General features: G+C 63.7%; 51 protein-coding genes, 2 other RNA genes and 1 riboswitch (2 of these 54 cut by a window edge). Of the genes, 20 read left to right on the plus strand and 33 right to left on the minus strand.

Annotated elements, in window-relative coordinates:
- From WJW29_RS10545 to WJW29_RS10585, 9 genes are all read right to left on the minus strand, one after another.
- Positions 1 to 250 carry the start of a flagellar basal body P-ring protein FlgI gene (locus WJW29_RS10545; protein WP_011259208.1) on the minus strand. 869 nt of this gene lie to the left of the window's left edge, so only the first 250 of its 1119 coding nucleotides appear in the window; it begins with the start codon at positions 248 to 250; its stop codon lies beyond the left edge, outside the window.
- Positions 251 to 260: 10 nt separating this feature from the next.
- Positions 261 to 953, minus strand: a complete 693-nt coding sequence (flgH, locus tag WJW29_RS10550; RefSeq protein WP_011259207.1) for a flagellar basal body L-ring protein FlgH — start codon at positions 951 to 953, stop codon at positions 261 to 263.
- A gap of 37 nt (positions 954 to 990) precedes the next feature.
- Entirely contained in the window at positions 991 to 1776 is a 786-nt protein-coding gene (flgG, locus tag WJW29_RS10555; protein ID WP_011259206.1) for a flagellar basal-body rod protein FlgG, read from the minus strand.
- A 580-nt stretch (positions 1777 to 2356) separates the two neighbouring features.
- Positions 2357 to 3112, minus strand: coding sequence for a flagellar basal-body rod protein FlgF (gene flgF, locus WJW29_RS10560; RefSeq protein ID WP_011259205.1), 756 nt, complete (start codon positions 3110 to 3112; stop codon positions 2357 to 2359).
- A gap of 145 nt (positions 3113 to 3257) precedes the next feature.
- Entirely contained in the window at positions 3258 to 4481 is a 1224-nt protein-coding gene (gene flgE, locus WJW29_RS10565) for a flagellar hook protein FlgE (RefSeq protein ID WP_011259204.1), read from the minus strand.
- A gap of 31 nt (positions 4482 to 4512) precedes the next feature.
- Complete coding sequence (locus WJW29_RS10570) at positions 4513 to 5178, minus strand: flagellar hook capping FlgD N-terminal domain-containing protein (protein ID WP_011259203.1); 666 nt, start codon at positions 5176 to 5178, stop codon at positions 4513 to 4515.
- 37 nt (positions 5179 to 5215) lie between these two features.
- Complete coding sequence (gene flgC / locus WJW29_RS10575; RefSeq protein ID WP_005914451.1) at positions 5216 to 5623, minus strand: flagellar basal body rod protein FlgC; 408 nt, start codon at positions 5621 to 5623, stop codon at positions 5216 to 5218.
- Positions 5624 to 5626: 3 nt separating this feature from the next.
- Entirely contained in the window at positions 5627 to 6025 is a 399-nt protein-coding gene (flgB, locus tag WJW29_RS10580; protein ID WP_011259201.1) for a flagellar basal body rod protein FlgB, read from the minus strand.
- Positions 6026 to 6339: 314 nt separating this feature from the next.
- Positions 6340 to 7284, minus strand: coding sequence for a chemotaxis protein (locus tag WJW29_RS10585; protein ID WP_011259200.1), 945 nt, complete (start codon positions 7282 to 7284; stop codon positions 6340 to 6342).
- A gap of 358 nt (positions 7285 to 7642) precedes the next feature.
- On the opposite strand from WJW29_RS10585, the gene flgA reads away from it, so the two are divergent.
- The 4 genes from flgA (at position 7643) to WJW29_RS10605 (ending at position 10405) form a co-directional block, all read left to right on the plus strand.
- On the plus strand, positions 7643 to 8287 hold the full coding sequence (gene flgA / locus WJW29_RS10590) for a flagellar basal body P-ring formation chaperone FlgA (protein WP_011259199.1): 645 nt from the start codon (positions 7643 to 7645) through the stop codon (positions 8285 to 8287).
- A 66-nt stretch (positions 8288 to 8353) separates the two neighbouring features.
- A complete protein-coding gene (gene flgM, locus WJW29_RS10595) occupies positions 8354 to 8665 on the plus strand; it encodes a flagellar biosynthesis anti-sigma factor FlgM (protein WP_011259198.1) in 312 nt (103 codons plus the stop codon).
- A 15-nt stretch (positions 8666 to 8680) separates the two neighbouring features.
- A complete protein-coding gene (locus tag WJW29_RS10600) occupies positions 8681 to 9013 on the plus strand; it encodes a hypothetical protein (RefSeq protein WP_010373599.1) in 333 nt (110 codons plus the stop codon).
- Between the two features lie 165 nt (positions 9014 to 9178).
- Positions 9179 to 10405 carry an ATP-binding protein gene (locus tag WJW29_RS10605; RefSeq protein WP_011259197.1) on the plus strand — a complete coding sequence of 409 codons (1227 nt, stop codon included), beginning with the start codon at positions 9179 to 9181 and terminating at the stop codon, positions 10403 to 10405.
- 127 nt (positions 10406 to 10532) lie between these two features.
- Here WJW29_RS10605 and WJW29_RS10610 read toward each other — a convergent pair whose 3' ends face one another.
- Together WJW29_RS10610 and WJW29_RS10615 are read right to left on the minus strand one after the other, a co-directional pair.
- On the minus strand, positions 10533 to 12254 hold the full coding sequence (locus tag WJW29_RS10610; protein ID WP_011259196.1) for an EAL domain-containing protein: 1722 nt from the start codon (positions 12252 to 12254) through the stop codon (positions 10533 to 10535).
- Between the two features lie 3 nt (positions 12255 to 12257).
- On the minus strand, positions 12258 to 14390 hold the full coding sequence (locus WJW29_RS10615) for a PAS domain S-box protein (protein ID WP_011259195.1): 2133 nt from the start codon (positions 14388 to 14390) through the stop codon (positions 12258 to 12260).
- Positions 14391 to 14510: 120 nt separating this feature from the next.
- Here WJW29_RS10615 and WJW29_RS10620 point away from each other — a divergent pair, with 120 nt between their 5' ends.
- Entirely contained in the window at positions 14511 to 17297 is a 2787-nt protein-coding gene (locus WJW29_RS10620; RefSeq protein ID WP_027703235.1) for an EAL domain-containing protein, read from the plus strand.
- A gap of 470 nt (positions 17298 to 17767) precedes the next feature.
- Here WJW29_RS10620 and WJW29_RS10625 read toward each other — a convergent pair whose 3' ends face one another.
- The 6 genes from WJW29_RS10625 to WJW29_RS10650 form a co-directional block, all read right to left on the minus strand.
- Positions 17768 to 18451 (minus strand): hypothetical protein, encoded by a 684-nt coding sequence (locus tag WJW29_RS10625; protein ID WP_011259193.1) that lies wholly within the window; start codon positions 18449 to 18451, stop codon positions 17768 to 17770.
- 274 nt (positions 18452 to 18725) lie between these two features.
- The gene (locus WJW29_RS10630) at positions 18726 to 19013 is read right to left on the minus strand and encodes a hypothetical protein (RefSeq protein WP_011259192.1); all 288 of its coding nucleotides are present in this window, start codon (positions 19011 to 19013) and stop codon (positions 18726 to 18728) included.
- A gap of 85 nt (positions 19014 to 19098) precedes the next feature.
- Positions 19099 to 20376: a methyl-accepting chemotaxis protein gene (locus tag WJW29_RS10635; RefSeq protein WP_011259191.1), complete on the minus strand. Its 1278-nt coding sequence runs from the start codon at positions 20374 to 20376 to the stop codon at positions 19099 to 19101.
- A gap of 60 nt (positions 20377 to 20436) precedes the next feature.
- A complete protein-coding gene (hflD, locus tag WJW29_RS10640; protein WP_011408667.1) occupies positions 20437 to 21051 on the minus strand; it encodes a high frequency lysogenization protein HflD in 615 nt (204 codons plus the stop codon).
- A complete protein-coding gene (gene mnmA / locus WJW29_RS10645; protein ID WP_011259189.1) occupies positions 21051 to 22187 on the minus strand; it encodes a tRNA 2-thiouridine(34) synthase MnmA in 1137 nt (378 codons plus the stop codon). Before mnmA ends, hflD begins: the two co-directional genes overlap by 1 nt.
- On the minus strand, positions 22184 to 22642 hold the full coding sequence (locus WJW29_RS10650) for an NUDIX hydrolase (protein ID WP_011408665.1): 459 nt from the start codon (positions 22640 to 22642) through the stop codon (positions 22184 to 22186). The genes mnmA and WJW29_RS10650 overlap by 4 nt, the downstream gene beginning before the upstream one ends.
- A 250-nt stretch (positions 22643 to 22892) precedes the next feature.
- On the opposite strand from WJW29_RS10650, the gene clpS reads away from it, so the two are divergent.
- Positions 22893 to 23213, plus strand: coding sequence for an ATP-dependent Clp protease adapter ClpS (gene clpS, locus WJW29_RS10655; RefSeq protein WP_005914463.1), 321 nt, complete (start codon positions 22893 to 22895; stop codon positions 23211 to 23213).
- Between the two features lie 143 nt (positions 23214 to 23356).
- Positions 23357 to 25639 (plus strand): ATP-dependent Clp protease ATP-binding subunit ClpA, encoded by a 2283-nt coding sequence (clpA, locus tag WJW29_RS10660; RefSeq protein WP_011259186.1) that lies wholly within the window; start codon positions 23357 to 23359, stop codon positions 25637 to 25639.
- A 280-nt stretch (positions 25640 to 25919) separates the two neighbouring features.
- Here the strand turns inward: clpA and infA are convergent, their stop codons facing one another.
- The 7 genes from infA to trxB all read right to left on the minus strand — a co-directional run bounded on the left by infA (position 25920) and on the right by trxB (position 30546).
- On the minus strand, positions 25920 to 26138 hold the full coding sequence (gene infA / locus WJW29_RS10665; protein ID WP_002813418.1) for a translation initiation factor IF-1: 219 nt from the start codon (positions 26136 to 26138) through the stop codon (positions 25920 to 25922).
- A gap of 80 nt (positions 26139 to 26218) precedes the next feature.
- A complete protein-coding gene (gene aat / locus WJW29_RS10670; protein WP_011259185.1) occupies positions 26219 to 27016 on the minus strand; it encodes a leucyl/phenylalanyl-tRNA--protein transferase in 798 nt (265 codons plus the stop codon).
- Positions 27017 to 27104: 88 nt separating this feature from the next.
- Positions 27105 to 27506 carry a hypothetical protein gene (locus WJW29_RS10675; protein ID WP_011259184.1) on the minus strand — a complete coding sequence of 134 codons (402 nt, stop codon included), beginning with the start codon at positions 27504 to 27506 and terminating at the stop codon, positions 27105 to 27107.
- Positions 27507 to 27539: 33 nt separating this feature from the next.
- A complete protein-coding gene (locus tag WJW29_RS10680) occupies positions 27540 to 27725 on the minus strand; it encodes a hypothetical protein (protein ID WP_228329612.1) in 186 nt (61 codons plus the stop codon).
- Positions 27726 to 27804: 79 nt separating this feature from the next.
- Positions 27805 to 28137, minus strand: coding sequence for an NAD-dependent epimerase/dehydratase family protein (locus WJW29_RS10685; protein ID WP_011408663.1), 333 nt, complete (start codon positions 28135 to 28137; stop codon positions 27805 to 27807).
- 261 nt (positions 28138 to 28398) lie between these two features.
- Positions 28399 to 29520: a GNAT family N-acetyltransferase gene (locus WJW29_RS10690; RefSeq protein ID WP_011408662.1), complete on the minus strand. Its 1122-nt coding sequence runs from the start codon at positions 29518 to 29520 to the stop codon at positions 28399 to 28401.
- 57 nt (positions 29521 to 29577) lie between these two features.
- Positions 29578 to 30546, minus strand: a complete 969-nt coding sequence (gene trxB, locus WJW29_RS10695) for a thioredoxin-disulfide reductase (RefSeq protein ID WP_011259181.1) — start codon at positions 30544 to 30546, stop codon at positions 29578 to 29580.
- A 283-nt stretch (positions 30547 to 30829) separates the two neighbouring features.
- On the opposite strand from trxB, the gene WJW29_RS10700 reads away from it, so the two are divergent.
- The 3 genes from WJW29_RS10700 to lolA all read left to right on the plus strand — a co-directional run bounded on the left by WJW29_RS10700 (position 30830) and on the right by lolA (position 36017).
- Complete coding sequence (locus WJW29_RS10700; RefSeq protein WP_011259180.1) at positions 30830 to 33190, plus strand: DNA translocase FtsK; 2361 nt, start codon at positions 30830 to 30832, stop codon at positions 33188 to 33190.
- Positions 33191 to 33352: 162 nt separating this feature from the next.
- Complete coding sequence (locus WJW29_RS10705; protein ID WP_011259179.1) at positions 33353 to 35281, plus strand: DUF3857 and transglutaminase domain-containing protein; 1929 nt, start codon at positions 33353 to 33355, stop codon at positions 35279 to 35281.
- Positions 35282 to 35345: 64 nt separating this feature from the next.
- On the plus strand, positions 35346 to 36017 hold the full coding sequence (gene lolA / locus WJW29_RS10710; protein ID WP_027703232.1) for an outer membrane lipoprotein chaperone LolA: 672 nt from the start codon (positions 35346 to 35348) through the stop codon (positions 36015 to 36017).
- A 112-nt stretch (positions 36018 to 36129) separates the two neighbouring features.
- Here lolA and xopZ read toward each other — a convergent pair whose 3' ends face one another.
- Positions 36130 to 40296: a XopZ family type III secretion system effector gene (gene xopZ, locus WJW29_RS10715; RefSeq protein ID WP_011259177.1), complete on the minus strand. Its 4167-nt coding sequence runs from the start codon at positions 40294 to 40296 to the stop codon at positions 36130 to 36132.
- Positions 40297 to 40532: 236 nt separating this feature from the next.
- Between xopZ and WJW29_RS10720 the strand changes: the two genes are divergently transcribed.
- Positions 40533 to 41909 (plus strand): replication-associated recombination protein A, encoded by a 1377-nt coding sequence (locus tag WJW29_RS10720; RefSeq protein ID WP_011259176.1) that lies wholly within the window; start codon positions 40533 to 40535, stop codon positions 41907 to 41909.
- Between the two features lie 31 nt (positions 41910 to 41940).
- Here the strand turns inward: WJW29_RS10720 and WJW29_RS10725 are convergent, their stop codons facing one another.
- The 7 genes from WJW29_RS10725 to WJW29_RS10755 all read right to left on the minus strand — a co-directional run bounded on the left by WJW29_RS10725 (position 41941) and on the right by WJW29_RS10755 (position 49094).
- Positions 41941 to 42267 (minus strand): DUF190 domain-containing protein, encoded by a 327-nt coding sequence (locus WJW29_RS10725; protein ID WP_011259175.1) that lies wholly within the window; start codon positions 42265 to 42267, stop codon positions 41941 to 41943.
- A complete protein-coding gene (gene crcB, locus WJW29_RS10730) occupies positions 42264 to 42671 on the minus strand; it encodes a fluoride efflux transporter CrcB (protein ID WP_011408660.1) in 408 nt (135 codons plus the stop codon). Before crcB ends, WJW29_RS10725 begins: the two co-directional genes overlap by 4 nt.
- A 31-nt stretch (positions 42672 to 42702) precedes the next feature.
- Entirely contained in the window at positions 42703 to 42954 is a 252-nt protein-coding gene (locus tag WJW29_RS10735) for a hypothetical protein (protein WP_256724591.1), read from the minus strand.
- A 95-nt stretch (positions 42955 to 43049) separates the two neighbouring features.
- The gene (locus WJW29_RS10740) at positions 43050 to 44381 is read right to left on the minus strand and encodes a voltage-gated chloride channel family protein (RefSeq protein WP_011259173.1); all 1332 of its coding nucleotides are present in this window, start codon (positions 44379 to 44381) and stop codon (positions 43050 to 43052) included.
- Positions 44382 to 44467: 86 nt separating this feature from the next.
- Positions 44468 to 44544, minus strand: a riboswitch (Fluoride riboswitch).
- A gap of 157 nt (positions 44545 to 44701) precedes the next feature.
- Positions 44702 to 45907, minus strand: coding sequence for an acetyl-CoA C-acyltransferase (locus WJW29_RS10745; protein WP_011259172.1), 1206 nt, complete (start codon positions 45905 to 45907; stop codon positions 44702 to 44704).
- A gap of 157 nt (positions 45908 to 46064) precedes the next feature.
- A complete protein-coding gene (locus tag WJW29_RS10750) occupies positions 46065 to 48437 on the minus strand; it encodes a 3-hydroxyacyl-CoA dehydrogenase/enoyl-CoA hydratase family protein (RefSeq protein ID WP_011259171.1) in 2373 nt (790 codons plus the stop codon).
- A gap of 24 nt (positions 48438 to 48461) precedes the next feature.
- Positions 48462 to 49094, minus strand: coding sequence for a TetR/AcrR family transcriptional regulator (locus WJW29_RS10755; RefSeq protein WP_011259170.1), 633 nt, complete (start codon positions 49092 to 49094; stop codon positions 48462 to 48464).
- A 219-nt stretch (positions 49095 to 49313) separates the two neighbouring features.
- Between WJW29_RS10755 and ndk the strand changes: the two genes are divergently transcribed.
- The 8 genes from ndk to glp all read left to right on the plus strand — a co-directional run bounded on the left by ndk (position 49314) and on the right by glp (position 57488).
- Complete coding sequence (gene ndk, locus WJW29_RS10760) at positions 49314 to 49739, plus strand: nucleoside-diphosphate kinase (protein WP_002812972.1); 426 nt, start codon at positions 49314 to 49316, stop codon at positions 49737 to 49739.
- A gap of 30 nt (positions 49740 to 49769) precedes the next feature.
- Positions 49770 to 50963, plus strand: a complete 1194-nt coding sequence (rlmN, locus tag WJW29_RS10765; protein WP_228329755.1) for a 23S rRNA (adenine(2503)-C(2))-methyltransferase RlmN — start codon at positions 49770 to 49772, stop codon at positions 50961 to 50963.
- A 10-nt stretch (positions 50964 to 50973) separates the two neighbouring features.
- The gene (pilW, locus tag WJW29_RS10770) at positions 50974 to 51762 is read left to right on the plus strand and encodes a type IV pilus biogenesis/stability protein PilW (RefSeq protein WP_011408658.1); all 789 of its coding nucleotides are present in this window, start codon (positions 50974 to 50976) and stop codon (positions 51760 to 51762) included.
- The gene (locus tag WJW29_RS10775; protein ID WP_011259167.1) at positions 51759 to 52619 is read left to right on the plus strand and encodes a helix-turn-helix domain-containing protein; all 861 of its coding nucleotides are present in this window, start codon (positions 51759 to 51761) and stop codon (positions 52617 to 52619) included. The genes pilW and WJW29_RS10775 overlap by 4 nt, the downstream gene beginning before the upstream one ends.
- Before the next feature lie 70 nt (positions 52620 to 52689).
- A complete protein-coding gene (locus WJW29_RS10780; RefSeq protein WP_011259166.1) occupies positions 52690 to 53328 on the plus strand; it encodes a tetratricopeptide repeat protein in 639 nt (212 codons plus the stop codon).
- Complete coding sequence (gene bamB / locus WJW29_RS10785) at positions 53328 to 54545, plus strand: outer membrane protein assembly factor BamB (protein ID WP_011408657.1); 1218 nt, start codon at positions 53328 to 53330, stop codon at positions 54543 to 54545. Before WJW29_RS10780 ends, bamB begins: the two co-directional genes overlap by 1 nt.
- A 10-nt stretch (positions 54546 to 54555) precedes the next feature.
- Entirely contained in the window at positions 54556 to 55953 is a 1398-nt protein-coding gene (gene der, locus WJW29_RS10790) for a ribosome biogenesis GTPase Der (protein WP_011259164.1), read from the plus strand.
- A 314-nt stretch (positions 55954 to 56267) separates the two neighbouring features.
- Positions 56268 to 57488 carry a gephyrin-like molybdotransferase Glp gene (glp, locus tag WJW29_RS10795; RefSeq protein ID WP_011259163.1) on the plus strand — a complete coding sequence of 407 codons (1221 nt, stop codon included), beginning with the start codon at positions 56268 to 56270 and terminating at the stop codon, positions 57486 to 57488.
- A gap of 54 nt (positions 57489 to 57542) precedes the next feature.
- Here the strand turns inward: glp and WJW29_RS10800 are convergent.
- A non-coding RNA gene (locus WJW29_RS10800) (sX9 sRNA) lies at positions 57543 to 57619 on the minus strand.
- Here WJW29_RS10800 and WJW29_RS10805 point away from each other — a divergent pair.
- Positions 57603 to 57671: non-coding RNA, sX9 sRNA (locus tag WJW29_RS10805), on the plus strand; it runs 5 nt beyond the window's last position. The genes WJW29_RS10800 and WJW29_RS10805 overlap by 17 nt on opposite strands.

The following is a 57671-nucleotide window of genomic DNA, read 5'->3' on the forward strand; positions in this document are numbered from 1 at the left end:
CGTTGGCCGGAACATTGACGCCCAGTTCGCCGAGCAGGTTTTTCAGGCTCTGCACGGTGAAGGGCGCCTGGCTGGTGCGGTCGCCGCTGCCGTCCAGGCCAACCACCAGGCCGTAACCGACCAGCGCGTTGCCGCGCACGCCGCCGACCTGGGCAAGATCCTTGATGCGCTCGGCCGAGGCCGGCGCGACGACCACGCAGGCCCCCAGCAACGTGGCCAGCAGACGGAAGGACAGGGAAGACAGGTTCATGGTCGCAGGCTCAGTAGGGCGACAGACGGGAATTGAAGAAGCGGCTCAGCCAGCCCATCGCGTTGGATTGAGCGATCGCGCCGCGGCCGCCGTAAGCGATACGCGCTTCGGCCACCTTGCTGGAGGGGATGGTGTTGTCCGGCGCGATGTCGGCGTCGCGGACGATGCCTTGCACCTGCACCAGCTCGTCGCCCTGGTTCAGACGCAGATTCTTCTGCCCCTGCACGACCAGATTGCCGTTGGGCAGGCGCTGGATCACGGTGACCGTCACGCTGCCCTGCATGCGATTGCTCTGCGCCGTATTACCCTTGCCATCGAAGGCGCGGTCGCCCTTGAGGGTGTTCTGCAGCACGTCCAGTCCAGCCACCGTCAGCGGCGCACCCAGCAGGGTGGGGGACGCCATCGTGGTGGCGTCCTTCTTGCTGGTGCTGGTGTTGGCGCTGGAGGATGCGGTGGTGCTTTCGATCAGGGTGATGGTCAGCAGGTCGCCGACATCGCGTGCGCGGCGATCGCCGTACAGGTTCAGGCCGGGGCCGGCGGCGTAGATGGCCCCGGCGGTCGGCTGCACGGTCGGTGCGACCACCGGCACGATCGGTGCCATCGCCGCGTAGGGACGAACGTCGCCGGCTGCCACGCAGCCGCCCAGCAACAGGCTGCAAGTGGCGGCCAGGCAGGCCGATGAAAGGAGGGGGGGACGTGACATGGCGTGCGGTCCTGGAGGTCAGCGAGCGGCGAGCCGCTCAGACGTTGTTGTTCAAGTAGCCGAGCATCGCGTCGGTGGTGGAGATGGCCTTGGCGTTCATTTCGTAGGCGCGCTGCGTCTCGATCATGCTCACCAGCTCTTCCACCGTATTGACGTTGCTGCCTTCCAGCGCGCCCTGCACGGTGTTGCCCAGGCCGTTGAGGCCAGGGGTGCCGTTCTGCGCGGGGCCGGAAGCGGTGGTTTCGACGAACAGGTTTTCGCCCTTGGACTGCAGGCCCGAGGGGTTGATGAAGTCGGTGAGCGTGAGCGCGCCGATTTCCTGCGCGGCGGCCTGGCCGGCCAGCGTCACGCTGATGGTGCCGTCGTTGCCGATGGTCAGCGACTGCGCGCCTTCCGGCACCTGGATGCCCGGCTGCAGCGGGTAGCCGCTGTTGGTGACCAGTTGGCCCTGGGCGTTGATCTGGAAGGTGCCGTCGCGGGTGTAGGCCGAGGTGCCGTCGGGCATCTGCACTTCGAAGAAGCCGCGGCCGTTGACCATCACGTCGAGCGCGCGGCCGGTCTGCTGCTGGCTGCCCTGGTCGAAGCCCTTGAACGTGGACACCACGCGTACGCCGGTACCCAGTTGCAGGCCGGTCGGCAGCTGCGTCTGCGCGGAGGTCGAGCCGCCGGGCGCACGCACCTGTTGGTACAACAGGTCTTCGAACGCGGCACGGTCGCGCTTGAAGCCGGTGGTATTGGTATTGGCCAGGTTGTTGGAAATGACCGACATGCGCGTCTGCTGCGCATCCAGTCCGGTTTTGGCGACCCACAAAGCCTGATTCATGACCCGATTCCTCGTTAGACCCGGGGATGTGTTCCGGGCACGGCTGGGTATATGCACGTGCTGTGCCAAATCCGCGTCGGATTTCTGCCGGGTGTGCAGTGGGTCACGCGGGGTGGGGTTGCTGCGGGCTGCGTAGGGCAGGGGCGGCGGCTGGCAGCAGGTGTCAGCGGCAGCGGTGGGGCTGGCGATGGCTCCGCATCCATGCCGCCAACGGTCCCGCAAGCGGCGAGGACACCGCACCAGACAGTTGGCTGGTGGTTCTACCGAAGAACGAAGACACCGCGTTGCACGGTTTGCCTACTGCTTTGTTGAAAGCTCGACACACCGACCAATTCGACTGGTCCTTGCCCGCCCACCGTCGCGGGACCCGTGGCGGCATGGATGCCGCCACGGAGCTGACAGGGACGTACTTGCAGCGTGTCACGCGATGGTGGGCGGGCAAGGGCCCTGCAGCGAGGCCAAAGATCCGCTTGTCCGCAGCAAATACCCAGATCATTGGCTCTGCAGGAAACCTGTCGAGCTGCCTTCCGATTGCCAACAGCGCTGGCTGGCAGGAAGGCGCAGGCCGCCTGAACTGCGCTTAGCCGCTCACCCGCAACAGCGAATTGGCCGATTGGGCATTGTCGTCGCCGTTCTTGATGATCTTGACCTGCATTTCGAACTGCCGCTGCAGCTGGATCATTTCCACCAGCGCGCCGGCCGCATCCACGTTGCTGCCTTCCAGCATGCCGCTGTTGATGGTCTTGCCGGTGGCGACGGTAAATGCCTGCGCCGGGTCGGTACTGGTGTTGCGCATCAGCCCGTCCGGGCGCCGCGTCAAACGGTCGGCGGGTGCATCCACGACCTTCATCTTGCCGACGATGGCCATGGTCTGCGGGCCTTCGCCCTGCGGAATGATCGAAATACTGCCATCGCTGCCGATTTCCATCGCCTGATGCGGCGGGATCGTCATCGGGTTGCCGCCTTCATCCAGCACTGCATGCCCGTTGGCAGTCACCAGCTGGCCATTGGCGGTGAGCGCCAATTCGCCGTTGCGGGTGTAGGCCTCGCTGCCGTCGGGCGACTGCACCGCCAGCCAGCGGTCCTGCTGCAACGACACGTCCAGCGGATTGCCGGTGACCTTCTGATGGCCCTGGCTGCGATCGAAGCCCTGATCCACATGCAAGGCATCGATCCGCGACGGATAGCCCTTGCCCTGGATCTTGAACGCCTCGGTGTTGGCAAGCGCGGCCTTGAATCCCACCGTATCGACGTTGGCCAGATTGTGCGACACGGTGCTCTGCGCCTGCAGGGAGGCGCGGGCACCGGTCATCGCAACGTAGAGGGCTTTATCCATGGGACACCGGGATTGGGAAGTCGTGATTCGGGATTCGTAAAAGCGGGCTGTTGCGACTCGGGAATTGAGCGGGGCAGGGCCGGTCACCGATTGACGGAGTACCGGCTCTTGCGAATCCCTAATCCCGAATCACCATTCCCGACTTTTAACGAATATTGATGATCGTCTGGGTGACCTGATCCTGCGTCGAGATCATCTGCGAGTTGGCCTGAAAGTTGCGCTGGGCCACGATCATGTTGACCAGCTGCTCGGTCAGGTCGACCGTGGACGATTCCAGCGAGCCCGATTCGATCTGGCCCAGGTCCGAGGTGCCTGGCGCGCTGGTGCGGGCGGCACCGGAGGTGTAGCTCTCGGCCCACATGTTGTTGCCCTGCGACTGCAGGCCCTGCGGGTTGACGAAGCTGCTCAGGGCGACCTGGCCCAGCGGCTTGTCGGCACCGTTGGAATAGCGCGCGAACACGACACCGCTGGTGTCGATGCTGATCTCGTTGAGCTTGCCGCTGGCGTAGCCGTCCTGGCGCGTGTCGCGCAGGGCGAACTGCTCACCGTACTGGGTGGAGCCGCTGACATTGAGCTGCATGCTCAGCACGCCCGCGCCGGTGCTCGGGGTGAACGGGGCCATCGCGATGATGCCGTTGGCCGGGGTGGTCAACGCGCCGGTATCGGAGAACTGCAGCGTGGTCGGGGAACCGACGGCGGCGCCGTCCACATAGTTGTGCACCTGCCACTCGTTCGGGTTGGCGGTCTTGACGAAGTAGGAGGTCTGCACATGGCTGACGCCCAGCGAGTCATAGACGTTGATGCCGCCGGTGGAGTGGCTATAGGTCTTGTCGTCGGCCGGGTTGAACGGGGTCACCGTCGGCGCGGTGGCATTGCCGGGCAGGGTAAAGGCCAGGTTGACCGTGGAGGTGGACTTGGGCGGGCTGTCGGTGGTCAGCAACTGCAGGTCCGACAGGCGGCCCACGTCAAAACCGTTGCCGCTGGGGTTGGGTGCGAACACCTGCAGGCGTGCGCCCTGCGGGTTGACCACATAGCCGTTGGCATCGGTCTGGAAGTTGCCGGCGCGGGTGTACATCTTGGCGCCATTGGACGAAACAGTGAAGAAGCCTTCGCCGGAAATCGCCAGGTCCAGGCTGCGCCCGGTCGGATCGATATTGCCCTGCGAAAACTGCTGCGCCACGTTGCTGACGCGCACGCCCGAACCCACCGCATTGCGCGACAGGCCGTAGCTGGTGCTCTGGAACATGTCGGCAAACTCGGCGCGCGATTCCTTGAACCCAGTCGTGTTGACGTTGGCGATGTTGTTGGACGTAACGTTCAGATCGGCATTGGCTGCGCTGATGCCGGACAAAGAGGTATTGAAAGCCATGGATGAGGTCCTTTAAGTGTCGGTTGCCGGCTCAGCTGATGCGGAGCACGTTGGCGAGCGGGGAAGTGCCTAGCCCGGTCAGGTTGAGATACAAGCCGTCCGAGCCGATCGTGACGCTGTCCACCGGTGCATCGACATAGGTAGACAACTTGCTTTTGGAGCCAGCGGTGTCGGTCTGGGTGGCGGTCACGCCGTATTTGCCGGCCGCCATACGGTTGCCGTTGGCATCGGTACCATCCCAGGCAAACGACACCTCACCGGCGGCGCTGGACGGTAAGCTGATCTGTTTGACGAAGGCGCCGTTGGCATCGGTGATTTCAAAATTGACGGTGCCGGCCGAGGTCGCGGTGACCACGCCTTTGGCCGAGCCAGTGGCATCGATCGCCACCTGCGCCGAGGGCACCAGCACGTTGTGACCCACCAGCGCCGCACCCTTGAGCACCTGATCGCTGCTCATCGACGTGGAGAAATTGCTGACCTTGGTATTGAGGTCGCCAATGCCCTGCACGGTGGAGAACTGCGCCAGCTGGCCAAGAAACGCGCTGTTTTCCATTGGTTTGAGCGGGTCTTGGTGCTGCAGCTGCTCGGTCATCAACTTGAGGAAGTCGGCCTGGCCGAGCGATTCTTCTTTTTTGGGTGTTTTGCTGCTGGTACTCAGGCCAAGGGTTTTGTAGAGATCGCTGGCAATCGTGCTCATCTGGAGGATTCCGTGGGTATGGTGCAGCTAGGAAGGGTCAGCGACCCATGGTGAGGGTCGCGAGCGCCAGTTCCTTGGCGGTATTGAGCATTTCCACGCCTGCCTGGTAATTGCGCGAGGCGGAAATCATGTTGACCATCTGCGAGACCGGGTCCACGTCGGGCGAGAACACATAGCCATCGGCATCGGCCAGCGGGTGGCCGGGCTCGTAGCGGCGGATCGGCGGCGCATTGGTGGTGGTGATCTCTTTGACGTTTACAGAGGTCAGGCTGGGGTCCTGCCGGCTTTGCTGGGCCTGGAAGATCGGCTCGATCGGCTTGTAAGTGGCCTCGGCCGAGCCTGCGACCGAGTCCGCATTGGCCAGGTTGGAGGCGATGGTGCTCAGGCGGACCGACTGCGCGTGCAGCGCCGAGCCGGCCACATCGAAAATGGGAAGGTTGCTCATGACTTATTGGCCCGTGATCGCGGTGAGCATCGAGCGCACCTTGGATTCGAGGAAGCTCAGCGACGCGCGGTATTCCAGCGCGGCGCGGCCGTAGGCGGCGCGTTCGGCGTCGGGATCGACGGTATTGCCGTCAAGGCTGGGCTGATCGGATTCGCGGGTGATCTGGAACGGGTTGAGCCCGCCGCCGCCCACTGCGTAGTGCTTGGCGTCGGTGGTCTGCATCAGGCCGCCGTCCTGCTCGCCCTGCGCCGACTTCAGCGCCGCTTCGAAGTTCAGGTCTTTGGCCTTGTAGCCGGGCGTGTCCACATTGCTTAGATTGCTGGCAATGAGCTTCATGCGCTGCTCGCGCAGCGCCAACGCGTCGCCATGGACGCCGAGGAACGAAGAGAAGGGACTGGACACGGTGCTCTCCCGCGAAATGTTGCAAGGGAGGAAGCAATGTTTGTGCCAGATCGAGGGGGTGCGGGAGGCGAAACCGGCGATTCGCGTTTAGCGTCCGATGGACGGTCCAGGTCCCAGACATCGCGAGGCGTGTTGCCGCTCAGGGATCTGCTGCGATTGGCTGTGCAACTTACAGACCAACCCAGAAGGCCTGGCATGGCTGAACCTCAGCGCGGCGTGTGCCCAGCCGCGCGGACGCCTTTCAAAGGCATGTTCTTCCTGGAAGACAGCTGCTGCAGATGCCCGGTCGTGCCGATGGGACACGGCCTGGTGGATCAGGCCGCTTCGGCGACCACTCTCAGGCGGGCCAGCACATAGTCGGCCAGCTCGTGGGCGCTGTACTTGGCCACGAAGGCGTTGGCGCCCACCTGCTCGACCATGGCGTTGTTGAACACGCCCGACAAAGAGGTGTGCAGCAGCACGTACAGGCCTTGCAGGCCCGGTGTGCGCCGGATTTCCGTCGTCAGCGTATAGCCGTCCATTGCCGGCATTTCGATATCGGAGATCACCATGGCGTAGCGGTCGGCCGGGTTTTCGCCCGACGCCGCCACCTGCAGCAGGTGGTCCAGCGCCTGGCGCCCGTCGGACAGCAGGGTCGCCGAAACGCCCAACTGGTCGAGCACACTGCGGATCTGCTGACGCGCCACGCGCGAGTCGTCCACCACCAGGACCTGGAACTGGCGGTCGTAGGCCACCAGTTGCAGCGAGGGATCCAACTGCACGTCCTTGCTGACCTTGGCGATGTCGGCCAGCACGCTCTCCACGTCGATCACCTGGATCAGTTCGCCCTGGAAGCGCGTCACCGCCGTCAAATAAGTGGCTTCGGCACCGAGTTCCGGTGGCGGATGAATGTCTTCCACCGCAATATTGACGATGCGTTCCACACCGCTGACCAGGAAGCCCTGGACCGAGCGGTTGAATTCGGCGACCACCAGATAACCTGGGCCGTTTTCGGCGCGCGAATCGCGTTCCGGGTGACCAATGGCCAGGCCCAGATCCAGCACCGGCACAGAGCGCCCGCGCACGTCGGCCACACCGGCGAACTCGGTCGGCAGGCCGGGCACCTGGAACAGCTCAGGCCGGCGCAGCACTTCCTGCACCTTGAAGACGTTCACGCCAAAAAGCTGGCGTCCGCCCAGCCGGAACAGCAGCAGGGCCAGTCGATTGTGGCCAGCCAGTCGCGTGCGCTGGTCGATGCGGTTGAGCAGATCGTGGGTCATGGGGCAGATATCGACAGCGCCCGGTTAAAACTTGAGGGGTTTTGCTGGGGTTGCGTGGGGCGCTGTCGGGATTGGGGAGTTGGGATTCGGGATGCGCTCAGGCGCCGCGATTAGGTGATGTGGGATTGGGGATTGGCTCAAAGGCGTGCATTAGCAACTTGGTCTGGCCGCTGCCACATCCGTGAGAGCTTCGTCGTGGTTATCGGATAGATCCCGTCGGTGAAAGGGCCACGGCAGCGGGTAAATGCAGCACCCGCGAAGCGGCTTTCACGAATCCCCAATCCCGACTCCCCCAATCCCGGCAAGAAACGGCACACCCCTTGCATGACAGCGCTCGTCTTCGTCCGGACCTGTTCCCATGCGCCTGCTCCTGCTTGTCATCCTGTTGGCTGCCGCTCCGGCCTGGGCCCAGAGCTATCAGTCTGTCGATTCCATCCGTGCCGCAGCGCTGGCCACCGTTGGTCCGGACGCTGAAGCCGAAGCCACCCTCGATCCGGGCCTGCGCATGCCGGGGTGTCCGATCGCGTTGCAGGCCAAGCCCACCGGCACCAATACGGTGGAAGTGGCGTGCCCGCAGCCGGCCGGCTGGCGCTTGTTCGTGCCGTTGAAGGTGCGTCGCAACCAGGACGTGCTGGTGTTGCGCCGTGGCATCAGCGCTGGAGAAACCATTTCGCTCGCCGATATCAGTATCGAGAAGCGTGATGCCGCACGTATTGTCGGTGCGGTGCTGGCCGACCCGGTGGCTGCGGTGGGCAAGACCGCCCGCCGCATCCTGCCGGCCGGCTCGCTGCTCTCGGCCAACGATCTGGTGAGCCAGCGGCTGGTCCGGCGCGGCGACACCGTGCCGCTGGTCTCGCGCAATGGCGGGCTGGAGGTGCGCATGAGCGGTCGCGCGCTGTCCGATGCCGGCGAGAACGAGCGCGTCTCGGTAGAGAATTCGTCCTCGCGCCGGGTGGTGCAGGGCATTGTTGAAGCGAGTGGAACTGTTGTGGTCTCCCGGTAAGAAATTTCTATAAAGTTTTTTTTCTGGGTGCCGTTATCCCCTACGACCTGTAGAGGAGTTCCTGACATGACCCAGAAAATCGAAGGCAATCTACCGACCGCTGCCACCCTTCGCACCGCGGCCACCAGCAGCAAGATCGCTTCGGCCGGCGAAGATGGCGCGTCCCCAGTAGCCGTCACCCCGCCGACCGACAGCGTCAAGTTGACCGGCGAAGCCACCAACCTGCAGAACCTGCAGCGCGAGCTTTCGCAGTCCTCGGCGATCGACACCGGTCGCGTCCAGGCGGTGAAGGATGCATTGCAGAACGGCAGCTATTCCATCAACCCGGATGCCATCGCCAGCCGCATGATGGATCTGAATCAGCAACTGGCGGGTTGATCCCCGCCTGAAAGGATGAACGTGAACGAGTTCCTGCAACGTCTCAGCGATGCGCTGGCCGGCGAACGGCAGGCATTACTCGAGAACGACATTGATGGGTTGATGCGACACACGCAGGACAAGCTGTCGGCGCTGCACGCGCTCGAAGCGGCGATGCCCGCAGGCGAAGAAGAGCGCCTGCGTGAGCTGGCCGAAGCCAATCGCGCCAATGGCGCGTTGCTGGCTCGCCGACGCCGCGAAGTGAACTGGGCGCTGCGTCACCTGGGCCGCACCGAAAGCGCGCCGTCCTACGATGCCAAGGGCCAATCGAGCGTGCTGCGCGGCGGACGTTCGCTGGCGGTCGCCTGAGTCGCAGCGTGTTCTGCAGCACATCGGGGTGTAGATAACGCGGCACGCTGACGTGCGCCGGCATGTGGTGCTGGGTCTGCGATAAACCGTCAGTGATGCAAAACGGCGATAGGGCGCGTCAACGGTTCGGCGTATATTGAGGCGTCCTCTACGCCGCCCGCTCCCGTGACCGCCAAGTTTTTTCTCAATCAAGCCTTACTGCCGTCCTCGGACATCCTGCGCGCCTTCGGCGACCAGATGCTGGAGGGCGTGCTGCTGTTCCGCGCAGACGGAAAGTTGATTCTGGCCAATGCCATCGCACGCCAAAGCCTGTGCAAGGAAGATCCCGGCGACGATCGCAATCTGGGCGAGCGGATTTCGCACGTATTGCCATCGGACGCACTCAATCAGGCGCGCAGCAAGGGGAGCTGGACCGGCAGCCTGCCGGTGGCCGACCGCGTGGTCATCGCGCACCTGTATTACAACGAAGCGTCCGGCGTCGGGCATTTTCTGGCGCTGTTCCACAACATCGAAGGCCAGCAGGATTACGAGCGCGAGCTGCAACAGCGCCACGCCGAATTACGCCAGGCCTATCTGCGCTTGAACGGTGCGCAGGACAAGCTGCTGCAGTCGGAAAAAATGGCGTCCATCGGCCAGTTGGCCGCGGGCGTAGCGCACGAAATCAACAATCCGATCGGTTACGTGCACTCCAATCTGGGCAGCCTGCAGGAATATCTGCGCAGTCTGTTCACCCTGATCGAAGCGTATGAGCGTGCGCTGCAGGCGCCGGATCCGAAGGCGCTGATTCCGGAAATCGACGAGATCCGTAACCGCGCCGACATCGACTTCATCAGCCGCGATTTGCCGCAATTGATGGCCGAATCGCGCGAAGGCATCGAGCGGGTGACCCGCATCGTGCGCGACCTCAAGGACTTCTCGTATTCGGACCGGTCCGAGTCCTGGAAGATGGTCGACCTGCATGCGGGTCTGGAATCCACCATCAACATCATCTGGAACGAGCTCAAGTACAAGGTCACGCTGGAGCGCAATTACGCCGAGCTACCGCTGGTGGAGTGTCTGCCATCCGAGCTCAACCAGGTGTATATGAACATGCTGCTCAACGCCGGCCAGGCGATCGTCGAGCGCGGCACGATCGTCGTGACCACCGGTCGCGATGAGGCGGAGAACGTCTGGATCCAATTCCAGGACAGCGGCGCCGGCATCGCGCCAGACCTGCTGCAGCGCATCTTCGACCCGTTTTTCACCACCAAGCCGGTGGGCAGCGGCACCGGCCTGGGCCTGTCGATCTCCTACGGCATCATCAACAAGCACCACGGCCGCATCGACGTCGAAAGCACTCCGGGGCAGGGCGCCAGTTTCAGGATCGTGCTGCCGATCCGGCAGCCGCGCTGACGCGCGGGATTGGTTGTTGGGGATTCGGGATTGGCAGCAGCGGGCGTCGCTGTTGCTCATTGATCACCGCGCCATCTGGCGCAACGACGCGGGAGCCCGCTTTTAGCCAATCCCGAATCCCAAATCCCTATTCCCGGACGTTCCGCAACTCGTCATGCGTGCGGAAGGCCTGACGAATATGCTCGCGCAGTTCGTCGTCGTTCCAGGGTTTGGTCAGGAAGCGGTAGATCGCGCCACGGTTGATGGCTTCGGTGACCGTGGCCAGGTCCGTGTAGCCGGAGAGCACCAGGCGCACCGTATCGGGGTAGAGCATCTTGACCCGGCCCAGGAACTCGGTGCCGCTCATGTCGCTCATGCGCTGATCGGAAAGGATCACCTGCACGTCGTTGGTGGCGAGCAGGTCGAAGGCGTCGCGCACGTTGCCGGCGGCCAGAATCCGGTAGCCATCGCGACGGAACAGGCGCACCAGCGAGCGCAGCACGTTCTCTTCGTCGTCCAGCAGCAGCAAGGTGCGATCAGGGCGGCTTTCGGCGAACGATTCCGGGCGCAGGTAGCGGCGCCGCAGTGCCATGCCGGCCGACTCGGCCGACATCGGTTCACCGAACAGATAGCCCTGGAAGATGTCGCAATCGTTGCGACGCAGGAAGCCCAATTGCGCCTGCGATTCCACCCCATTGGCAATGACCGTCATGCCGAGCTGGTGACCCATGGCGATGATGGCGCGCGCAATCGCCGCCTCGCGGCTGCCGGCAGGTGCGCTTTTGATGAAACTGCGGTCGATCTTCAGCCGGTCCACCGGGTAGCGCACCAGCGCGCTCAGACTGGAATCGCCGGTGCCGAAGTTATCCAGGCTCAGGCTGATGCCTTCGTTGCGCAGGTTGGCCATCGTCTCGTGGACGAAGTTGACGTTGTTGGTCAACGCGCTTTCGTTGATCTCCAGCGTGACGAACTGCGCCGGCACACCGGCGGTCTGCAGCATCGCCATCACTTCGTTGAAGAAGCCCGGGCGCAGCAGCTGCAGCGTGGAGACGTTTATCGCAATGCTGAAGTCATCGAAGCCCTGGTCGCGCCATAAACGCGCCTGACGCACCGCGTTCTGCAGTACCCATTCGCCGATCTGCACGATCACGCCCAGGCGCTCGGCGGTGCGCATGAAGCGCTCCGGTACCAGCATGCCCAGGGTCGGCGACTGCCAGCGCAGCAGCGCCTCCATGCCAACGATGCGGCCGTCGCGCGCGCTCACCAGCGGTTGGTAGCGCAGGCGTAATTCGCCGTGCGGAATCGCATCGACGATCTGCCGCGCAATGATGCTTTCGCTATGCGCGTTGGTGGCCGAGTTGTGGGTGTACAGCCGCACCGTGTTGCCGCCTTCGCGTGCCGCCTGGTAGCTGGCTTCTTCGGCATAGTCCAGGAGCGTGGACACCGCGGTGGAATGCTCCGGGCACAGGCTGATGCCGACCTTGCCAGTCATGAACAACGTGTACGGCAACACCGACAGCGGCAATTCCAGTTGCTGGCGGATTTCTTCGGCGAAGTCTTCCGGCAGCGGCGTGTCTTCCCGGCGCACTGCCACCACGATCATCTCATCGCTGCCATGACGCCACAGTTTGCCGCGGGTTCCGAGAAATTCCTGAAGGCGACGCGCGGCCAATGTCAGCGCCTGGTCGCCGACCTCGCCACTCATGTTCTCGTTGATCGAGGCGAAGTGATCGATGTCGACGTGGAAAATCATCAGCGGCGGGCCGCCGGACGCGGCCGCATCGACTAAATGCAGCAATTCGGGGTTGCCCGCGCCAAGCCGTGTGGGCTTGACGACCTCCAGTCCGGGCGGACTAACAGGGTTCCACATGACTCAACGTCCACCATCGTCGTGGACGGACTCGCCGACCGAGTGATAGGGCAGGCGCAACGTCACGCGCGTGCCTGCTCCGGGTGCCGATTCTATCGCGAGCGTGCCGCCCACGGTTTGCGCACGCTCACGCATCACGATCAGGCCCAGGCCACGTGGGCCCTCCGGCTCGAAGCCATCGCCATCATCGCTGACTTCCAGCCGGAAACTGTCGCTGTCGATCGAATGCAGACGCAGGTGCACTTCGCCCGCGCAGGCGTGCCGCAGCGCATTAGTGAGGCTCTCCTGTGCGATCCGGAAGCAGGCTTGCTCGATCTCGTTGCCCGGCCGTTCTTCAAGCGCCTGAATGTCCAGCTCCAGCCGTATCTGCGAGGCGCGGAACAGCATCGACGCCTGCCAACGCAAAGCGGCCTCTAGGCCCAAGGCATCGAGTTGTGGCGGACGCAGCAGCATCGACAGATTGCGCAGCTTGGTCACCGTGCTGTCGGCCAGCGACACCACTTCCAGCATGTCCTCGCGGCGCGCCTCTGCGTCCTGCTCATCCAACGCCGCATGCGCGGACAGCTTCATCGCAGTGATCGCCTGCCCGATGTCGTCGTGCAGATCGCGCGAGATGGCGCGGCGTTCGTCTTCCTGCAACGAGAACAGCCGCTTGGCCATCGCCTGCAGTTCGGCATTGCTTTCAGCCAGGGCATCGCGCATGCGCTCCGGTTCGCTCAGGTCGCGCACGACCAGCAACTTGCAGCTTCGCCCGCCATAGCGGATATCGCCGGCGGAGAGGCCAGCATAGAAGGTACTGCCATCGCGGCGGCGCATCGCGCGTGCGCTGGAAACCGGCTCGTTGCGATCGCTGCCTGCACGCAGGTATTCGCGCACCACCGGCAAGTCGTTATTGCCGACCAGGGTCTGCAGCGGCTCGCCCAGGATGGTTTCGCCCTGAAAGCCGAACTGAGCGGAGCCGGCCGCGTTGGCGTACATCACATGCTCGTCGGCGAGGATGAGCACACCGTCGGGCAACACGCGCACGAGTTCGCGAAACTGCTCCTCGCGTTCGCGCAGCAGCCGGCGCGATTGCTCGCGTTCGCTCACGTCCTGCAAAGTGCCGTGCACATAGCGCGCGCCGCTGGGGCTGGTTACGCGTTCGGCGCGCAGGTGCACGGTGCGCGGTTGCGAATCGCCACCGGTCAGAGGCAACAGCACATCGATCTGCACCTCGCCACCGGTGCACATGTCTTCGATCATGCGTTCGATACGCGCCTGGGTGGGGCTGTCGGAGGCGGTCAGCAATTCTTCCAGCCGATGCTCGCGACGGTGCATCGGCACGCTGCGCCCCAGCAGGCGATAGACCGCCGGCGAATAGCGTCCCAGGCCGGTCGTGGGATCCAGTTGCCAGGAGCCCAGCCGCGCGATGCTCTGCGCTTCCTCCAGGCGCTCAAGCGCCTCGTCGCGCAGATGCTGCGCCTGGCGCTCTTCGTTGCGGTCCACGGTGACCACCAGGCGGGCAGGGCCGCTGGACAGGTGCAGCTGGTTGCTACGCACCTCGACATGCCGTGGCCCGCTGCGCGTCAGCAGGTCTTCGTTCAACACGCAGGTGGCGTCGCCCTTGCCGCGGATCTGCGTGATCATCTCTTCTAGCCGGTCACCATCGGCGTTGGGCCAGATCGCCTGCAGCGTCTGCTGCAAGAATTCGTCACGTTCCCATCCGAAGAATTCCAGTGCCACCGGATTCGCGTCGAGGATGCGCATCGTAGCCAGGTCGTAGATGAAGGCAGGGCTGGGCAGGGCCATAAACTTGGCCTGCAGCAAGGCTTCGGACTGCGCCAGTTGTGCGTACTCGTCCACGATCAACGTGGCAAAGCGGCGCAGCACCAGGTGGATGACGATGCTGGACAGCACCAGAAAGCTCGCGTCCGACCAGCGCTCCGGCACGGCGGCACCGGCCAGGTTGAGCAGCCGATTGCCCAGCAGCAGCCAGACCACGCCAATCAGCAGATACAGACCAGTCAGGGTCCACAGGCCTTGCTGCAGGCGCTCGGCGAGGCGGAGACAGGAGACGGGAGCGGACGAAAACGCGGGCGCGGCGACGGGCTGTTGCATGGATCCGTAGACGACCTTGGATACTGGTGATGCAGCCATCTTAGCCGTAACTCGGGCTGGTTCGGTCCAGCTCGAAACAGGTGGCTCAACTAATCGGCCGCACGGCCGTTATCCATTGAGACTCCGAAGGCCGGAGGCGATTCTTCGGAGTGTTCCAGAGTGGACTCAGGCGTCATTGCAAGCATGCTGCAGCACCCGCTGACCTCGGCGGTGGTGTTGTTGGATGCGCATGGCCAGCCCCTGGCGGCCAACCGCGTTGCGCAATCCCTCGGATTGCCGGCAACCCTGGGTGCGTATGCCGAAGTATTGGAAAGTAGCCGCGCCCAGCTGGCCGACAACGGTGGCATGGCGCCCTGCGTATTGCCGGGGACCGGCGGCGGTCGGCTGGAAGGCTGGCTGCGTGCGGTCTGCGACGAACATGGTCAGGTCATGGCGTTCACCTTGAGCATTCCCGAGCCGAAGGGTGCCGATGGCACCAGTCGCTGGGAAATGGGCTTGGACAGCGCCGATCACGGCTTGTGGGACTGGGATATTCCGGCCGATGTGGTGTATCGCTCCGAGCGCTGGACGCGCATGCTTGGTTATTCCGAGCAGCCGCCGCCGAACAATCTCACCGCTTTGTCCGGGCTGATGCATCCGGAAGACCATGCGCATGTCAGCGCGGCGGTGCAGGCGCATCTGGAAGGGCGCACCGACACCTACGTGGCCGAATTCCGGCTGCGCCAGCACGACGGCCAGTGGCGCTGGATCCTGGATCGCGGCCGCGTGGTATCGCGCACCGCCGACGGACGCCCGCTGCGCATGGTCGGCACGCACACCGACGTGCACCATCATAAATTGCTTGAGCAGCAGCTGCGCGAGCAGCAGGCCCAGCTCGAAGAAGCCCAACGCATTGCCAGTATGGGCAGCTGGAGCTGGGATTCGCATCAAGATGCGCTGTGGGTGTCGCAGGATTTCCTGCAACAACTCGGCATGATCCACCTGCGTTTGCAAGGTATTCGCGGCATCCTGCGTTTGCTCTGTCGCCCCTCGGTTGCGCAGCTGCGCAGCGCCTGGCGCAAGATCAAGCACGAAGGCATGCCGGTGCATTTCGAACTGGAAATCAACGGTCTGCCCGGCGCTAATCCGCATCATCTGCGGGTCTGGGCGCAGCCGGTGTTCGACGGCGACGGCAGCATGGTGCGCGTCCTTGGCCAGCTGCAGAACGTCACCGAGCAACGCCAGACCGACGCCTTGATCCGCTGGCGCACCGAACTGCTCAATCGCGTGTCTGCGCTTGGCAAGATCGGCGGCTGCGAGATCGAGGTCGACACCCGGCGCATGCAGTGGACCGAGGAGTGCTACCGCATCCATGGCCTGCGCAAGGAAAACATCACCCTGGAGCAGGCGCTGTCGCTGTACACCCAGGATTCGCGCGACGCCTTCGAAGCGGCGCTGCTGCGCATTTCCGACGGCGGCCTGCCCGAGCAGCTGGAGCTGTGTTTCTATCGCAACTCCGGCCAGCTCATCTGGGTGCAGGTGCTGATCGAGCTGGACCGTCGCGAGGGCTTGCCGCCGCGGTTTGTGGCGTTGTTCCGCGATGTTACCCGCGAACGCGAAGCCAACGAACGGATCGAGCTGCTCGCGCATTACGACCGCCTGACCGGCTTGCCGAACCGCTTCTTGCTGCGCGAACAGGCAGAAAACGCCATTCGCGAGGCGCACGAGCGCGGCCAGGTATTGGCGATGCTGCTGATTGATCTGGATGGCTTCAAAAGCGTCAACGATTCGTTTGGCTACGCCACCGGCGACAACCTGCTCAAGCTCGCCTCGTCGCGCCTGCATCAACATTTGCGCAATAGCGACCTGTTCGGCCGCTTCAGCGACGACGAATTCATCGTGCTGTTGCGCGATATGTCCGAGCCGGAAGACGCCGGCCATGTGGCGCGCAAGCTGATTGCTGCGCTCGGTGAGCCGCTGCGCAAGGAACACGTCACCCTCAAGCTCGGCGCCAGCATCGGCATCGCGCTGCAGGGTGAAGGCCTGTCGGATTTCGACAGCCTGCTGCGCGCCGCCGATGCGGCGATGCACGCAGCCAAGGAGACCGGCCGCAACACCTTCCATTACTACAGCCAGGACGTGTTGCTGCGTGCGCAGCGTCGCCTGGAACTGGGGCACGCGCTGCAGGGTGCGCTCGAGCGCGAAGAATTCACGCTGGTCTACCAGCCGCTGGTCAACACCTCAGGCGACGCGTCGCCGGCGATCGAAGCGTTGATGCGCTGGAATCGCCCCGGACATGGTCCGTGCAGCCCGGTCGAATTCATTCCGATCGCCGAGGAATGCGGAGAAATCGTGCGCCTGGGCGAATGGGTGATCGGCGAGGCCTGCCGCCAGGCGGTAGTCTGGGATCGCGCCGGCCTGCATTTCAGCCGCGTCTCGGTGAATGTGTCTGCGGTGCAATTGCGCGAGCGTGGTTTTGCCGAGCGCGTGCTGGAAATCTGCCGCGATAACGGATGGCCGCCTTCACGCCTCGAACTCGAACTGACCGAATCTGCCTTGATTCGCGACTCCGATTCGCTGCGCCGCTGCTTCGAACTGTTCGAACAGAACGGCGTGTTGCTGGCGGTGGACGACTTCGGCACCGGCTTCTCCAATCTGCATTACCTCAACCGCTTCCCGGTGCAGCGTCTGAAGATCGACCGCAGCTTCGTGCAAGGCATGCTCGACGATGCCAACACGGCCGAAGTCACCCAGGCCATCGTGCATCTGGGCCATGCCCTGGGCATGCAGGTGGTCGCCGAAGGCGTGGAAACCGTGCAGGAAGATGCACTGCTGCGTCAGCAGGGTTGCGACGAAATCCAGGGTTATTTCTATTCACGCCCGCTGTCGCCGCGCGACATGGCGCAGTGGCTGCGCGAGGCCGAAACCGGCATGCGGCTGGGGGCACGGCTGGTGATTGCCAGCTGAGCCGTTGGCCATGCTGGCACCGCATACGTGGCGTCGCGCACTATCACCCAGTTATGTGATCGGCTCCGTGCCGCTGCGCTGCGGTATGAGGACAGGCGACCGCTTTGCTGCTTGCCTGTTGCTTGCGATTTGGCGCAGATTGCGATCTGATGTCCAACACGTGCATCGCAAGCGGCGCGGGTCGCGCTTGCTCGTCCCAGAGGCGTTGGGACATCGTGCAGACACCTCGATGGTGTTGTTGCTGGACAGGGGCGCAGTCCGGTCCAGACGCATTGCCTGATGGGGCGTGCAGGAGTCATGGATCTCCCCGGAAGCGATTGGAGCATCCTCCGAACGGATCCAGAATGGCTCGATGGCGCAACGAAGAACGAGGGCTGTTGTCCCGTACGTGCATGCATGACTGCCGGCGTACCCGTGTCACGCGATAAGCATCGACTGATGCAGCGCGATCGACCGACATCGTGCCGGTCTCATTCCGGTTCGAACGACAGCTCGCGTCTCCAGAGCAGCGGTGCGCGCGCTCGCCGTTTATCAGGGAAGAAAAGCGACAGATAGCCGGCCGCGATCGCACGGCTGCGAAGTTTCAGGCCAACGCCTTCTGCTGTCACCACGGTGACCTCGGTCACCGTGCCTTGCGGATTGACCTGCATTTGCCAGACATGGCGGCCATGCCACTCGGCCGGTGGGATCGCTGCGTCATAGTTCGGGCGGCCAACGACATACGGTGTTCCCGGATCGTTCGACAGGGGTGAGTCTGCCAGCCTGGCATGGACCTGCAGCGTCTCTTCCCCGCTGCGCCCATCTCCTGTGCTTGCGCGAAATGTCCATAGGCCAGGCTTGCCTCCCTGGCCCAGATCGGCATCGTAGCAGTGCTTGACGCCACGGTAATCGGGGTAATGGTGGCTCGACACTTCCTGCCCGGAGGCATCGAACGCCTGCACTACCAACCCACCTACATCGGTCTCGGCGAGATTGGTCGCGACACACACCTGGTGAGTGTGCTGACCATCTGTCAAAAACTGGATGGTTTGCTGGCGTGCAATCGAATGAGGTGGGCGGGCATCCCAGAGAAATTCGAGATATACCTTGTCATCTGCCGCATTGGCCGAGTGAGAAAGTGCTGCTGCAGACAAGGCCATGCAACGGATTTTCATGGCATCGAGCGCTCAGTCCGAGGAAGACAGCATGCTGATCGCCCGGGTTGGTGAAGGGCTCAGGAGGTGGGATGGAGGGTAGAGGCCTTGGCCTGACCTGACAAGCCGCAGCCGGAGCGAGCGCGTCTCGGCCCGGCGGGGGGCAAGGAGCGCGTGCGCACGGCATCAGCGCTGCCGGGAGCAGCGAACGCAGTGGACGGCTCAGGAAGCTGAGATCGGGCAGTTCAAACAACACGGCGGGGCGCCTGCCGAGGCACGACCCGCCGGTATCGCATCAGCGCCCGGAGGCGCTGACCGCGTCGCCATCCAGGCCCAGGTCCCAGGCCACGGTGGCGAATAGCAGCTCGTCTACGCTGCAGTCGCTGCGTGGATTGAGCAGCCCCTTGACTTCTGCGCGGGCGGCAAGCTCCAGCCGTTCCAGCACGGGAGGCAGCCGCACGCGCCGCAACACGGGCCTGGCCGCCTCGCTTTGCCCGATGCGCTCGGCATGCGCGGCAGCCACTGCGGCGGACTGCAAGGCATCGGTGGGAACGGTGTCGATGGTCGGGGCAAGCAGCGTCATGACGAAACACCAGGTCGGTAGGGAACGACAAATCCCCGGAAGGCCGGGGAATGTCGGAATCAGCGGCTGCGTGGCGGCATCGGTCTTAGAACAACTCGACCGTGCCGGCACCCATGCCTTGCTGTGCCACCGGCTTGTGCGGCGGGCGTTCCCACTCCACACGCATGTCGCGCAGGCGGTTGGACACCTTGGCCAGCGCGGCGACCAGATCGCTGTCGTACACGCCGCCATTGCGATGCAGCAGTTCTTGCAATGCCACCGCTTCGCGGTTGATCGCGGTGAGACGATCCAGATGGGTGTGGATGCCGCTCAGCGTCTGCGTGGCGATGTCCTCGAACTGCAGGGCACGCACCGCTTCGGCCACGCTGCCATCGATCGACCGTGCGCACTCGGAGATTTCGCGCATGCCATCGCCCAACGAGGCATTGATCTGCGCGACGTTCTCGAGCATCGCGGCCGATTCATGGCGGGCCTCGCGGGAGCGGTCCATGTGACGCGAGGCCAGCTGCGAGACCGTTTCACGCACCTTGGCGATCGATTCCTTGGAGCTGTGTGCCAGCTTGCGGATCTGCTCGTTGAAAGTGGTGGAACGCTCGGACAGATTGCGCACCTCGTCGGCAACCACGGCGAAGCCGCGGCCGGCTTCACCGGCACGTGCTGCTTCGATGGCGGCGTTCAAAGCCAGCAGGTTGGTCTGGTCGGCAATCGACTTGACGTCTTCCAACAGGGCGAAGATGCCATCCAGATGCTGCGCCATCTCATCGATGTGATGGACGGTGTTGGTGCTTTGGCCGCTCACCTGTTCCAGCGCTTCCACCAACTGCTCCATGCGGGAGCTGGCGTGCTGGGCGAAGCGGGCGACGTCGACGCCGGCACTACCGTCGTCACCGGCACGGTCGACGATGCGGGCCAGTGCCTGGCTTTGCTGACGCGATTTGCGGTTCATCGCTTCGAAGCTGCCACCAAGACCGGACACAGCCTGGCGGATCAGTTCGCGGGCACGCTCGACTTCCAAGCGCGAACCGTCGACTTCGTTGCTGACGAACGTACGCAGTTCGTTGAGCAGTTGGTCCTGCTCGCGCAGGATACGTGCCTGGTCCGGGTTAGACCGGAACTGGGAATACGTCACCCAGGCAGCGAAACCCAACCAGCTGAGGGTCATGGTTGCCAGGATCGCCCAGCGCACCGAAGCGGGCCAGTCGAATCCGACAGCGAAGGGGAACAGCAAGGTCAGAGCCAAAGGAGCGGCTAGACGGATGAGTGGACGTGAATACATGGGCGTTCTCGGCAGAGTCACGGTTGCTGTATCGGCACTGCCCCCGTTGTCTTTAGCGACGATCGCCAGATCCTCTTGCCCATTCAACCGCTATTGGCGTCCGCCAGCGGCCGCTAGCGTTGCGCTGCAAGGGGTTTTTTGCGCTGTCTAGCGCAGCGCGCGGTCCACCGCTTCGATCATTGCGCGTTTGGCGAACAGGAAATCCCACAGGCTGCCGCCCATCTGTCGCCATAGCACCGCCGAGCGCACCGCTGCCAGCAACAGCGCGCGGATCTCGGCGACCACACCTGCCTGGCCCAGGTAGTGCGGGTTACCTTGCACCATGACCTTGGGCCGCAGGTGGCTGATGGTCTGCGCGTACAGCCCACCGAGCGAGCTCAACACATCGGGATGGTTGCTGTCGCCCAGTTGCTGCGCCTGGCGTGCCGCCGCGTCGATTCCGCTGGCGACGGTGGCCACGGTCGCGGTGTCGCGTACGAACCGGCGTTCCAGTTGCAAGACCGCCAGTGCCAGACGCGGCAGCACATCGTCCTGGCCCTGATTGCGGAAATAGTTGTGCAGCAGGCGCAGACCGGGCGCCACCGCTGCGGCAGAGCCGTACACGGCCTCCGGCGAGGCAGCGTCCACCCGGAACACGCTATCCATGGCGGTGCGCACCGTCGCGGCTTCCGAATGCCCGGTCTCGGCGATCCGCCGCACCTGTTGCAGGGCCTGGGCGACGCCGGCAAGCGCCAGCACACGGTGATCCATGGAAACACTCATCAAGCCACTACCTCGGAGGAAAAAGAAGATCCCGCCAACTGGCGTTCCAGCGGTGCGTCGGTGGCGGCGATGACGGCACCGCCCAGGCATTCCTTGCCGTCGTACAGCACCAGCGACTGCCCCGGCGTCACCGCCCGTTGCGGCCGTTCGAAGTGCACCTGCACGCTGCCATCGTCCTGCACGTCGACCGTGCAGGGCTCGTCGGGCTGGCGGTAGCGGGTCTGCGCAGTGCAGCTGAAGCGGCGTGCCGGCGGCGCACCGGTCACCCAGTGGGCTTGTTCGGACTGCAGCCAGCGCGATTGCAGCAATGGGCTGTCGCGGTCCTGGTCCACGTACAGCACATTGCTCGCCACATCCTTGCCAACCACGTACCACGGCGCGGCAGCACGCCCGCGCACGCCGCCGATGTTCAGCCCCTCGCGCTGACCCAGGGTGAAGTAGAACACCCCAGGATGCTCGGCGATGCGCTGCCCCTGCGGGTCGCGGATCTCGCCGGTGCGCGCGGGCAGGTAGCGGCCCAGAAATTCGCGGAAATCGCGCTCGCCGATGAAGCAGATGCCGGTGGAATCCTTCTTGGCGTGGGTCGGCAAGCCGGCGTCCCGGGCGATTCGACGCAGCGTGCTTTTTTCCAGATCGCCGATCGGGAAGAGCGTCGCCGCCAGCTGGCTCTGTCCCAGCTGATGCAAAAAATAGCTCTGGTCCTTGTCGCGGTCGGCGCCACGCAACAGGCGCCAGCGCCCGCCGCGATGCGCCACCTGCGCGTAATGGCCGGTGGCGATGCGCTCTGCGCCGAGCGCCTGCGCTGCGTCGAGAAAATGCTTGAACTTGACTTCGCGGTTGCACAACACGTCCGGGTTAGGCGTGCGCCCGGCCGCGTATTCGGCCAGGAAATGCTCGAACACGCCGCTCCAGTATTCGCCGGAGAAGTCGCGGAAATGAAACGGCATACCCAGCACGCCGCAGACCGCGACCGCGTCGCGGCGATCGTCTTCGGCGCGGCAATCGCCGCTGCCGTCGTCGGCCCAATTCTGCATGAACAGCCCGGCGATCGGCTCGCCCTGCTGCGCCAGCTTCCATGCGGCCACCGACGAATCCACGCCGCCAGACACGCCTACCACAATGTGCGGCGTACTCATGCGAGGTGCCGCACCAGCGACAGCGGATAGCGCTGCCCAGCCAGGTAATCGGCCACCACGTCCCACACCAGCGGGCTGCGCAGGCGCTCGGTCGAGGCGCTCAATTCTTCCGGTGTCATCCACAACGCGCGCACCACGCCGACGTCCAGGCCGCGGTCGGGGTGGTGCGTCAGGGCATCGGCAACGAAGGCAAAGCGCAAAAAGCACTGCCCGTTGGGCGCAACCCATTGGTAGGTACCGATAAATTGGGTCAGGCGCACATCCCAGCCGGTCTCCTCCAGGGTTTCGCGCACGGCCGCATCCAGCAGGCTTTCGTTCGGCTCCAGATGGCCGGCGGGCTGGTTCAACAGCAGGCGGCCGCCAATGGATTCTTCCACCTGCAGGAAGCGCCCGTTGCGCACCACAATCGTCGCAACTGTCACATCAGGATGCCAGCGTTGCTGCCTGACGCTCATCGGATCCGCTCCTGCGCGTCCCAACGCCTACCCGCAGCATCCGCGGCGTGACCGGCATTGCGGTGCCATCCCGGCGCGCCTGCAGCGTCGCTCGCTGCGGGCATGGGGGCATCTGCGGTAGACGACGGCGCCAGCAACAGCGCGGTCATGGAATCGATCATCAAGGGCCAGCCAGAAAGTTGGAGACAAATTGTGCGGGGCGCAGCGTAAATCGTCCAATGCACGCGAGCTTGAACCGTATAATGGCCGGATGCCTCGGAATACCTCGCACGAACACGACCACGGCCTGATGGTCGAAGCCAGCAAGCCGGAAGTGGCGCCGCCGCCGCGCTACCAAGTGCTGCTGCTGAACGATGACTACACCCCGATGGACTTCGTCGTGACGGTTCTGGAACAGTTTTTCAACCTGAATTTGGAGCAGGCCACCCAGATCATGTTGCACGTCCACACCCGTGGGCGTGGCGTGTGCGGGGTCTACAGTCGTGAGGTCGCCGAGTCGAAAGTGGCGCAGGTCAACGAGTTTTCGCGGATGAACCAGCACCCGTTGCTGTGCACGATGGAACAGGCCTGAGGCCTCGGCAGGATCATTCCAGCAGCGGAACTAATGTGCCTGCGATCACGTGCTAACGCTGTCTGAACATGCCTATCCGATAGGGTTGTGGAAAATCCCAACAAAAGCCGCATATTGTTGGCAACAGCCGTTCGGAGTGACCAATGTTCAGCAAAGACCTAGAGCAAACAATTGGCCAGTGCTACAAGCGAGCACGCGAGGCGCGTCATGAGTTCATGACCGTCGAGCACCTGCTGCTCTCGCTGCTGGACAACCCCTCCGCCCAGGCCGTGCTCAAGGCCTGCGGTGCTGATCAGGTGCGTCTGCACACCGATCTGGAACAGGCGATCGAAGCGTCTGTTTCGCGTTTGGCCGAAGACGACGGGCGCGACACGCAGCCCACGCTGGGCTTCCAGCGCGTGTTGCAGCGCGCCGTCTACCACGTGCAGTCTTCGGGCAAGAAGGAGGTCACCGGCGCCAATGTGCTGGTGGCGATCTTCGGTGAAAAGGACTCCCATGCGGTGTATTTCCTGAATCAGCAGGACATCACCCGATTGGATATCGTCAACTACATCTCGCACGGCATCGCCAAGCTGGGTGAGGACGGCGAGCAGCCGTCCGCGCCGGATGGCGAGTCCAAGGGCGAAGGCGGGGAGGGCGAAGTCAAGGGCGACGCGCTGGCCGAGTTCGCCACCAACCTCAACGAGCAGGCGCGTAACGGCAGGATCGACCCGCTGGTCGGGCGCGCCGATGAAATCGAGCGCACCATCCAGGTCCTGTGCCGCCGGCGCAAGAATAACCCGCTATACGTGGGTGAGGCGGGCGTAGGCAAGACTGCGATCGCCGAGGGCCTGGCCAGGCGCATTGTCGACAACGATGTGCCGGAAGTGCTGGCCGATGCAGTGATCTTCTCGCTGGATCTGGGCGCACTGGTGGCGGGCACCAAGTACCGCGGCGATTTCGAAAAGCGCCTCAAGAGCGTGTTGGCCGCGCTGAAGAAGGTGCCCAACGCGGTGCTGTTTATCGACGAGATCCACACCATCATTGGTGCCGGCTCGGCGTCTGGCGGCACCATGGACGCTTCCAACCTGATCAAGCCGGCCCTGTCGTCGGGCGAGCTGCGCTGCATCGGCTCCACCACGTTCCAGGAATATCGCGGCATTTTTGAGAAGGACCGGGCGCTGGCACGCCGCTTCCAGAAGATCGACATCGTCGAGCCGACCGTGGGCGAAACCTTCGAGATCCTGCAGGGCCTCAAGCCCAAATACGAAGCGCACCACGGCGTGACCTACGCCGACGATGCATTGCAGGCAGCAGTGGACCTGTCGGTGAAGCACATCGGCGACCGCTTGCTGCCGGACAAGGCGATCGATGTGATCGACGAGGCCGGTGCGCGCCAGCGGTTGCTGCCGGAAGGCATGCGCAAGGAATTGATCGACATCGAAGAGATCGAGACCATCGTGGCCAAGATGGCGCGGATTCCGGCCAAGCAGGTCAGCGCAACCGACAAGGACGTGCTGCAGCATCTGGAGCGTAACCTGAAGATGGTGATCTTCGGGCAGAACCTGGCGATCGAAACGCTGGCCGGGTCGATCAAGCTGGCCCGTTCCGGCTTGGCGAATCCGGAAAAGCCGATCGGCAATTTCCTGTTTGCCGGCCCCACCGGTGTCGGCAAGACCGAGGTCACCAAGCAGCTTGCGCTGCAGCTGGGCATCGAGCTGGTGCGCTTCGATATGTCCGAGTACATGGAAGCGCATTCGATCAGCCGCCTGATCGGTGCGCCTCCGGGCTATGTCGGTTTCGATCAGGGGGGCTTGCTGACCGAGAAGATCGTCAAGACGCCGCACTGCGTGCTGCTGCTGGACGAAGTGGAGAAGGCGCATCCGGACATCTTCAACATCCTGTTGCAGGTCATGGACCGCGGCATCCTCACCGATACCAACGGGCGCGAAGCCAACTTCAAGAACGTGATCCTGGTAATGACGACCAATGCCGGTGCCACCCAGGCGTCGCGTCGGTCGATCGGTTTCACCAAGCAGGATCATTCCACCGATGCGATGGAATCGATTCGTCGCGGCTTCACGCCTGAGTTCCGCAACCGCCTGGATGCGATCGTGCAGTTCCAGCCACTCGGGTTCGACCACATCCTGCGAGTGGTGGACAAGTTCATCATCGAGCTGGAAATGCTGTTGCAGGAAAAGCACGTGTCGTTGTCGGCCACGCCGACTGCGCGCGACTGGCTGGCCCAGCACGGCTTCGATCCGCTGATGGGCGCGCGCCCGATGTCGCGGGTGATCCAGGAAAAGATCAAGCGTCCGCTGGCCGACGAATTGCTGTTCGGCAAGTTGGTAGATGGTGGCCGGGTCAACATCGACGTCAGGGATGGTGAGTTGGTGGTCGAGGCGCATCCGGAACCGGAGCGCTTGTTGCCCGCGACGGTGGATTGATTGCCATAAGGGTGTTTTGGCAGATAAGGAAAAGCCGCTCGAAAGCGCGGCTTTTTACGTCCTGAGCGCGCGTAGCGATCACCCACCCTGACGATGGCAGGCTTGGCGCGGGTGCCTGATGGTCGACGCAGCAGTGATGCGTTTCCAGGCTGCGGGCGAGTCAACCCGGTGCGAAGCAGGGCGGTGGATGTCGGTCGCTGCTTTGCACTGTGCGCTCGCATCGCGGGCACGACAAAACGCGGCCAATGGCCGCCGCCTTGCGTCTCAGCACCAGAACCGCTTACTTCATGCGGTAGGTAATACGACCCTTGGTCAGGTCGTAGGGAGTCATCTCAACTTTGACCCGGTCGCCGGTCAGGATGCGGATGTAGTTCTTGCGCATACGTCCGGAGATGTGGGCGATGATCTCGTGCCCGTTCTCCAGCTTGACCCGGAACGTGGTGTTGGGAAGCGTCTCGCTGACGCTGCCTTCGAATTCAATGGAGTCGTCTTTCGACATGTAATCCTGTGCAATCACGGCTGGCCCGGCAGGGCCGTAAGGGACGGCATTTTACGCGCCATCTCCCCGCGGCGCAAATTTTATGTTAAGTGGGTCTCACACAGGTCGCTGGCGGCGTGTTCGCCGTAACGCTGAGACCAGCTGCCCGGCTGTTCCGCCAGGGCAACTTGGCGTTGCACGTCGTGCAAAAACTCTGCGCGCGGCAAGCGTTCGGCACCCATGCTCAGCAGGTGCGGGTTTTCCACCTGTGCATCGATCAGTGGCCATCCTCGGCCATGCAGATCGGCGGCCAAGGCGGCCAGTGCCACCTTGGAACCGCCGCTTTCCCCACTGAACATGCTTTCGCCAAAAAACATCCGGCCGACCGCGACGCCGTAGATCCCGCCGACCAGGCGCGCGCCGTCGAATACCTCGATCGAATGCGCGTGGCCTAGACGGTGCAAGGCGATATAGGCCTGCTGCATCTCCGCGGTGATCCAGGTGCCGTCCTGGCCGGGGCGCGGACTCGCAGCGCAGGCATCGATCACCTGTTCGAAGGCGGTGTCGGCGCGAACCGTCCAGGTGCTTGCGCGGAGCTGGCGCTTGAAGCGGGAAGACAGGCGCACGCCGTCGGTGCGAAAGACCATGCGCGGGTCGGGGCTCCACCACAGGATCGGTCGGCCATCCGAGTACCACGGGAAAATGCCATGCGCGTACGCGTTGAGCAGACGCTGTGGCGACAGATCTCCGCCGACGGCAAGTAGTCCGTCGGGATCGGTCAGGGCGGCCTCGGCAGGCGGGAATGGGGCCGAGGCGGACGTTGCCAGCACGATGGGACGGCGAAAGGGCGTCACGACGCTGGCCACCGGCCGGATCGCCGCAGCGTGCCGTGCGGGCATGGAAATAATGAAGCGGTAAAGGGCATGGGCAGGTGCCTGGTTCGGATCCGGCGATGGTACAGGTGCGCCTGCGGAGCACCCAGCCGGCTCAAGCCCATCGTTGCCGCTCCCTGCTGGCGTAATGCGCGTGCAAGGTCTGCTCGACCGGACGTTCGTCCACGCCCAATTCCTGGCGCGAGCGCCGGTTGTCAAGGCCGAAGCTGATCCCGAGATGGTTGCGAATGTACTTCGGACTCAGCCCGAAGAAGGGGCCGAGCAGCCGCAATGCCAAACCGGGAATCTGCAGGCGTGCCAACAAGTAAGGGCGGCGGTGGATCTTGCGCAGGAACCGCGGGATTTCCAGGAACCAGATCATCTGTGCCGAGGTGACGATGTAGCGGCCATGCGCGCTGGGCCGCCTGGCTGCGGCGATGTGCGCGTTGGCAACTCCGCGCACGTCCACCGTGGCGAAGCTCAGGTCCGGCACGCCATAGAAGAACACGCCGCGCATCAGTGCGTCGAGCAGGAACAGGCTGCCCGAATCCTAGCCTGCGGCCGGGGACGGACCGAGCACCCGGCCGGGATTGATGCAGACCAGGTCCAAGCGCTGCGGCGCACGGTACGTGACCCACGCTTCCTGCTCGGCGACCACCTTGGCGTCGTGGCAGGGAGTGTGATCGAGGCTGGTGGTGGTGTTGAAGAAGGCTTCCGGAAGCGTTTGCCCAGGCATGTCCAGCACGTCGCGTAGTCACCGAAGATCGCGCCGATGGTGGATGTGAGCACGACCCGCCCGACGCTGGGAGTCGCGTTCACTTGGCCAGTACGTTCCTGACGCCTTGCAGCGCGGGTTCCAGCAGTTGGGTGCGGCCGTTCTTGATCTTTTCCGACATCAGGAACGGCGAGGCGAGGTGATGCACCACCGAGCAGCCCTGCATCGCGTCGGCGAAAGAGCCGGGGACCAGAAGGTCTGCTTCGAACAACAGCAATTGGTCCGGGTGGTCCTGCCCTAAAGGCCGCAGCTTGGGCCAGGCGCGCAGGCTGCGCACGGTGGCGTGCACGGTGTCGCCAGCCTCCAGCAACTGCTTCACCAACCGGCAGGCGACATAGTCACTACCGCCAGTGACCAACACCATGTGCTTCATGGGCCGATTCCGGTGCAGGCGCAATACCCGGATCAATAATCAGCGCTACCATATTCAATGGTAGCGTCCGCAACTGCGGAATGACCCGGTACCAGTCACAGCGAATGCGCGGCCATGCGCAAGGGCTGCGGTGAGGGCTGATGAGCGGGTCGCGCGCGCGATGGCGCAGAAGGCTGGCACATGTCCGGCGCTGCCGGGATTGGTGCGGCGTCAGGGGGCTGTACCGTCCCGGGATGGGTGAAGAACCCGCCGCAGGGGCGATCACTCTTGGCGGAACGGCGAATGTCGCAGCAGGGTGGCGGCGTGCCGCTCGACCTCGGCCCGCTCCTGTGCGCACCAGTCGCCCAGCGGCTCGCGGAAGCCTGGATCGGCAATCCAGTGGCGACTACGCACCAGCGTCGGCAGGAAGCCGCGCGCGATCTTGTGCTGGCCTTGTGCGCCAGGCTCGAAGCGGGTCAGGCCTTCGCGCAGGCAATATTCGATGCCCTGGTAGTAACAGGTTTCGAAATGGAGGCCGGGCAGCGCTTCGCCGCCCCAGTAGCGGCCGTACAACGTGTCGTGGCCGCGCAGGCACAATGCACCGGCGATCTGTTTCCCGTCAAGCTCGGCCAGAAACATCACCAGCTTGCGTGGCAGATGCTGCGCGAGGTGGCGCAGGAACTCTGGCGTCAGCGCGGGCGAGTTGCCGTACGCATTGAACGTCTTGAGATAGAAGTCGTACATCGCGGCCAGATCCGCACCGCTGGCCTCATCACCGTGCACCACACGCAGTTGCACGCCGGCACGCTGCACCTTGGCGCGTTCCTGTCGGATGTTCTTGCGATGCTTGTGATCCATCGCCGCCAGGAACGTCTCGAAATCGCTCCAACCGCTGGCGTTGTGCCAGTGGTATTGCAGGTCGTTGCGCTCCAGCCAGTCGGCATCGAAGGCGGCATCTTCATTTTCAAGATAAAAGTTCACATGCGCCGACGACAAGCCGCTGCGCTCCACCAGCTCGCGCATCGCGTTCAGCAGGTGGCGGCGCCACTTGGGCGCACCGAGCAGACGCGGGCCGGTGACTGGCGAGTAGGGCACCCCGCACAGCCACTTGGGGAAATACTCCTGCCCGTAGCGCGCGTACGCATGCGCCCAGGCGTGGTCGAACACGAACTCGCCGTGCGAGTTGTTCTTGAGGTAACCGGGAGCCGCGGCCACCAGGGTGTCGCCCTCCCACACGGTCAGGTGCAGCGGATTCCAGCCCCAATCCGGGCGCAGGCAGCCCTCGCGTTCCAGGCCTTGCAGAAATGCGTAGCTGATGAATGGATGCGTGCCATCGTGCAGTGCATCCCAGGCGCCAGCCGAAAGTTCGTGCAGGTGGCGGCACCAGCGAGCGGACACCGTCATGTGGTGAGCCCGCCGGCGATGCTGGCCGCTTGGCGCGGCCGGCAATCAGGCACCATCTCAGGCGCTCTTGTCGAGGAAGCGCTCGGCATCCAGCGCGGCCATGCAGCCGAAGCCGGCCGAGGTGATGGCCTGGCGGTAATGCTGGTCGGCCACGTCGCCGGCGGCGAACACGCCAGCCACCGAGGTTTCGGTCGCTGCACCGTTCAGGCCGGAGCGGATCTCCAGGTAGCCGTTGTTCATCGCCAGCTGGCCATCGAACAACTGCGTGTTGGGGTGATGGCCGATCGCCACGAAGAAACCATGTGCATCGATGTCGCGGGTGCTGCCGTCGATGGTGGACTTGACCCGCACACCGGTGACGCCGGCATCGTTGCCCAGCACCTCGTCGATGGCGTGGTGCCAGACGGTTTCGATCTTGCCGGCGGCCACCTTGGCGAACAGCTTGTCCTGCATGATCTTCTCGGCGCGCAGCGTATCGCGGCGGTGCACCAGGTAGACCTTGCGGGCGATGTTGGACAGGTACAGCGCTTCTTCCACCGCGGTATTGCCGCCGCCGACCACCACCACGTCCTGGTCCTTGTAGAAGAAGCCGTCGCAGGTGGCGCAGGCGGAGACGCCGCGTCCCTTGAAGGCTTCTTCGGTGGGGATGCCGAGATACTTGGCAGTGGCGCCGGTCGCGATGATCAGTGCGTCGCAGGTGTACTCGGCGCCATCGCCGGTCAGTCGGAACGGGCGTTGCGACAGGTCGGCGGTGTGGATGTGATCGAAGATGACTTCGGTCTCGAAGCGCTCGGCATGCGCCTGCATGCGGGTCATCAGGTCCGGGCCCATCAGGCCGTGGGGGTCGCCCGGCCAGTTGTCTACCTCGGTGGTGGTCATCAGCTGGCCGCCTTGCTGCAGCCCGGTGATGACTACCGGCTTGAGATTGGCGCGGGCGGCGTAGACCGCAGCGGTCCAGCCGGCCGGGCCGGAGCCCAGGATCAGCAGGCGGGAATGCTTGGCGGGACTGGCAGAAGAGGCGCTCATGTATAATCGCGATCTAGGAATTGGTAGGGCAGGCGAAGCAATTCGCGCCCCTGTGGCGGCATAGAGTGGCGGTCCCCACCCGGTGAATCAAGGCGGGGCGATGGAACTGCTTGAACCGCAGATGGCATGCTCCGCTCAGCCCGCGTAATCGACGCCGCCTTGTGCGGCGTTTTTCGTTAAGCGTTGTGCAGCTGGGTCGTCGGTGCGCATGCAACTGCTGAAACCGTGGCCTCAGTCGTTTATTATCAAACACTAACAGCATTTTTCTAAGGTCTGGCTACAGGTGGCAAAGCAGGTTCCCGAACGCAGCAGCAAGCCCGCAGAAGGCAAACCGTCGGCGCGCAAGGCGGCGGTGGCGGACAATCCGCGGCGGCAGAAGCTCTGGCGCGATCTGGCGTTGATCGCGGTGGCGCCGTTGCTGCTGTATTTGCTTGCCAGCCTGTTGACCTATTCGGCGACCGATCCGGGTTGGTCGCGCACCGGCAATCTGGTTGCGCCGATCCATAACATGGGCGGCAGATACGGTGCCATGGCGGCCGACGTGCTGCTGCAGCTGTTCGGGTATGTGGCCTTCCTGCTGCCGGTGTTGCTGGGGGCGGTCGCCTGGATCGCCTTGATCGGCGAACGCGAGGAGCAGAGCCAGAGCGACCTGGGGCCGGCCCTGCGCCTGGTCGGCATGGTGGGCTTCCTGATTTCTTCGACCGGCTTCCTGCACCTGCGCCTGTTCCAGGGCGAAGTGGCCGAGGCCGGCGGCATCCTGGGCAAGTTGGTGGCCGGCTCGCTCAGCTCAGGCTTCGGTGCCTTGGGCGCGAACCTGTTCGTGCTGGTGCTGCTGCTGGTGTCGATCACCCTGGCCACCGGCTTGTCGTGGTTTGCCGTGATGGAGCGCATCGGCAAGTGGGTGCTGGCGCTGGGGCCGCTGATGCAGCGCAAGACCCACCAGGCCACCGAGTGGCAGCAGACCCGGGTGATGCGCGAAGAACGCGAGGCAGTGCGCAAGGTCGATGCGGTCAAGCAGGCCAAGCGCGAGCCGGTGAAGATCGAGCCACCGCCGGCGGTGGTGGTCGAAAAGAGCGAACGCGCCAAGCGCGACACCCAGATCCCGATGTTCCAGGGCGTCAGCACCGACGGCTCGGACCTGCCGCCGCTCGCGCTGCTGGACGATCCCAAGCCGCAAGCCAAGGGCTATTCCGAAGAAACCCTGGAAACGCTGTCGCGGCAGATCGAGTTCAAGCTCAAGGATTTCCGTATCGAGGCGCAGGTGGTCGGGGCCTATCCGGGCCCGGTGATCACCCGCTTCGAAATCGAACCGGCGCCGGGCATCAAGGTCAGCCAGATCAGTTCGCTGGACAAGGACATCGCGCGCGGGTTGTCGGTGAAGTCGGTGCGTGTGGTGGACGTGATCCCCGGCAAGTCGGTAATCGGCCTGGAAATTCCCAACGTCAGCCGCGAGATGATCTTCCTGAGCGAATTGCTGCGCTCCAAGGAATACGACAAGTCGGCCAGCCCGCTGACGCTGGCCCTTGGCAAGGACATCGCCGGCCGGCCGACCGTGGCCGACCTGGCGCGCATGCCGCATTTGCTGGTCGCCGGTACCACCGGCTCGGGCAAGTCGGTGGCGGTCAATGCGATGGTGCTGAGCCTGCTGTTCAAGGCGTCGCACAAGGAACTGCGGATGCTGATGATCGACCCGAAGATGCTCGAACTGAGCGTCTATCAGGGCATCCCGCATCTGCTCGCGCCGGTGGTCACCGACATGAAGGAGGCCGCCAACGGCCTGCGCTGGTGCGTGGCCGAAATGGAGCGCCGCTACAAGCTGATGAGCGCGGTGGGCGTGCGCAACCTGGCCGGCTTCAACAAGAAGATCAAGGATGCCATCGACGCCGGCCAGCCGATGATGGACCCGCTGTTCAAGCCGAACCCGGAGCTGGGCGAAGCGCCACGGCCGTTGGAGACGCTGCCGTTCATCGTCATCTTCATCGACGAATTCGCCGACATGATGATGATCGTCGGCAAGAAGGTCGAAGAGCTCATCGCCCGGTTGGCGCAGAAGGCGCGTGCGGCCGGCATCCATCTGATCCTGGCCACGCAGCGGCCGTCGGTGGACGTGATCACCGGCCTGATCAAGGCCAACATCCCGACCCGCGTGGCGTTCCAGGTCAGTTCAAAGATCGACTCGCGCACCATCCTCGACCAATCCGGCGCCGAAGCGCTGCTGGGCAACGGCGACATGCTGTATCTGCCGCCGGGCACCGCATTGCCGGACCGCGTGCATGGCGCCTTCGTCAGCGACGAAGAAGTGCATCGTGTGGTCGAGCATCTCAAGGCCAGCGGGCCGGTGTCTTATGTCGAAGGCGTGCTGGACGAAGTGCAGACCATGGGCGATGGCACCGTGGTTGGTGCGACCGGCTTGCCGGAAAGCAGTGGCGGTGGCGGCGACGAGTCGGATCCGTTGTACGACGAAGCCTTGCGCATCGTGACCGAGACCCGGCGTGCGTCGATCTCTGGCGTGCAGCGGCGTTTGAAGATCGGCTACAACCGCGCGGCGCGCCTGATCGAAGCGATGGAAGCGGCCGGCGTGGTCAGCCCGCCCGAGCACAATGGCGACCGTACCGTCCTGGCACCGCCGCCGCCGCCGAAGTAAGTGCCTGCGGTATCGGTGCACACGCTGCGTCGGGAGCGCTGCTGATTCACCAAATTCGCCGCGGGCAGCAATGCGGCATTGTTGGAAGCCCGTGCCTGTCATTGCCGGGCACAACGGCTACCCTGTGCGTGAGGGCCGCGCCGGCCGCCGTGATCGAGATCCATGTTGCATCGTCCCTTGTTGTTGCTCGTGCTGTTCCTGTGCGTACCGTTGCTCGCGCAGGCCCAAGCCCAGGAACGGCCCGCGCCCACCGCTGCGGCACGCACGCAGGCCGACACCAATGACAGCTTCGTGCGCTATCGCGCCGATTACGAAGTGCGCGCCGACGCTAGCAGCGTAGAGACCGACGAGTACGAGATCCTGCTCAAGACAAAGTCGGCGGTGGAGCAGTTCAGCCAGGTCCGGCTGAGTTACAGCGAGAAGATGGAAACGCTGGAAGTGCTGCAGGCGTATACCGTCACGGTCGAAGGGCTGCGCCAGGATGTGGCGGCCGACAAGATCTACACCCAGGAAAGCTATTCCAGCGCCTCGGCGGCGATGTATGCCGACCGCAAGGTCAAGGTCGTGGTGTTCCCGAATCTGGCGCCGGGCGCGCGCATCGTCTACCGGGTGCGGCGAGCGCAGAGCACGCCGTATTTCCCCGGCTATTTCAGCCTGTGGGAGACCTTCAGCGTGTTCGCGCAGTACGACGATGCGGTGGTCACGCTGGTGGCGCCGAAGTCGCTGCCGATGCATCTGTCGGTGCGTGGGTTGCAGGGGGGGACCAAGCCGGTCGTGCGTGGCGACCAGGCGCGCTGGGAGTGGCGCTACCAGCGCACCGCGCCGATGAAGAATCAGAACTGGAGTGCGGCCACCTGGGAGTTCAGCCCCACCTTGATGGCGAGTACCTTCGATAGCTGGTCGCAGATGGGCCTGGCGTATCACGTCAAGGGCGGGCGCGCCGCTGCGGTGACCCCGGCGATCCAGGCGCTGGCCGATGAGCTGACCCACGGCATCGACGCACCGCGTGCGCAGGCAGCCGCGCTCTACGCCTGGGTCGCGCGCAACATCCGCTATGTCGCGGTGTATCTGGGCAATGGCGGGCTGGAGCCCAACAGTGCCGACAGCATCCTGGCCAACCATTACGGTGATTGCAAAGACCACACCGTGATCCTGGAAGCTTTGCTTGCGGCCAAGGGCATCGCCAGCACGCCAGTGCTGATCGGCGCCGAGGGCGGCCCGACGCTGCCGGACATTCCGGTGCTGGGCCGCTTCAATCACGCCATTACCTACATTCCCGCGTTCGATCTGTATGTCGATTCGACCAACTCATATGCGCGCTTCGGCCAGTTGCCGGCCGGCGATCTCGGTGCGCCGGTGGTGCATACGCGCGACGGCAAGGTGACGCAGACCCCGCCTAACGACCGCAAGGTCAATCGCTATGTTGCCCGCACTGAATACCGCTTCACGCCGCAAGGCGGCCTGCAGGGCATGACCACGCTCGACAGCGGGCAGACCGGCGAAGTGGGCTTACGCGCGATGTTCGTGCAGCTCAATGCGCAGAATCGCAACCGCATCGAAGAGTCGATCCTCGCTCAGTCCGGTTTCGACGGCACCGGCGATCTGCTGATCCAGGGCGACCCGCTGGATCTGGATGCGCCATTCAACTACCGCTACGCCTTCCAGGCCAAGGATGCGGTGGATTTTTCCGTGGTCGGCGGCATGACCTTGCCGGACATGCCCGGTGCCGAATCGATCCGCGCGATCTACACCACCACCTCGGCCGAAGAGAATCTGACCCCGTTCTACTGCAACGACAGCGTGCGCGAAGAAACCTACGTGGTGAGCTTCCCCGACACGGTGCCGATCATCGCCATCCCGCGCAGCAGCACCTTCCGCAATGCCGCTGGCGAATATGTGGTCGATTGGACACGCGATGGGCAGACGGTGACCGCCGTGCATCGCTTGCAGCGCGCCGCCGTGCGTGGGCCGCAGGCGTTGTGCCAGCCGCAGGATTACCGCGCGTTCCGCGAGTTGTACCAGCAGGTGCGGCGCGGCTTTCGCGGGCAGATCGTGTATGGCGATTTGTCCAAGGTGCAGACCGCGCACTGAGCCGGATCGCCGCGCACGTGTCGCGATCTGGACATCTCGTGCAATAGCGCTCGCCCATTCATCCATGAAGCATCAGAATCTACGCATGTCCTTCTGGAAGACCGCGATGCATCGCCAGCTCCGTTATGCCGTTCTTGCCACTGCTCTGTTCGCCAGCACCGCCTTTGCCGCTGCGCGCCAGGAACTGGACACCTTTACGCGTGGCTTGAAGGGGCTGGATGGACAGTTCAGCCAGCGCGTGACCGACGCCAATGGCAAGGTCAAGGAAAATTCGAGCGGGCGGGTTGCGCTGGCAACACCGCGCCAGTTCCGTTGGGAATATGCCAAGCCCTACAGGCAGCTGATCGTGGCCGATGGCAAGAAGGTCTGGGTGTTCGACCCCGATCTGGAGCAGGTCACGGTGCGCGCACAAGGCAGCGAAGAACAGAACAGCCCGTTGGTCGCATTGATCAACCCGGCACTTCTGGACAAGAAGTACGACGTCAGCGAAGAAGCCGCGCCGCGCGATGGGCTGCAGTGGTTGTCGTTGACGCCCAAGGTCGACACCGACGCCAGCTTCCAGATGGCCTCGCTGGGGTTCGGCAAGGATGGCCTGGCCAAGATGGAAGTTGTGGATGCGGTCGGTCAGCGCACTACGATCAGCTTCAGCGGTTGGAAGCGCAACCCGGCCTTTGCGGCAGACACTTTCCGCTATACGCCAGCCCAGGGCGTGGATGTGGTGGGCGACGCGCATTAGCGCGTCTGCGGGATGCCCGGCATGAAGGCGTAGCGATCGGTCGGTCCTTCCATGGGCGCAGCAGTCGTTGTGATGTGACCGAAACTGCACCGTTAGGATGGCACCGGTAACGCTACGGGACTGGCTCGTAGGGAATCCATTGACCGACCGTCCGCATCGCTTCGGCGGATTGGTTGGTCTGGCGTTTGACGAAGAAATCGATTCCGCGTTCGCGTTGGCGTTTTCCCTTTTCGCGCAAGATCAAGATCGTCGGTTCCCAGATGCTTGGGTGGTTGATCAGTTCATCGAAGGCGCGATCGGCTTCCGCCGCTTGCGCTTCGCATCCGGCGACCCGCAATAGCTGGGCCTGCGCGCGCAATGCGTCCAGACGTGGCGCGGCTTCTGCCTGCAACACCCAGTCCACGATCAGCGAGGCGAATTTGTTGTCTTGCATATGGATGCGGACCCGGTCTATGAAGTCCTGCAACTGTCGCTCGGCCACCATGTAGAGCCGCTGGTCGTCGACCTTGCCTTGCAGTTTGGAGATTCCGTAGTGGGTCCATAACTGCCAGTTGCGTTTCACTTCGCGTTCGAACGATGCGAAGTTGAAGAATTCGAAGCCACGATCGGTGCGCACCGGATCGATTTCGTTATTGAACATCCACAAGGTAGAGAACGTGTTGCTGCCGGCCAAGTGCAATTCTCTGCTATAGCCGAGATCGAGCGAGGCCATGGACAGCCGCGCAACGGGGCTAGGCGGTGCATTGCCAGCGCTTGGCTGCGTCCACTGCTGGGCGACGAGACTGGCCGATGCGCGCCCTGCGATATCTACCCTGGATTGCGCAGTGGAATCCTTTAGCACCATTGTCATGTAGCCTTCGATCGGCGTCTGCGAACGGGACGTTTCCCGTCGTGCTTTGAGGCCGAGCGAAGCACCCAGGGTCGCGCGACGCGGTCGGCCGTCCATGTTTCCCACCCTCACGCCCGCGGCGACGCTGACGCTGGATTCGGTGGTCGAAGAGTTGCGCTCTGCATGGCCGATCAGGCCGACTGTGATGCTGGGGTGGTGTGCCAGCAACTCCGCCAGAAAATCGCGCTCGGTCAGCTGGGCGGTATCGCCGCCGGATTGCTCGGCAAGTTGCAGCAGATGTTCAAACATGGCCAGGAATTGCGCGCGTTGCTCCAATTCCTGGCCTTTGCCCCGACGTGGCACGCGGATCTGCACGCCATGTTCGATGCCCGATTCCTTTTTGATGCGCCACTCGGCTGCGCCTGTGATACCCACCGGTGCGTGTTCGGTGCCCGGCAGCAGCACGCCCGCGCTAATGCCCGTGCTGGCCTGGAATTGACGTGCCTTTTGCTGTCCTATCTGCAGCGACAGCCCGGTCCGTCCCATGTAAATCTCCACCGAGCGATCAGAACTGACTTGACCGCCTGCCGACAGTTTCAGTCCCAGGCCGCTGGGGATGATCGCAAGCGCGGCCGACAGCGGTGTGGTATTGAGCCCGATCACCCGTTGCTCGGTGATCCGCAGCTTATCGCGCCATTCCAATCGTTCCATCACGTTGCGCAGGCAGGCGAATAGCGCGCGTGGTGACCTGACGCGGGATGTGTCGCCCTCATGCAAAAAGCGGCTGGCGTTACCAACGGCCTGATGAAAGTGGTTGCGCGCTACCGAAGCCAGTTCCTTATCCAATGGCGCTGCGCCTGCCGGTGTGTCGTTCGGCTGTATGGCGTGGTCGAGCAGGCCGCGTTGGATCAGGCGCAGCGTTTCCGGCAGGCGCATGCGGCTGGTACGTAGCGCAACCCAGGCGGACGCGATCGCCGGATGGCACGCCGCCGGTTGCCGAGCATCGGTTGTGCTCAGGGAGGCAGTCACCGAGTCTTGCAGCTCCCGAGCGCGCTGTTCGATCTCGGCCAACACCTTGGCAGTGAAGATCAGTTCGGTCGCACTCTGCTCGTGCGGGAGCCATTGCACGCATTCCGCAAGCGCCTGCATCGCCAGCTCGTCCTGCGACGGCAACTGCCCGCACGTCATTTGAATGTGGCGACGCGCAACGAGCCAGTTGCTCAAGTGGCCGGCCGCCTCGCGAAAAGCGTCGTTGGCACGCCGCCCAGCAGTCGGCAGTGCTTCGGAGGCGCCGACCTTCATTCCCAGCTTGAGTGCGTTGAAAGGATTGAGGGCGCGCTTGCCCCGCGTTTGGCCGCCTGCTACCGCCCACTGCGCAAACATCTGCAGGCTTGCGTTGACGCGCGCATAAGGCGAACCAGCCCGCGTGGTTTCATAACCGTTGCGGATGGCATGGAATGCGCTGCGCTGGGCATCCGTTGCAGACTGCAGGCCCTGCAGCGGCGTTGCACCATGCACGGCATGGCGCGCTCCCATCTGCGCATCGGCCAACCAGGCGCGTTCGGCCTGTTCTGCGTCCGGCGTCAATGCAAGCCGGTGGCTGGCGCGCAGATGGACCTGCGCCGCTTCCAGCCACTCCCTGGCTGGGGATGTGGGTTCTTCGCGCAGCATGTGCAACAGAACCTGCATTCCGCGCGGAACGCTGACCAACAAGCCGACGCAGGTGGTCACGGCCTCCATCGGCGGGACTGCCTCGGCAGCGTTGGAGACCTGTGGTGGCGGAATCAGCTCGCGCAACTGCACCTCGCCCAGGCGTTGCAGCACGTTGGCCGCCGTCGTGGCATCGCTCTGGCTGGCGATCGATAACGCCTGAAGGGCAATGTTCAATGCGTCGACCGGCTGCAAGGCGTCGGTCCCGAATGCAGCGCTGCGTCTGTGCAGACCGTCGGCCCAGGTGCGCAGGACCTGTCGACTCATGGGACCGATCGTGTCCTCGCGGAAGCCGGGTAGGGCATCGAGCAGTGCCGCCATGGCTTCGGCGACGCTATCGTCAGGTGCGCGCCTAGCCTCATCGGCCGGCGACTGTGCCGCTGCAGTTTCCACCGCGCGCTGCATGTCGCCGTCCGCGGCTTCCAGCGCGCTGACTGTGTGGTCCTGCTGCCACAACTCCTTTGTGTTGACCCGCGATGAATGCTGCGCTTGCTTCAGTGTTGCCTCGACCTGGACGAGGCGCTCCTGTAGGCGCCGCGCATTCCGCTGGCAGCGCTCGGCATGCACGCTTTGCAGGGACAGCATCTGTTCGTCGCGCGCCAGCTGAGTGCGCAGTGCCTGGATTTCTTGGCTCTGCTCTGCGGCAAGGTGAGACGCAAGCGTGCGAGATGCCGGCGCACTGGTAGAACTACTTGCTTGATCCGACTGCAACGCATCGCGCGCTTGTGCATACGCGCTCTGTAGCTGATCGATCTGCGCATTCGTACGCGCGAGTGCTTGCTCCGCTTCTGTTGCCTGCGCCGAGCCGCGGCCGAAGAAGACCGCCTTGGCCAGCGCATCGCCGCGCGCGCGCGCGTCACGCAATGCGTTTTCAAGGCGAGTGCAGGTGAGCTGCAGTGGTGAGGAATCGGCGCTCTGATGCGTATTGGCCGCGCTTTGCGATGCGTGCGTCACGACAGCGCGCAACTGCGGATCGACCGGTAGCGCATGCAACGCGGCGCGTGCAGAAAGAATATTGGCCTGAAGATCTTGCATCGCCGCCGACACCGCATCGGTTTGCACATTGCATCCATGCAGCTGTTGCAGCAGCGCGGCGCGTTCGCGCGTCAGCACGCTGATGCTGTCGCTGAGATTGGCCGCCCGCCGGGCTCTCAACGCCAGCTGCTCGCGTGCGGCCTGTAGCGTCTGTGCATGTGCGTACTTCAATTCGTCGCGACGACGCTGGGAAATCCGTGCGGCCAGGTCGTGATTGGATTGCTCCAGCCGGCGTATCAACGCCCCATTGAGATCCTGGCTGGCATTGGGCGGCGGCAGCGCTGCTTGTGGAGAACGTGCGGCACTGGCGTGGCTGTCCGATGGATCGGCTGGTCGGTTCCGCTCGCACTGCACAGAGGAATAGCGCAGCAGCGTCGCGTGTGGTTCGGGCGCGCCACTACTCATGCCCAGTAGCTCTGCGGCCTTCCCGCAGGGCCGCAGGAGCGTGTGTCTGCGTTTGGGTGCTGCTTTCAATCCGGGCTCGACGACACTTGCCTGCGACGCTTGCTCAAGCAGCGTCGCGGACCAGTCCAGCGGATCGTCCTGTGCCTGGATCAGTTCTGCTTCGAACGCACGTGGATCGGGTGTCGCCAGTTTGTTGTGCGTCTGCCGCTTTGCCGAAGGTCCGGATGGATGCGAGATTGTCTCGGCCATTCCTGGAAGGCAAGCGGCAATGGCGGAGGGGCGGAGCGGAATGCGGGGCATGGTGGAATCCGTGCGCTGAACGTGTCGCTGGTGCTTGCGCCGCTTGCGGCCAATGCCGGGTGCAGGCAAGCGACACATGCGGTCAATTGTTACTTAATAACAATATTGCGCAGCGCGTTCGAGGCATTGCAGCTGCGCGAAGTGGTCGCCTGGAAAGAGAATGTCAGCGCGTCTGCCAGCGGTGGGCGAACACTGCGTTGTGGAACGTGGCCCCGACGCAGGCGTTAGAATGCAGTGTGAGCAAACGCAAACGTCCCGACTCGGTTACGCCTGATCTGCTGCATGTCGATCGCAGCGCCATGGGGCCGTTGGCAGAGCGGATGCGGCCGCGCACGCTGGACGACATGGTGGGCCAGAAGCGCTTGTTGGCTCCCGATAGTGCTTTGCGCCGCGCGGTCGAATCCGGTCGCGTGCATTCGATGATCCTGTGGGGCCCGCCTGGCTGCGGCAAGACCACCCTGGCCTTGTTGCTGGCGCACTACGCCGACGCGGAATTCAATGCGATTTCGGCGGTGCTGTCGGGCTTACCGGAAGTGCGCCAGGTGCTGGCCGAGGCCGCCCAACGTTTTGCAGGCGGCCGTCGCACGGTGTTGTTTGTCGATGAAGTGCATCGCTTCAACAAGGCGCAGCAGGACGCGTTCTTGCCGCACATCGAGCGCGGCACGATTCTGTTCGTCGGCGCGACCACTGAAAACCCTTCCTTTGAGTTGAACTCCGCGTTGCTGTCGCGCTGCCGCGTGCATGTGCTGGAAGGCGTGTCGCCGCAGGACATCGTCGAAGCCCTGCAGCGGGCCTTGCACGATGCAGAGCGTGGTTTAGGCCAGCAAACGATCCAGGTCAGCGAGGCATCGCTGCTGGAAATCGCAAGCGCTGCCGATGGCGATGTGCGCCGGGCACTGACCCTGCTGGAAATTGCTGCGGAACTGGCGACGGGCGAGGGTGGCGAGATCACACCGCGAACCTTGTTGCAGGTGCTGGCCGACCGCACGCGTCGGTTCGACAAGAACGGCGAGCAGTTTTACGACCAGATTTCGGCACTGCATAAATCCGTACGCAGTTCCAACCCGGATGCAGCGCTGTATTGGTTGACGCGCATGCTCGATGGCGGCTGCGACCCGACGTATCTGGCGCGACGGCTGACCCGCATGGCGATCGAAGACATTGGCCTGGCCGATCCGCGTGCGCAGGGAATGGCGCTGGAGGCATGGGACATCTACGAGCGCCTCGGTAGCCCGGAAGGCGAGCTGGCCTTCGCACAGCTGGTGCTGTACCTGGCCAGCACCGCCAAATCCAATGCCGGCTACGCTGCCTTCAATCAGGCCAGGGCAGAAGTGCGTGCCACCGGTACGCAAGAAGTGCCGCTGCATCTACGCAACGCACCGACCAAGCTGATGAAGACGCTGGGGTACGGCCAGGACTATCAATACGACCATGATGCCGAAGGCGGCATCGCGCTGGATCAGACCGGCTTCCCGGATGCGATGGGCGAGCGCGTGTATTACAACCCGATGCCGCGCGGGATGGAGATCAAGCTGAAAGAAAAGCTGGACCGGTTGCGCGAAACCAGGGGGCAGGCGCGCGCGGAAAAGCGTGGATCCAAGAGCCAGACATGATGCCGCCAGTAAGCGCGGGCGAAGCTTGACTTCAGTCGAGCGTCAACCTGCCGACCCGCCCGAATTCTACTGGCGTCTTGACGTAGGGCAGTGCAACGTCTTCATCGGCGATGCGTGCAAATAAACGCTCGCAAGCTGATGCGTCTGCGCAAATCATGATCGTCAGTGGTTGGTCGGCCAATTCGAAAAAACCCGCTGAATGCAACAGCCCTGCGTGGCCAAAGCCTTCCTGGCCGCTCACGACGGTACCGCCGCTGGCACCACAGTCGCGTGCGGTTTCCAATACCCAGTCGCAGAGCGCTGCATGCCCATGGCGGGCACCTTGGCTGGTGAAAAACGTAAGTTGATAACCCTTCATTCGGCAATTCCCAATGATGACTTGCGCAACAGGCCAATGGTCAGCATGCCCAGCATCAGCAACGCGAGCGAGCCGCCGACGTGCAGGCCGAGCATGCCGGCCGACATCCCAAGCCTTCCTTCACGCAGCAGCGAAAACAACTCGGCAGTAAAGGTGGAGAACGTGGACAGCCCTCCCGCCAGGCCGGTGATCATAAACAGACGCCACAGCGGCGAAAGACCGGGTACGGTGCCGACATAGGCGATGGTCACGCCGACCACATAGGCGGCGATGAGATTTGCTGCGAGTGTTCCGATCGGCAGCGGAGGGAAGATGGCGTTGAGAGCCAGGCCTAGCCCGTATCGAGCCAGCGCTCCCAGACTGGCGCCCAGCGAAATGGCGGCGATGGTATAGATTGGTGTCACATGGCTTCTCCGGGGCTTGGTCTGTAGTGTGTCAGCGAATTTCGCAGCAGCACAACAGCACTGCGCGCACATCTCGTAGCTCGTCGCGATGCGCATCCAAAAAGCCGTGCAGGTGCGCCTGACTATCGATCAGTTCCAGGCATTGTCGGTGGCGCATGTGGGCCAGTTCCGGATGATGATGGAACATCTGTGCTTGTCCCGCGAGATAGTCCGAATCCACATGCAGCAAGACGGCCTGCGCGATGCCACTGCGCCTTGCAGCGTGTAGCAGATGGCGCGCCAAAGCCGGAGCGCCCAGCCGGTGCAAGAACCGGCTAGGCCTGGCGCGGGTGCCGGCGGCGAAGTACAGGCGCAGAACGCTGGGGTGCTCTGGCAGGCTCATGTCCGCTTCTCGCTGGCAGCGTTGTCTGGCGTGCGCCGGATGAGCCGCCGCCGTGCTTGCAGGTCGGCAAGACGCAGGGTGTCCTCCAGCCCCGCACTGTGTCGATCGTGCTTGCCGTGACCGATGCGTTGCGCGTGGTAGATCCCGGTATGGCCTGAAAACAGATAGGCAGTGATGCAACCGATTGCGGCAAGCGGCGCGATATCGGCACCGAACAGCTCGACCGCCATGAGCGTGGATGCAATCGGCGTATTGGATGCGCCTGCAAATAGAGCCACAAAACCGATCCCAGCCAACATCGGAAAGGGCAGATGCAGTAACGGTGCAAGCGCATTGCCCAGCGTGGCGCCGATGTAAAACAGTGGCGTCACCTCGCCGCCCTTGAAGCCGGTTCCCAGCGAGACGGCCGTGAAGCACAGCTTGCCCAGAAAATCCCAGGGCGCCATGGGTTCGTGGAAGGCGCGCACAATCTCAGGAATTCCCAAACCGATATAGCGTTGCGTGCCGAGTCCCCACACCGCCAGTGCGATGATGCAGCCGCCCAGGAGCAGGCGCAGCGGAGCGTAGCCGATGGCGCGTTTGCTCACATTGCCCAGGCGATGGGTCACGGTGGCAAACAGCATGCCGACCAGACCGAACAGCATGCCGGCTGCCATGACCGCCAGTACGCTGCCGATCCCGACCGGGACGATTTGACCGATCGGGTAATGGATGTGGTGAATACCCCAGGCCAGACAGACCTGGTCGGCCACGATGGCGGCCACCGCGCAGGGCAGCAGGGCGTCGTAGCGCAATCGTCCGATGGCCAGCACCTCCAACCCGAAGATGGCACCGGCCAACGGGGTGCCGAACACCGAAGCGAAGCCGGCGCTGATGCCGGCCATCAGCACCATGCGCCGGTCTTCGTTGCGCAGGCGCAGCAGGCGGGTGAGCTGGTCGGCGAGTGCGGCACCCATCTGCACCGCGGTGCCTTCGCGGCCGACTGATGCGCCGAACAGGTGGGAGACCACCGTGCCTCCCATCACCAGCGGCGCCATGCGCAGCGGCACCAGCTTCTTGGGGTCCTGGATTTCGTCGATGATCAGGTTATTGCCCGCATCCACCTGCTTCCCCAGCAGCAGATACACCAGCCCGACCGCAAAACCGGCCAGCGGCAACAGCCAAATCGCGCGCGGATGTGCCGGGCGCCAATTGGTGGCCCAATCCAGTGCCCACAAGAAAAATGCCGAAGCGGTGCCGGCCAGCGCCGCGACAATGCTGGCAATCACCAGCCACTTGGCGAGATGAGTGAAAAGGTCGAGGTGCTCGGGGCGACGAAATCGTGACATGGCAGCCTATCGTCTGTGGACATGAGGGCTGGCACGGCAGGGAGATGTGAGCACGAACACGCCTACAATCCCCGGACCGAGCCAGAGTTCTTGTAGGCGTCATCAGTAGCAATCGCTACGGTTTGATGGAACTGCGCGGAGGAACGCCATCTCCGAATCCCGAGAGTAATCTTGGTGCGCGGTCCTGTCCAGACCGCCAGGGAATCCACAGTCGCTTGGTCCGACGCCATTCATCCGCATGGAAAACGGCCGGCGAGCGATGGCTCTCCGGCCGCTGTAGCATCCTGATCTACCCGCCAGGGTGGCTCGGGCGTTGGTCCTTACAGCGCTTCGATGATGCCAGCCGCGCCCATGCCGGTGCCGATGCACATGGTGACCATGCCGTACTTCTGCTGCAGACGGCGCAGGCCATGCACCAGCGTGGCAGCACGGATCGCGCCGGTGGCGCCCAGCGGATGGCCGAGCGCAATGGCGCCGCCCAGCGGATTGACCTTGGACGGATCCAGCTCGCTATCGCGGATCACCGCCAGTGCCTGCGCGGCGAAGGCTTCGTTGAGCTCGATCCAGTCGATCTGGCCCTTGGTCATGCCGGCCTGCTTGAGCGCCTTGGGAATCGCAGCGATCGGGCCGATGCCCATCACTTCCGGGCGTACACCGGCGACCGAGAAGCTGACGAAACGCGCCAGCGGGGTCAGGCCGTAATCCTTGATCGCCTGTTCCGACGCCAGCAGCACCGCGCCGGCGCCATCGCTCATCTGCGAGGAGTTACCGGCGGTGACGCTGCCGCCGAACTGGCCGTTGCGGAACACCGGGCGCAGCTTGGCCAGGCCTTCAAGCGAGCTATCCGGACGCGGGCCTTCGTCGGTATCGACCAGGTGCTTGCGCAGCGCGATGACGTTGCCTGCCAGATCGGGCTGATGCGAGTGAATTTCGTACGGGGTGATTTCGTCGCGGAACTCGCCGGCGGCAATCGCGGCGATGGCCTTCTGATGCGAGGCCAGTGCGAAGGCATCCTGATCTTCGCGCGACACCTTCCATTCTTCTGCGACCTTCTCGGCGGTGATGCCCATGCCATAGGCAATGGCCACATGGTCGTCGGCGAACACGCTCGGCGACATCGCCACCTTGTTGCCCATCATCGGCACCATCGACATCGACTCGGTGCCGCCGGCCAGCATCAGATCGGCATTGCCCAGACGGATCTGGTCGGCCGCCATGGCGATGGCCTGGATGCCGGACGAACAGAACCGGTTGATGGTCTGACCGGCCACCGAATTCGGCAGGCCTGCCAGCAGCACGCCGATACGCGCCACGTTCATGCCTTGCTCGCCCTCGGGCATGGCGCAGCCGATGATGGCGTCGTCGATGCGCGAGGTGTCGATGCCCGGCGCCTGCGCCACCACCGCGCGCAGCACGTGCGCCAGCATGTCGTCGGGACGGGTGTTGCGGAACACGCCTTTCGGCGCCTTGCCCACCGGCGTACGCGTGGCGGCAACGATATAGGCGTCTTGAATCTGCTTGCTCATTTGGCTATCTCCGATGGCCGGGATTCGGGATTCGGGATTTGGGATTCGTCAAAGCGAATCCCGATGTCCGAATGGTCCAACCCGGCGGATAAATTTGGTGGAAGCGAAGCTCGTGCAGGGCTGGGGAATCGCCGTTGCGAATCCCCAATCCCGCATCTCAGTTCCTCAACGGCTTCCCCGTCTTGAGCATGTGCCCAATCCGCGCCTGGGTTTTTTCCTGCTGGGCCAGTTCGACAAAGTGCTTGCGCTCCAGCTTGAGCAGCCATTCTTCGTCCACCAGCGCGCCGCGATCCACTTCGCCGCCGCAGACCACCGTGGCGATGCGGGTGGCGATCTCGTAGTCGTATTCGCTGATGAAGCGGCCTTCCAGCATGTTGACCAGCAGCATCTTGAAGGTGGCGATGCCGACGTCGCCGGCGACCTGGATGCGGCGTGCCGGCAGCGGGGCGCGGTAGCCGCCCTCGGCCAATGCGCGTGCCTCGGCCTTGGCGATGTGCAGCGCCTCAAAGCTGTTGAACACGACCTTGTCGGTGGCACGCAGCAGGCCAAGTTCCTGGGCGTTGACCGCCGAGTTGGAGACCTTGGCCATTGCCACGGTTTCGAAGGTCTTCTTCAACTCGGCGAACACATCGCCGCCCGGACCTGCGGCAATCGACGCACGCACCGCGATCTCCTTCAAGCCGCCGCCAGCCGGCAGCAAGCCGACGCCGGCTTCGACCAGGCCGATGTAGCTTTCCAGCGAGGCGACGGTCTTGGCGCTGTGCATCTGGAATTCGCAACCGCCGCCCAGTGCCAGACCGCGCACGGCCGAAATCACCGGCACCTGTGCGTACTTGATGCGCTGGCTGGTGGCCTGGAAGTTGGCGACCAGCGCTTCGAACGCATCGACCTTGCCGGCCTGCAGCAGGCCAAGCGCGCCGGTCAGATCGGCACCGGCGGAGAAGGGCTCTTTCTGCTGCCAGATCACCAGACCAGCGAAGTCCTTCTCGGCGCGACCAACGACGTCCTGCAAGCCGTTGAGCACGTGGTCGGAGACGGTGTTCATCTTGGTCTTGAAGCTGACCACCGCGATGTCGTCGCCGTCATGCCACATGCGCACGCCGTCGTTTTCGAACACGGTTTCGCCGGGCGAGAACTGCTCGCCCAGCAACGGATCGGGGAAGCGCTGACGCGTGTACACCGGCAATGCCGAACGCGGCAGCTTGGCATCGCGCGCCGGGCTGTACGAGCCTTCGGCGCCATGCACGCCGTCGCGACCATCGAACACCCAGTTCGGCAGCGGCGCGCTGCTCATGCTCTTGCCATTGGAAATGTCTTCGGCAATCCACTGCGCCACCTGCTTCCAGCCGGCGGCCTGCCAGGTTTCGAACGGGCCCAGCGACCAGCCGTAGCCCCAGCGGGTCGCCAGATCCACATCGCGCGCGGTTTCGGCGATATCGGCCAGATGGACGGCGCTGTAGTGGAACAGGTCGCGGAACGTGGCCCACAGGAACTGCGCCTGCGGGTGCTCGCTCTCGCGCAGCGTGGCGAACTTTTCGGCCGGGTTCTTGATCTTGAGGATATCCACCACTTCCGGCGCAGCGACGCGATCTGCCGGGCGGTAGTCCTGCTTCTCCAGATCGACCACCACGATATCCTTGCCGACCTTGCGGAAGATGCCGGCGCCGACCTTCTGGCCCAGCGCACCTTTGGCGATCAGCGCATCCAGCCACTTGGGCGAGGTGAAATACTGGTGCCACGGGTCGTCCGGCAGGGTGTCGCCCATGGTCTTGATCACGTGCGCCATGGTGTCCAGGCCGACCACGTCCGAGGTGCGGTAGGTTGCCGACTTCGGGCGACCGACCAGCGGGCCGGTCAGCGCATCGACCTCATCGAAGCCCAGGCCGAATTGCTGCGTGTGGTGGATGGTGGACAGGATCGAGAACACGCCGATGCGGTTGCCGATGAAATTCGGCGTGTCCTTGGCATACACAACACCCTTGCCGAGCGTGGTGACCAGGAACGCTTCCAGGCCTTCGAGCACGGCTTTGTCGGTGCCCTTGGCCGGGATCAACTCGGCCAGGTGCATGTAGCGCGGCGGATTGAAGAAATGCACGCCGCAGAAGCGATGGCGCAGCTGCTCCGGCAGCACGTCGGCGAGCTTGTTGATGCCCAGGCCCGAGGTATTGGACGCCAGCACGGCATGCGCGGAGACGAACGGGGCGATCTTCTTGTACAGGTCCTGCTTCCAATCCATGCGCTCGGCGATCGCTTCGATGATCAGATCGCAATGGCGCAGTTGTTCCAGGCCGCTCTCGTAGTTGGCCGGCGTGATCGCCTCGGCCAGCGCCTTGCTGGCGAGCGGTGCAGGGCTCAGCTTGCCGAGATTGGCAATCGCCTTGAGCACGATGCCGTCGGCCGGGCCTTCCTTGGCGGGCAGGTCGAACAGCACGGTGTCGACACCGGCATTGGTGAGGTGGGCGGCGATCTGCGCGCCCATGACGCCGGCACCGAGCACGGCGGCGCGACGAACTAGCAACGGATTGGACATAGCGATAAGCCTCTTGAGGAACGTTTACGGTGTGGAGTGAGCACGGAAACCGGGTTCCGCGAAACGAATGAGTTCGCGCGCGGCACGCGCGCGGTGATCGGCCTCGCTGACGCCCGCAGGCCGCTTGATGAGGCCGAAATCGGCCATGGCATAGGTCAGCGCACCGGCGAGGAAGTCCAGTCGCCAGTACAGCTCTTCCTTGCTCAGGCCCGGCACGCAGCCGGTGATGGCCTTGCCGAATTCGCGCAGGACATGGCCGTAGTGATCGGACAGGAACTTGCGCAAGTTGTCGTTTTTTTCCGCGTAGGCGCGTGCGATCACGCGAACGAAGGCGCCGCCGTTCTGGCGGTCCTGCGCCATTGCCAGCGCCGGCTCGACAAACGCCGCCAGTACCGCGGTGAGCTCGCCGGGTTGCGACTTCTTTGCCGCTTCCAGCTGCTGCAACCGCGCCGTGGTCATCTCGTCCATGCGCCGGCGGAACACCTCGTTGACCAGGTTTTCCTTGGAGCCGAAGTGGTAATTGACCGCAGCGATATTGACGTCGGCCTGAGTGGTCAGCTGGCGCAGCGACGTGCCGGCGAACCCGTGCTGGGCGAACAGCTCCTCGGCCGCACCGAGAATGCGGTCCTTCGTGGAGAAGTGGGCGGACTTGGGCATGCGCGGTACTAAAGCTCAATCAAACGATTGTTTGAGTCTACGGACTGTGTTGCCGGCAGGTCATGTCGCAATGCAGCACGATTCAGGGGGCGGTGTGCAAACGGATCTGCGACGGGATAGAATTGACCATCGCAAAGAAGCCTAAGCCCGCGTTTTGACGCGGTTTTTTTTTCATGATAACCTCGGGCCTTCAGTGGCCCGCCCAACGGAGAACTTCCCATGGCGCTGGAGCGCACCCTGTCCATCATCAAGCCCGACGCCGTTGCCAAGAACGTCATCGGTGAAATCTACAGTCGCTTCGAGAAGGCTGGCCTGAAGGTTGTGGCCGCCAAGTACAAGCAGCTGTCGCGCCGCGAAGCCGAAGGCTTCTACGCCGTGCACCGCGAGCGTCCGTTCTTCAATGCGCTGGTGGAATTCATGATCTCCGGCCCGGTGATGATCCAGGCGCTGGAAGGCGAGAACGCCGTTGCCGCACACCGCGACCTGCTGGGCGCGACCAATCCCAAGGACGCTGCGCCGGGCACCATCCGCGCCGACTTCGCTGATTCGATCGATGCCAATGCCGCCCACGGCTCGGATTCGGTCGAGAACGCCGCTAACGAAGTCGCGTATTTCTTTGCCGCAACCGAAGTGGTCTCGCGCTGAGGCCGAGAGAGTCGAATCGTGAATGAGGTCGTGATCCCCTCCGTGTTGCAGGACGTTCCCGTCCGGACGTCGGAACCGCGCAAGCAGAATCTGCTCGACCTCGATCGTGAGGGTCTGGAGCGCTTCTTCGCCGACACGCTCGGCGAGGCGCGTTACCGTGCCCATCAGGTGATGAAGTGGATTCACCATCGCTACGTCACCGATTTCGACCATATGACGGACCTCGGCAAGGCGCTGCGTGCGAAGTTGCACCAGCATGCCGAGGTCCTCGTCCCGAATGTCGTGTTCGATAAGCCTTCGACCGACGGCACCCACAAATGGCTGCTGGCCATGGGGACCGACGGCAAGAACGCCATCGAAACCGTGTATATCCCCGACAAGGGCCGCGGCACGCTGTGCGTGTCCTCCCAGGTCGGCTGCGGTTTGAACTGTAGCTTTTGTTCAACTGCCACCCAGGGCTTCAACCGCAACCTCACCACTGCCGAAATCATCGGCCAGGTGTGGGTGGCGGCGCGCCATCTGGGCAATGTGCCGCACCAGCAGCGCCGTCTCACCAACGTGGTGATGATGGGCATGGGCGAGCCGCTGATGAATTTCGATAACGTCGTGCGCGCGATGAGCGTGATGCGCGACGACCTTGGCTACGGGCTGGCCAGCAAGCGGGTGACGCTGTCGACCTCCGGCCTGGTGCCCATGATCGACCGGCTCTCCACTGAAAGCGACGTCTCGCTGGCGGTGTCGCTGCACGCGGCCAATGACGCGCTGCGCGAAACCCTGGTCCCGCTGAACAAGAAATACCCGATCGCCGAGTTGATGGAGTCGTGCGCGCGATATCTGCGCGGCAGCAAGAAGCGCGACTCGGTGACGTTCGAATACACCTTGATGAAGGGCATCAACGACCAGCCGGAGCATGCGCGCCAGCTGGCAAGACTGATGCGTCAGTTCGACAATGCGGTGCAGTCCAAGGACGCCGGCAAGGTCAACTTGATTCCATTTAATCCGTTCCCGGGTACGCGTTACGAGCGCTCGGGCGAGACGGAGATTCGCGCGTTCCAGAAAATCCTGCTCGATGCGCAGGTGCTGACGATAGTTCGCCGTACCCGTGGCGACGACATCGACGCCGCATGCGGGCAGCTCAAGGGGCAGGTCATGGACCGTACCCGTCGTCAGGCGGAGTTCCGCCGCACATTGGAAGGGCAGGCCGATCGAGATGCGGCAGCGTGAACTCGCGTTAATGGCGGCCGTGGCGATCGCGCTGTGCGCGGTTGGCTGCGGTGGGCGTAATGCCAAGGCAGGGTCGGTCAAGATCGTGGAAGAGGTCTCGCCGGTGTATTCGTTCCGCGACAGCGCTGAGACCAGGAGCCGTCTGGCGGTGCAGGAGAAACTCGGCCTCGCCCGTAATCGCCTGCAGACCGGCGATTACGCCAGTGCCGAAGAACAGGTGCGTGCCGCTCTGAAAAAAGACGCGCAATCGGTGGATGCCATCGGCTTGCTGGCGCTGATTCAGGGCGCCAAGGGCGATACGGCCGCTGCTGGTGCCTCGTACCGGCGCGCTGCGGAACTCGCGCCGCAGCGCGGCGACGTGCTGAATAACTACGGCGCCTGGTTGTGTGCGAATGGGTCGCCCGCCGAAGCATTGACCTGGTTTGATCGTGCATTGGCCGACCGCACGTACGCGTCTCCTGCGTATGCATTGGGAAATGCGGGCGGTTGCGCGATCAAGGCGGGGCAACTGGAGCGAGCTGCGGGCGATCTGCACAAAGCGCTCGATCTGGATCCGGATAATCCATATGCGCTCGAATCAATGGCGCGCCTGGAAGCGGGGCGTCGCAATTATTTCGAAGCCCGCGCTTTTATCGAACGACGTCTTTCAGCTGCACCGGCAACGGCTTCCGTGTTACAACTCGCCATTCAGATTGAGCAAGGGCTAGGCGACAAGGTAGCTGCCGGCCGTTACAAACAGCGGTTGGTCAAGGAATTCCCTGACGCAGCGACCGCTACTCCCGGGGCCAATGCATTGTGATCAGTGATTCCAACCCGAACCTTTTCGAGCAGGAAAAGGGCTGCGGACAGCATTTGCGCGAAGCGCGCGAGGCAGCAGGTCTGAGCGTGGACGAGGTGGCCGGCAAGCTGCGCATGCCAGTGCATGTGGTGCGTTCGTTGGAGCAGGAGGACTGGCAGTGTCTGGGCGCGCCCGTGTTCGTGCGCGGGCAGCTGCGCAGCTATGCGCGCTTTCTGCAGGTCGACCTGGAGCCGCTTCTGCAGCAGGCGACCATTGCGCCGATCGAACCGGTCAAGCTGGTCAGTCACACGCATACGCCACGTGCGCGCCGCATTCTTGAAAGTACCGCGCGTAAAGCCATGTACGTGGTCATTACCGGCGTGTTCGCGGTACCGGTCTGGTATGCGACGCGCTCCCATCTGGATGGCAAGGCGCCAAGCACGGTGTCGTTGGACAGCATGCCGGAGGCTGCGAAGTCCCCTGCGCCGGGCACTGCTGCAACGCAGCCTGCTCCCACGCCGCGCGAGCAACCAGCGCCGTATATCGCATCGATGACCCCGGTGCCGCGTGCCACCGCCGACGCCCAGGTGCCTGCCGCGGCCGCTGCCCCTGGCGGCAGTTTGTCGCTGAATTTCAGCGGCGACAGTTGGGTGCAGATCCTGGCACCGAATGGCAGCGCGGTCGAAAAAGCACTGATACGTGCCGGCGAGCGTCGCACGTATTCGCCGGGCCAGGTGGGGCGCATCGTGCTCGGCAATGCGTCGGCGGTAGAGGTTCAGCAAGGCGGCAGTATCGTCGATGTGAGACCGTTCCAGCGCGCTAACGTGGCACGTTTTGCGGTATCCTCCGACGGCTCCGTGGTACCTGCTTCCGAGTGAAGCGGACTGCGGTTTTTCATTTATCCCTATTGATGTTCCGCGCCTTCGGGATGACGGAGCGAGAGTACGCATGGCGATCGACGATCTGCTGGACGAACACGAACAAGGCGAACGCGTTCGTTCCTGGTTGAGAAACAATGGCGCGGGTCTGGTGGGCGGCGTCCTGGTTGGGCTGGTCCTGATCCTGGGGTGGCAGTGGTGGCAGAAGTACACCAACACCGAGTTGGTCGAGGCCAACACGCGCTACGAGGCGGTGGTGAAGTCGATCCAGGCCAAAAACCTGGACAAGGCCGCCAAGGACATCATGGCGCTGGACGACGGCAAGGGTGGCATTTACGCTGAACTGGCCGCGCTGCGTCTGGCCAAGGCCCAGGTCGATGTCGGCAAGAACGCCGAAGCAATCAAGACATTGCGCGACGTGCCCGCCGAAGGCGAGCTCAAGCAGATTGTGCAACAGCGCCTGGCGCGCGTGCTGACCGAAAGCGGCAAGCCAGACGAAGCGATCAAGCTGCTGGCCGATGCGCAGGATCACGCCAGCCTGGAGATCCGCGCCGATGCGCTGGTGGTGCAGGGCAAGCCTGATGAAGCGCGCGCGTTGTATGCCAAGGCCCTGACCACGGTGGATGTGGCGTCGCCGCAACGTCGGTTGCTGGAAACCAAGCTGATGGATGTGGGTGGCAAAGTGCCCGATCCGGCGGAGCAGATTTGATGAAGCAGGTTGATATGTATAAGCGCGCTGCGTTGATTGCCGTGATGGGTCTGTCGCTGGCTGGCTGCAGCACCGTCAAGGGCTGGTTTGCCGGTAAGGACGCTGCTGCCAAGAAGGCGCAGGAACCTGCCGAACTGGTGAAGTTCGAACCGTCGGTCAAGGTCGACAAGATCTGGTCCACCGGCGTTGGAAAGGGCGAGGGGCATATCGGCGTACGTCAGCGCCCGGCCGTGGCCGATGGCAAGGTGTATGCAGCGGCCATCACTGGCGGCGTGCAGGCGCTGGACCTGCAGACCGGCAAGCACGTATGGGAATACAAGCCCAAGAAAGAAGAGCGTAACGACCGCAAATTCAAGCAGCGCCTGTCTGGTGGTCCCGGCGTTGGCGAAGGCTTGGTGGTGATCGGCAGCCTATCCGGCGATGTGATTGCCTTGAATCAGGCCGATGGTACTGAAAAGTGGCGTGCCAAGGTGCCGAACGAAGTGATCGCCGCGCCGGCCATCGCGCAGAATTTGGTGCTGGTGCGCAGCAACGATGGTCGTGTGACCGCGTTCGATGCGGCCACCGGCGAGCGTCGCTGGTTCCACGCCGAAGAAGGTCCGACCTTGTCGGTGCGCGGTAACGCGCCGATCGTGACCGGCCCGGGCGTGGTCTTCGTGGGCAACGACAGCGGCACCTTGAGCGCGCTGGCGCTGCAGGATGGTCGCCCGTTGTGGGAGCAGGCCATCGGCGTGCCGGAAGGCCGTACTGAACTGGAACGCATGTCCGATGTCGACGGCGCACCGGTGCTGGATGGCACCACGCTGTATGCGACCAGCTTCAAGAACGAAACCCTCGCGCTGGAAGGCCCGAGCGGCCGTCCGCTGTGGACGCGCGATCACGGCGGCACCGGTGGCGTTGGTGTGTCGTCGGCCGTCGTGGTCGTGTCGGACAACGCCGGTTCGGTGTGGGGCCTCGACAAGAGCAGTGGTGCGGCGATGTGGTCGCAGGCTGCGTTGGCGCGTCGCTCACTGACCGGGGTGGCTATTCAGGGCGATTACGCCGTGGTTGGCGATTACAAGGGTTACCTGCACTGGCTGAAACTCAGCGACGGTGCGCTGGCCGCGCGCGCGCGCGCTGGACGCGACACGTTGCTGGCGCAGCCGCAGGTCGTTGATGGCATTTTGCTGGTACAAAACACCGACGGCGATCTCACCGCCTTCCGGTTGGCACAATAAGGATTTTGCGATGCTGCCCCTGGTCGCCCTGGTTGGACGGCCCAATGTCGGCAAGTCGACCATCTTCAATGCGCTGACGCGCACCCGCGACGCGCTGGTCCACGACCAGCCCGGCGTCACCCGCGACCGTAATTACGGGGTCTGCCGTCTCGACGAGCAGCAACCCTTCATCGTCGTCGATACCGGCGGGATTGCCGGCGACGAGGACGGCCTTGCAGGCGCCACTGCGCGCCAGGCACGTGCCGCTGCCGGCGAAGCCGATCTGGTGCTGTTCGTGGTCGATGGTCGCGAAGGCGAATCGTCGCTGGATGACGAGATCCTGGCCTGGTTGCGCAAACTGGCACGGCCGACTGTGCTGGTGATCAACAAGATCGACGGCACCGACGAAGAAACCGTGCGCTCGGAATTTGCGCGCTACGGCTTTTCCGACGTGGTGGCATTGTCTGCCGCCCATCGGCAAGGTATCGATGAGTTGCTGGAAGAAGTCGGTGCCCGGCTGCCCGAGGAAGGGTCCGGCGAGCTGCTGGACAACGACCCCGCGCGCGTGCGCATCGCCTTTGTCGGCCGCCCGAATGTAGGCAAGTCGACCTTGGTTAATCGCCTGCTGGGCGAGGAACGCATGATCGCTTCGGAAGTCCCGGGTACCACGCGTGATTCGATCGCGGTGGATCTGGAGCGCGATGGCCGCCAATACCGTCTGATCGATACCGCCGGCCTGCGCCGTCGCGGCAAGGTGGAGGAGGCAGTCGAGAAATTCAGTGCGTTCAAGACACTGCAGGCGATCGAGCGATGCCAGGTCGCGGTCTTGATGCTGGACGCCACCGAAGGCGTGACCGATCAGGATGCGACGATTCTCGGCGCGATTCTGGATGCCGGGCGCGCGTTGGTCGTGGCGATCAACAAGTGGGACGGGCAAAGCGATTACCAGCGGGCGCAGGCTGAAGATCTGCTCTCGCGCAAGCTGGGTTTCGTCAGCTGGGCCGAGGCGGTGCGGATTTCTGCATTGCATGGGTCGGGCATGCGCGAGCTGTTCCAGGCGATTCATCGTGCGCACGCATCGGCGACGCATGAGTTCAGCACCAGCGAAGTGAACCAGGCGTTGGAAATCGCCTATGAGACCAATCCTCCGCCGAGCATTCGCGGCCATGTCTCCAAGCTGCGCTATGTGCATCCGGGTGGGGCGAATCCACCAACCTTCATCGTGCATGGCACACGGTTGAAGGTGTTGCCTGAGTCTTATAAGCGTTATCTGGAAAACTTCTTCCGCAAGCGTTTCAAGCTGGTCGGCACGCCGGTGTGTTTCATCTTCCGCGAAGGCGCTAATCCGTATGAGGGCAAGAAGAATCCGCTCTCCGATCGACAGGTGGCCCGCAAGCGGCGCCTGATGCGGCACGTCAAAGGCAAGTAATTGCGCTCGGGCCGCCTGAAACGCGAGGGTCAGGCGGTTTGGGGAGCGCGCAGGTCTGTGGACTTTGAGTTGAAGGCGGCGGCCCGTCCAAGTAGGGCCAGGAAGGCCCTTGACAACGTTTCATGTGCTTTCGATCAACAACCGACGCAAGCTCCGCGACGTGCACGTTGTGCTTGAGCATGGGTAACCGAGACTCTTAGATGAAATCCCACATCCACGTGCGATTTAGCGTCCGCCAACGGCGCTGAGCTGCTTCAGCAGCTGAGTAATGTCGCGATCTTTCGCAGTAGTGGTGCGCTGGTATCCTGCGCAACATGACCGACTATCCTTCCCGCATTTCTTACGCGCAGGCGCTGCAGATTCTGCGCACTGTTGCGACCAGCAACCGTTCGCCCGATGAAAACATCGCCACCTCGCGTGCCGATGGACGCATCTCGGCCGGTGATCTGATTGCACCGCTGGCGCTGCCGCCATTCGCCAACAGCGCGATGGACGGCTTTGCGCTACGGCATGCCGACGTTGCTGCCGGCGATGCGGCGTTGCAGCTGGTCGGCGAACAGTTTGCTGGCGAGCGTTGGGCCGGGACCCTAAGCGCAGGGCAATGCCTGCGCATTACGACAGGCGCGCCGCTGCCCGATGGCGCCGATACCGTGATTCCCAAGGAGGACGCCGACGAGCGCGATGGCAGCGTGCGGTTTCGCACCACGCCTAGGCCCGGCTCTGCCGTGCGCTTGGCCGGCAGTGACGTGCGTGCCGGCGATCTGGTGATACAGACCGGGCAGGTACTGACGCCTGCGCGTATCGGTCTGGCTGCTGCGCTGGGTGTGTCGCGGCTTGCGGTTGCGCCGCGCCCGACCATTGCGGTGCTGGCCACCGGCGATGAATTGATCGAGCCAGGTATGCCGCTCGGGCCGGGACAGATCTACAACAGCAACCGCGACATGCTGATGGCGCAGCTGCGTGCGCTCGGCTATACGCCAACCGCCTGGCCGACCTTGCCGGACGACCCGCAGCGCATCCGCACCATGCTCGAAGATGCGGCCGCTGCGTTCGATGTGGTGATTACCTGCGGCGGTGTCTCTGCCGGCGAAAAGGATTATCTGCCGCGATTGATCGGCGAACTGGGCCGCATCCATTTCTGGCGCGTGCGCATGCGCCCGGGCATGCCGGCGGTGTTGGGACAGATCGGTCGCTGCCTGGTGCTGGGCCTGCCGGGCAACCCGGTCTCGGTACTGGCAACGCTGATCGCCTACGGCGTGCCGTTGCTGGATGGATTGCAGGGACGCAGCGAAGCGCGCCCGGTCTGGCATGCGGCACTGGCAAGCCCTTGGGACAAACGCCATGAACGTCTGGAATTCCTGCGCGGGCGATTGGAATGCGGCGAAGACGGACGGCTGACCGCGCTGCCGCACCGCGGCGAAGCCTCACACTTACTGCGTGGCGCGGCCGACAGCAATGCCTTGATCGTGCTGCCCGAGCAAGCGCGGCGTTTTGAAGCCGGAGAGAGTGTGCGGGTGATTCCGTACGCGTTGTGAGCGTTAGCTAGAGCGAGAGAGTTCGGCAGAATGATGCGCATCTTATTTTAGAGCGGCTAACAAAACGTAGCGAGCAGCTGTCAGGTGGGCGCGGACGGCGCGCTCAGAACAGGAGTGTACGCGTGGTACATGCCGATCCGAGCACCGGCCGCGCCCGCCTGACAGCTGCTCGCTACGTTTTGT

It is taken from the genome of Xanthomonas sp. JL1 (assembly GCF_038405005.1).

Coding starts and splice junctions, on each gene's coding strand:
- flgH (WP_011259207.1), bottom strand. CDS start 953: ATGTCACGTCCCCCCCTCCTTTCATCGGCCTGCCTGGCCGCCACTTGC.
- flgG (WP_011259206.1), bottom strand. CDS start 1,776: ATGAATCAGGCTTTGTGGGTCGCCAAAACCGGACTGGATGCGCAGCAG.
- flgF (WP_011259205.1), bottom strand. CDS start 3,112: ATGGATAAAGCCCTCTACGTTGCGATGACCGGTGCCCGCGCCTCCCTG.
- flgE (WP_011259204.1), bottom strand. CDS start 4,481: ATGGCTTTCAATACCTCTTTGTCCGGCATCAGCGCAGCCAATGCCGAT.
- WJW29_RS10570 (WP_011259203.1), bottom strand. CDS start 5,178: ATGAGCACGATTGCCAGCGATCTCTACAAAACCCTTGGCCTGAGTACC.
- flgC (WP_005914451.1), bottom strand. CDS start 5,623: ATGAGCAACCTTCCCATTTTCGATGTGGCCGGCTCGGCGCTGCACGCG.
- WJW29_RS10585 (WP_011259200.1), bottom strand. CDS start 7,284: ATGACCCACGATCTGCTCAACCGCATCGACCAGCGCACGCGACTGGCT.
- flgA (WP_011259199.1), top strand. CDS start 7,643: ATGCGCCTGCTCCTGCTTGTCATCCTGTTGGCTGCCGCTCCGGCCTGG.
- flgM (WP_011259198.1), top strand. CDS start 8,354: ATGACCCAGAAAATCGAAGGCAATCTACCGACCGCTGCCACCCTTCGC.
- WJW29_RS10600 (WP_010373599.1), top strand. CDS start 8,681: ATGAACGTGAACGAGTTCCTGCAACGTCTCAGCGATGCGCTGGCCGGC.
- WJW29_RS10610 (WP_011259196.1), bottom strand. CDS start 12,254: ATGTGGAACCCTGTTAGTCCGCCCGGACTGGAGGTCGTCAAGCCCACA.
- WJW29_RS10615 (WP_011259195.1), bottom strand. CDS start 14,390: ATGGCTGCATCACCAGTATCCAAGGTCGTCTACGGATCCATGCAACAG.
- WJW29_RS10625 (WP_011259193.1), bottom strand. CDS start 18,451: ATGAAAATCCGTTGCATGGCCTTGTCTGCAGCAGCACTTTCTCACTCG.
- WJW29_RS10630 (WP_011259192.1), bottom strand. CDS start 19,013: ATGACGCTGCTTGCCCCGACCATCGACACCGTTCCCACCGATGCCTTG.
- hflD (WP_011408667.1), bottom strand. CDS start 21,051: ATGAGTGTTTCCATGGATCACCGTGTGCTGGCGCTTGCCGGCGTCGCC.
- mnmA (WP_011259189.1), bottom strand. CDS start 22,187: ATGAGTACGCCGCACATTGTGGTAGGCGTGTCTGGCGGCGTGGATTCG.
- WJW29_RS10650 (WP_011408665.1), bottom strand. CDS start 22,642: ATGAGCGTCAGGCAGCAACGCTGGCATCCTGATGTGACAGTTGCGACG.
- clpS (WP_005914463.1), top strand. CDS start 22,893: ATGCCTCGGAATACCTCGCACGAACACGACCACGGCCTGATGGTCGAA.
- clpA (WP_011259186.1), top strand. CDS start 23,357: ATGTTCAGCAAAGACCTAGAGCAAACAATTGGCCAGTGCTACAAGCGA.
- infA (WP_002813418.1), bottom strand. CDS start 26,138: ATGTCGAAAGACGACTCCATTGAATTCGAAGGCAGCGTCAGCGAGACG.
- aat (WP_011259185.1), bottom strand. CDS start 27,016: ATGCCCGCACGGCACGCTGCGGCGATCCGGCCGGTGGCCAGCGTCGTG.
- WJW29_RS10675 (WP_011259184.1), bottom strand. CDS start 27,506: ATGCGCGGCGTGTTCTTCTATGGCGTGCCGGACCTGAGCTTCGCCACG.
- WJW29_RS10680 (WP_228329612.1), bottom strand. CDS start 27,725: ATGCCTGGGCAAACGCTTCCGGAAGCCTTCTTCAACACCACCACCAGC.
- WJW29_RS10685 (WP_011408663.1), bottom strand. CDS start 28,137: ATGAAGCACATGGTGTTGGTCACTGGCGGTAGTGACTATGTCGCCTGC.
- WJW29_RS10690 (WP_011408662.1), bottom strand. CDS start 29,520: ATGACGGTGTCCGCTCGCTGGTGCCGCCACCTGCACGAACTTTCGGCT.
- trxB (WP_011259181.1), bottom strand. CDS start 30,546: ATGAGCGCCTCTTCTGCCAGTCCCGCCAAGCATTCCCGCCTGCTGATC.
- WJW29_RS10705 (WP_011259179.1), top strand. CDS start 33,353: ATGTTGCATCGTCCCTTGTTGTTGCTCGTGCTGTTCCTGTGCGTACCG.
- lolA (WP_027703232.1), top strand. CDS start 35,346: ATGAAGCATCAGAATCTACGCATGTCCTTCTGGAAGACCGCGATGCAT.
- xopZ (WP_011259177.1), bottom strand. CDS start 40,296: ATGCCCCGCATTCCGCTCCGCCCCTCCGCCATTGCCGCTTGCCTTCCA.
- WJW29_RS10725 (WP_011259175.1), bottom strand. CDS start 42,267: ATGAAGGGTTATCAACTTACGTTTTTCACCAGCCAAGGTGCCCGCCAT.
- WJW29_RS10740 (WP_011259173.1), bottom strand. CDS start 44,381: ATGTCACGATTTCGTCGCCCCGAGCACCTCGACCTTTTCACTCATCTC.
- WJW29_RS10745 (WP_011259172.1), bottom strand. CDS start 45,907: ATGAGCAAGCAGATTCAAGACGCCTATATCGTTGCCGCCACGCGTACG.
- WJW29_RS10750 (WP_011259171.1), bottom strand. CDS start 48,437: ATGTCCAATCCGTTGCTAGTTCGTCGCGCCGCCGTGCTCGGTGCCGGC.
- WJW29_RS10755 (WP_011259170.1), bottom strand. CDS start 49,094: ATGCCCAAGTCCGCCCACTTCTCCACGAAGGACCGCATTCTCGGTGCG.
- ndk (WP_002812972.1), top strand. CDS start 49,314: ATGGCGCTGGAGCGCACCCTGTCCATCATCAAGCCCGACGCCGTTGCC.
- pilW (WP_011408658.1), top strand. CDS start 50,974: ATGGCGGCCGTGGCGATCGCGCTGTGCGCGGTTGGCTGCGGTGGGCGT.
- WJW29_RS10780 (WP_011259166.1), top strand. CDS start 52,690: ATGGCGATCGACGATCTGCTGGACGAACACGAACAAGGCGAACGCGTT.
- bamB (WP_011408657.1), top strand. CDS start 53,328: ATGAAGCAGGTTGATATGTATAAGCGCGCTGCGTTGATTGCCGTGATG.
- der (WP_011259164.1), top strand. CDS start 54,556: ATGCTGCCCCTGGTCGCCCTGGTTGGACGGCCCAATGTCGGCAAGTCG.
- glp (WP_011259163.1), top strand. CDS start 56,268: ATGACCGACTATCCTTCCCGCATTTCTTACGCGCAGGCGCTGCAGATT.